We start from the raw sequence: 57,671 nt of genomic DNA, 5'->3' as shown, positions 1-57,671 counted from the left end.
GTGAGTCGCTCAGTAGCACTTTTTCAAGCGGCCAAATTGCCTGTGCTACCGCCCTCGACTATGACACTTGAGTGCTTTATAGAACGCATGGCGTTAGATAAAAAAGTATTGGATGGTAGTTTACGTCTAGTACTGCTGAGTGCTTTAGGAGAGGCCATTGTGACATCGGATTTTCCAATGGAAGATTTTAATACTTGTCTTTTGGACGCACTTGAAGCGAGTAAACAAGCGAATTTTGCTTAATCTTGTTGGGTATTTATTGTTGAAGGACGACTATGTCTAAGCCAGACTTTCAGTTTGATCTAGAGGATGCGCTTAATCAGCCGCCAAAAGCCATGCTGAGGGATCCCTTTGGCTCGAAAGACGCATCTGCCTATTTTGCATCGGAAGAAGGCAATCAGCAATTAGCTCTACTTGAGCATTTAAGCCGCTACAGTAGCTTGTTATCTGTGGTTCAAGGCCCTCAAGGCAGTGGAAAAAGCCGCTTCTTGATGGAGTTTGCACGGCATCAAGATGACACCACTATCATTAGTCACGTGAAAGCGTCCATGCTCATGACCGCAGGCCAGCTATTACAAGCGATTTATGCCGGTTTTGCAGGGCATTTCACTCAACCCCCGAATGAGACCACTTTCGGACCTTTGTTAAAGTTTTCTCATGACTTAGACATGAAAGGTCAAGCGGCGTTAGTTCTGGTTGATAATGCTCAAGAACTCAATACTGACGCCGTCAGTATGTTGCTTGATATGATGTCGCTGGCAACCGAGAATCAAACGGTTCCTCATGTGGTGTTGTTTAGTGAATATTCTTTGGCGCGCAATCTTGATGCTTTTCAACGGTCTCGTTATGAGCAATTAAGCCATTCTTTTACCCTAGCGCCTTATTCGTTAGAGCAAACACGAGCCTATTTGCTGCACAGAGTTCGTGCTGTGGGTGGTGGGATAAATTTGCCGTTTAACGATAAGCAGATTAAACAGATTCATCAGGAGTCTGGTGGTTATCCAGGGCGTATTAATCAAATAGCACAAGCGATGATGGGGAACGGCAACAAAGCCGCTAAATCGGGGATGAAGTTTAATCTTGCGATGGGCTTTCCATTAGCGCACATGGCACTGCTTTCTGTGGTCATGTTGGGCATTCTTGTGGCCGTGTTGTTTTCTGATAAGTCGTCCACGTCAAATACGACTGCAGACAGAACCACTAATGTGATTCCTTTGAGTCCGCGACAAGGGCAATCCTCTGCTGAAACGATCGCCCGTATTGATGCGATGCAGCGTAAGATAGGCCAAGAAGGAGGTGTCATTCTTCCTCCTATTCCGGAAGACACCGCTTTGCCTCCGATTAGCATGTCGAGTAATACGTCAGCGAATTCCGCCTCTATGTCAGTCCCTGTATTGCCAACTGCGCCGATTCGTGGCGAAGCCCCACTGGTGACGACGGAAGAAGCGCCTGTGCAAGTTGAGCCTCAACAAGTCGTACCTAAACAAGTCGTGCCTAAAACAGAGACCGCGAATGTAAGAGTCTCACAAGACCGTTTTGATAAAACGGAATGGTGGTTAGCGCAAAGCCCTAGTCGTTATACATTACAGTTATTAGGCACACACAATAAAGGCACTGTGCAGGACTTTATCCGCGATCAAGGCGGTGTCGATGCCTTTGGGTATTTTAAGTCAAAACATAATGGCAGGGACTGGTTTGTCGTTGTTTATGGGTCTTATCGTAATCGCAGCGAAGCAATAGCGGTTGCCGAATCCCTACCGAAGGATATTCGTGATTTAAATCCATGGGCTCGAAGTGCTCGTGGTATCCAAGACGATATTAAGAAAGCGAAGTAGTATCGGGGGATCTCGTTTTTTTGATCGTGAATGCCGCATTTTATTCTGATTGAAGTACAGAAAACCTCATCAATCCCCCTTTTTGTGAGGCTTTTGTATAGTAACCCCCTTAATTTAGTAAAAATCACTGTAATTCTCTGAAAAACATCAATGAACAGTGGAATTTTCTGTTTGGAAAAACTCCAGCCATAGATAATTCTCTAAGTCCGCGTTATTTGCCGCTAAACCCCCTATAAAAAACGCCAAAATAACAGAAAGCAGGCCTATGCCCGTTTGAGTAGTGCTCTTTGGCAGGGTAGTATGATCGTCCATTTAGATGGTGTTTTGGGTAGATGATACTCATTCTCGAAGCGAGTGAGTTTACACTTGCGATTTTTAACCCAGCCATCTGATCGTCGAATTTATCGAATAATTATTTTTACGTTTTAACTGTGGGAGTTGGTGTATGAATGCAGGCCTTTATCGTCCTGGCGAGTTCAAAGACAACTGTGGCTTTGGCTTAATTGCGCATATGGAAGGCAATACTAGCCACGAATTGCTCAAGACAGCTATTGAGTCTTTGACATGTATGACACACCGTGGCGGCATTGCTGCCGATGGCAAAACGGGTGATGGTTGTGGTCTTCTTATTCAAAAGCCTGATCTATTTTTACGTGGTGAAGCACAGGCTTTATTTAATCACACTTTGTCGGATCTTTACGGTATCGGCATGGTGTTTCTTGACCAAGATGAGGCGCTTGCGAGTGAGCAACGTGAAACGTTAACGAAGAAGCTTACCGATGAAGGTTTGAACGTTGTGGGTTGGCGTGAAGTGCCAATCGATGCCTCTTGCCTTGGTATCATCGCGATGGACTGCTTGCCTCGTATTGAGCAAGTATTTGTTGATAGTAATCGTATGGATGCTCGTACTTTCGCAACCCGTTTGTTTGTTGCTCGTCGTCAAACAGAGATTGCTTTAGCCCAGTACGAAAACTTCTACATCTGTTCTTTGTCCGACAAAGTGTTGGCGTACAAAGGCTTGATGATGCCAGTGGATTTGCCGTTCTTTTATAAAGATTTGGGCAACAAAAAAATGCAAACCGCGATTTGTGTTTTCCACCAACGTTTTTCTACCAATACTTTACCTAAGTGGCCATTGGCGCAACCGTTCCGCATGTTGGCGCATAACGGTGAGATCAATACCATTGAGGGTAACCGTAATTGGGCCTTGGCTCGCAGCAGCAAGCTACGTACACCGCTGATTCCTGAGCTGCAAGACCTTCAACCTATTGTTAACTTGACGGGGTCGGACTCTTCCTCTATGGATAACATGTTGGAAGTCTTGGTAACCGGTGGTGTCGATATTTTCCGCGCCGCGCGTTTGATCATTCCACCCGCATGGCAAAACGTTGAAAACATGGATCCAGAGTTGCGTGCTTTTTATCAGTACAACTCTATGCACATGGATCCGTGGGACGGCCCAGCGGGCTTAGTAATGACCGATGGTCGTCACGCTATTTGTATGCTTGATCGTAACGGTCTACGTCCTGCCCGTTGGGTGGTGACTAAGAACGGCTTTATTACACTGGCTTCTGAAGTGGGCACATATGGCTACAAATCAGAAGATGTTGTGTCGAAAGGTCGTGTAGGGCCTGGCCAAATGCTGGTTATCGATACACAAAATGGCAAAGTATTGCACACGGATGACATCGACAATCGTCTTAAGTCTATGCACCCATATAAAAAATGGTTGAAGCAGGAAGCCATTCGTATCGAATCTTTGCTGGAAGAATCGTCTCTTGAGTTCGTTCCTTTTACCAAAGAAGAAATGCTGACCTATCAGAAAATGTTCCAAGTCTCTTATGAAGAGCGTGAGCAAATTTTCCGCCCATTGGCTGAAAGCGGTCATGAGGCCGTAGGCTCCATGGGTGATGATACACCAATGGCGGTTATGTCGAGCCAAACGCGTCCAGTGACAGATTATTTCCGTCAGAAGTTTGCTCAAGTAACCAACCCACCTATAGATCCACTGCGTGAATCTGTGGTGATGTCGCTAGAAACGTGCATTGGTGTAGAGCGTAACCTGTTTGAAGAAACGCCAAAACACGCAAACCGTATCATCTTGTCTTCGCCTATCTTATCGGCTCGTAAATACAGTCGTTTGTTGGCATTAGATGACCACCGTTTCCGTTTGGTGCGTTTAAATACCAATTACAATCCAGAAGAAGTGTCTCTTGAGCAAGCGATTAAAGACTTGCAATTGAAGGCGGCAGACGTGGTTCGTAATGGTGCGGTGATTGTGGTATTGACCGACCGTGATATCGTGAAAGGCCATTTGCCTATTCCTTCGCCTATGGCCGTTGGTGCGGTGCACCATTATTTGTCTAAGCAAGGTCTACGCTGTGATTCTAACATTATTGCTGACACAGGGTTTGCTCGTGACCCTCATCAATTTGCCGTGCTATTAGGCTTTGGTGCGACGGCCGTTTATCCATATCTTTCTTATCGTTTGATTAACGACATGATTGATAAAGGTGAAGTCTTGGGTGACCCAATTGCTTGCCACGTGAAATACCGTAAAGGTATTAACAAAGGTTTGATGAAGATTATCTCTAAGATGGGGATTTCTACCATCGCCTCTTACCGTGGCGCTCAGTTGTTTGAAGCGGTTGGTTTGGACACGAAAGTGGTTGACCTTTGTTTCAAAGGCGTTGCCAGCCGCATTAAGGGCGCTCGTTTTGAAGATTTCCAACAAGATCAACAAACAATTGCCGATAACGCTTGGAAATTGCGCAAACCGATTCAACAAGGTGGTTATTTAAAATACGTTCACGATGCGGAATACCATGCCTTTAACCCTGATGTGGTGCGTAATCTGCAAACCGCGGTGGGCAGTGGTCGTTTCGAGGACTTCACCAAATACACTGAGCTGGTGAATAATCGTCCTGCTTCCATGTTACGTGACTTGTTTACGTTATCTGGCAAAGCAAAAGCGATTCCATTAGAGAGCGTTGAATCGATAGAAGATATTCTTCCTCGTTTCGATTCAGCGGGTATGTCTTTGGGTGCCTTGTCACCAGAAGCGCATGAAGCGCTAGCGCAAGCGATGAACGAATTAGGCTGTCGCTCCAACTCTGGTGAGGGTGGTGAAGATCCTGCTCGTCACGGTACTGAGCGTCGCTCTAAGATCAAACAAATCGCTTCTGGTCGTTTTGGTGTGACGCCAGAGTATTTGGTTAACGCAGAAGTGTTACAGATTAAAGTAGCACAAGGGGCGAAACCGGGTGAAGGTGGTCAGTTGCCAGGCGGTAAAGTAAATGGCTTGATTGCTCGTCTACGTTATGCGGTACCGGGTGTTACCTTGATTTCACCACCGCCACATCACGATATTTATTCTATCGAGGATTTGGCTCAGCTGATTTTCGACTTGAAACAAGTGAATCCAGATGCATTGATTTCGGTAAAACTGGTTTCTGAACCGGGTGTTGGTACGATTGCTGCGGGTGTAGCAAAAGCTTATGCGGATTTGATTACCATCTCTGGCTACGACGGTGGTACAGCAGCATCGCCCATTACCTCTATTCGTCATGCGGGTTCGCCATGGGAATTAGGTTTAGCAGAAGCGCAACAAGCCCTTCGTTCTAACGACCTACGTGGCAAAATTCGCCTGCAAACAGACGGGGGGTTAAAAACCGGTCTGGATGTGGTGAAAGCGGCGATTCTAGGGGCAGAAAGTTTTGGTTTTGGTACCACGCCAATGGTGGCGATGGGCTGTAAGTTCTTGCGTATCTGTCACTTGAACAACTGTGCTACGGGTGTGGCAACACAAGACCAAGGCTTGCGTGACGATCATTTTATCGGCACGGTCGATATGATTAAAAACTTCTTCCGCTTCATGGCAGAAGATACACGCTTGTGGTTGGCGAAGTTGGGTGTGGCAAGTCTGCAGGACTTGATTGGTCGTACTGACCTATTAACCATTCTGCCTGGTGAAACCGATAAGCAACGTAACCTAGACTTATCACCTATTTTGAAAAACGATGCGATTCCAGCGGACAAAGCACAATATTGTGTGACGCCTTTTAACCCACCACACGATAAAGGCCTATTGGCACTGAAAATGTGGGAGACGGTGAAAGACGTGGTTGAAGAGAAAGAAGGCGGTGAGTTTTCTTTTGATGTGACCAACTGTGACCGTTCTATCGGTGCCCGTTTGTCTGGTGAGATTGCGAAACGTTATGGCAACCAAGGTATGTCTGATATGCCTCTTACTTTGAAATTGACTGGTACCGCAGGTCAAAGTTTTGGAGTATGGAACGCGGGCGGTTTGCACATGTACCTAGAAGGCGATGCCAACGACTATGTGGGCAAAGGCATGACAGGTGGTAAATTAGTGATTCGTTCTCCGAAAGGGTCGGTTTTCAAATCACAACATTCAGCCATTATTGGTAATACCTGTTTGTACGGCGCAACAGGCGGTAAATTGTTTGCAGCGGGTACGGCTGGTGAGCGTTTCGCCGTGCGTAACTCCGGTGCTTACACTGTCATTGAAGGCGCAGGCGATCACTGCTGTGAGTACATGACGGGCGGTATGGTAACGGTATTGGGTAATACGGGTTATAACTTTGGTGCGGGTATGACAGGCGGTTTCGCTTATGTACTCGATTTAGACCGTACCTTCGTGGATAAATACAACCACGAATTGGTGGAAATTCACCGCATCGGTACGGAATTGACGGAAGAATATCGTTCACACCTTCGCTCTGTGATCGAAGAATACGTCCGAGAAACTGACAGCGAATGGGGCCATGAGATCTTAGAAAACTTCTATGACTACATTGGTAAGTTCTGGCTAGTCAAGCCAAAAGCCGCCAGTTTAGGCGCGCTCTTGGCAAACACTCGTCAACGTCCGGAATAAAACACGCTGTTGTGGCGCTTGGTTCGATGGTATTTAGCGTTGAGCCAAGCGTTGTGAACGAATCAGTCTGACCCATTTGAGAGAAGTGCCGCCTGTTTTCAGGCGGCCAAGGAGATAGCAGCTTATGTCTGAGCGCTTGAACAACGTATTTCAATTCGTCGAAGTGGATCGTAAGGATCCTAAAAAGAAGCCTTTAATTACACGTAAGGCGCAATTCGTCGAAATTTATAAACCATTCGAAGAAGCCAGTGCGAAAGATCAATCGCACCGCTGTTTAGAGTGTGGCAACCCTTATTGTGAATGGAAATGTCCTGTTCACAACTACATTCCAAACTGGTTGAAGCTAGTCAGTGAAGGTAGCATTTTGGAAGCGGCGGAGTTGAGCCATCAAACCAACTCCTTGCCAGAAGTGTGTGGTCGTGTTTGTCCACAAGATCGTCTTTGTGAAGGTGCTTGTACGCTTGGTGAAGGTGGTTTTGGTGCGGTAACGATCGGTTCTGTTGAAAAATACATTACAGACACGGCGTTTGCTTTAGGCTGGCGTCCTGATATGTCTAACGTGGTACCGGTTAACAAAACCGTTGCTATCGTTGGTGCAGGTCCGGCTGGCTTGGCTTGTGCGGACATTCTCGTTCGTAATGGCATTAAGCCTGTGGTGTTTGATAAATACCCAGAAATCGGTGGTTTGCTGACCTTTGGTATTCCAGAGTTCAAACTGGAAAAAAGCGTCATGACACGTCGTCGTGAAATTTTTGAAGAAATGGGCGTCGAGTTTGTGCTTGGGACGTCTGTTGGTGATGACGTGCCATTTGAACATGTGTTGGAAGAGTACGATGCCGTGTTTTTAGGCATGGGGACTTACAAATACATGAAAGGCGGATTCGCTGGTGAAGACTTGCCAGGTGTTCATGATGCCTTGGATTACTTGATTTCCAACGTCAATCATTGCCTAGACTTCGAAGAAGACCCAGCTGACTATGTGAATCTAAAAGGTAAGCAAGTGGTTGTCTTGGGCGGGGGGGACACCGCCATGGACTGTAACCGTACCGCGATTCGTCAAGGCGCGAAAAGCGTGACGTGTGCTTACCGTCGTGACCAAGAAAACATGCCGGGTTCTCGTAAAGAAGTACAAAACGCCAAAGAAGAAGGTGTGCAGTTCCTTTTCAACCGTCAACCAGTGGAAATTATTGGTAACGGCAAAGTGGAAGGCGTTAAAGTGGTGGAAACACAACTTGGCGAGCCTGACGAAAATGGTCGTCGTAGCCCTGAAATCATTGAAGGTAGTGAGCAAATTATACCGGCTGATACTGTATTGATTGCATTCGGTTTCCAAGCAAGTCCAGCGCCTTGGTTCGAAAAATTCGGTATCGAAACAGACGCTCGCGGTCGTGTTATCGCACCGAAGAAAGGCAAATTCATGTTCCAAACAACCAATGAGAAAATCTTTGCGGGTGGCGACATGGTGCGTGGTTCGGATCTCGTGGTAACGGCCATTGATGAGGGTCGTAAGGCAGCGGAAGGGATTATGGATTTCCTCGGCGTATAAGCTGCGACAGCTTTTATTACTTTTAGTCAAAACGCCAATCAGCGAAATCTGATTGGCGTTTTTATTTTGATGCTATGTCACGTGAAAAGAATCTAAATCTTGTTCTGTATCGTATGAACACCATCAACTCACAACAACAGGCTAATTATGTTTTCTTTTCTTAAGTCCGACCCGATTAAAAAACTCGACAAAGAATATGGCGAGCTACTAGAAAAAGCCATGCAAGCCCAACGTGGTGGCGATATCAGACTCTATTCAGAACTCACGGAAAAAGCCGAAGCCGTGAAGGTTAAATTGGATGAGTTAAAAGCGAAAAGCTAGTATGAACGGATTCGAGCTAATGGCTGTATGAGGGTTATCACTAATGAGGATGCCCCGTCCTGCTCATCCGGGCGAGATATTAAAAGAGCTCATTATTGAGCCGATGGCATTAACCATAACCGATGTTTCTGCTCATCTTAATGTCAGTAGAAAAACCTTATCTAAAGTATTAAATGGCAGAGGGGCGATTACCCCAGAAATGGCGTTACGTCTTGAATTAACTTTTTAAAAACCTTCTGCAGATCATTGGCTTAGGTTGCAAAATGCCTATGATTTGTGGTCTGTTAGAGAGCATAAGATCGCGCTGAATGTTCAGCCTTATGAGCTGCAATATGCATGAGCTAGCCAAGATAGATGACGCTAGGTCTGCATAGCCAGATTTAATAAAAAACGCGGTGCCATGTTAATGTTATGAAGTGACCCCATAAAGTTGGACACTTTATTAATGTTAATGACGCCGCGTTTTTTTATAGCTTAAAGAGCGGCTTAACTCACTACTTCCGCAACGCTGATAGCGACTTTATAGTCGATACCGCCTAGTGCTTTAAAGTGTGCTTCACCACATTTTATTTTTAAGTTTTCTTCTTTTCGACGTTTTCCTTCATCGTGAGTGGTTTTGGTTTCACGAATCAAATAGACTTTTTCATCGTTTTCGAGCACCACCGCCCAATCTGGATTGTAGTTACCCACAGGAGTGGGAATAGTGAACCAACGAGGTAGCTTGCAGAAGAATTTCACGTTTTCGGCACCGTCTAACGCATGGGCTGTTTTCAACTCGATGTTTGAATCGTACTCAATGTAATCGTAGGGCGTTTGCACGTACTGGGTATTTTCTGCTCGCTGTACTTTGTAGGCTCGATCTAAATAGGTTTCCAGCTCTGGTTGATCAAAGCTGGTCATACGATAACCTTCCTTGTCCGTTAGCTTTTCATAACGAATATTATCGACCAATAGCTCATCCAGTGCGGCCAATATCTGCTTACTGGCTTCGGTGATAAAGCCTTGTGGATTCCCTCTAAACTCATCTAAGCGACCGCAACGTTTTACCATTTCAAACAAGGTGCCACGAGTGAGCTGGGTATGTTCTTGTAACTCACTTAATAAATCAGGCAATGATTCGTGAGAGTTCACATAGCGAGATCGAGTTGTTTGAATCTGACGCTCTGCTGTGACGCCAGCCTCGGTTAATGACGCTGCGGTGTGATCAATTACCAGCGAAACGGGTTTAACAAAAGGCATGGTTTGCAGTTTATGACAGGCAAGGTCGATCAATTTTTGGGTATCAAAATCAATTGAGTAGCGTGTTTTATGACGAATTTTCTCCCATAGATCGGCAAAATCAGGGTTTAATTCTACGCGTTTATTGTAGGTGACGCTGACACGGTTGCGTTCGTTTTTAATGCGACCGGCAAACATAAAACTACGCAGCTTATCAATAATGGCATCTTCCAGAGGTTGATATTCCTCTAGCAATTGCAGTTGGAAATACATATCGTCAGGCTGGAATTTTGCCGTGATTTCACCTTTGGCATCTAAATAACCTTCGGCTTTGAGAGACAACCAAAGCTGTTTCGATCTTTCTTGCCCAAGACGCTGTGGTTCTTCTGTACTTTTTGTTTCTGTGTTTTCTGTTTCTATATTTGAAGGCAAAGGAACAGGCAAGGCTAAGGGCGCAAACGCAATGGCGGGAACTCGGCCAAATTTAAAGCCGCCACCTATGTCGTTTTCCATTTCGGTTTGTAGGTTTTTTGCGTACTGCTCAAACGATTCGCTGGCGATCACGGTCAAGCGGTTGATTTGTGGATCATGGATACGCTCTCCACTGGCATTGACCGCAAGGCGTAAACCGCGTCCTAAGGTTTGGCGTCGCTCTCTTTCATTGCCCATTTCCCGTAAAGTACAGATTTGAAACACATTCGGGTTATCCCAGCCTTCTTTTAAGGCGGAATGGCTGAAGATAAAACGCAAGGGTTCGGATTCGTCTAACAGGCGCTCTTTATAGCGCATAATCAGTTCATACACTTCGGCATCGCTGGCGGTGTTGCCCGAGGTGTCTTTATAGCCAACGACCTTGCCGCGGCTCTTCACCTCGGCAAAGTAACCGTTATGGACTTGATCGACGTCTCTTTTGGGTAAATGGCTAAACAAAGGTGAGCTGGCCATTTCTTGATAAGCTTCTTCAAACCATTTTACTAGCTTACCGTCGCACTTATTACCTTGTTCATCGTAGTAACGATAGTTGGCGACCTTGTCGATAAAGAAGAGGGAAAGCACCTTGATGCTCAAACCTTGCTTATGCAACTGACGTTCTTTTTTGAAATGCGCTTCGACGGTTTGGCGAATCTGCTCTTTGAGAACTTCGTCATGAATGCCGTCTTTTTCTTCTTCCAGTTCAAGCACCACATTATTCGAAAAACGGACGAACTCTTCGCCGGGTTCCGCGTAGATCTCATCCACCACATAGCCTTCATAGCCTTTGCGATTGGTGCAATCGGATAAGTCTAAGTCTTGCTTGAGTGTGACATGCTTTTCTTTGGTGCCATTGGGCGTGTTTTCAAAAATCACCGCCGTCGCGGTAGGTGTTTTGTTTTTACCCGTGTAGCCAATGCTTTTCAGCTTGATGTAGGCTTTATTGATGTTTTGCTCGGCTTGCACCGAAGCCACCGAGATTTGTTTGACCAGATTTAAGTCGTAGGCTTTGACTGGCCCCAGTTCATACACCACGTTGTAAGGATTCTTATGAGTGGCAGAATAGCGTAACGCCAACAAGGGCTTAAGATGATTAATGGCGCGTTTTGCTTTGGGCGTATTATCCACCGATTGCGGTTCGTCTATGATGAGTACAGGGCGAACCTGCTGAATAAACTCAATCGGCTTACCCTGCATTCGGTCTAACTCTTGGTGAATGATGTTGGCTTTCTGGCCCGTGTCGGCTTCCGCGTCCTTTTGGAACGCCTGAATATTGATCACCATGATCTGTAGCGTATTGGCGGTGGCAAATTGACGGACTTTGGATAAATCTTTCGAGCTGTATTCGTAATGATCAAAGGGCACATTGTTATAGAGCTGACGAAAGTGGTCTTTCATCAAACGTAAAGAAGACAGTACCCCTTCGCGAATCGCCACCGATGGCACCACAATGACAAATTTGCGTAAGCCATAGTGTTTATTAAGCTCGAAAATCGAGCGCAAATACACATAGGTTTTGCCTGTGCCGGTTTCCATTTCCACTGAAAAATTGGGGAATTCGTAAGCGTCGGTTTCCTCAAACAAGGACGCTGATTTTTCGATGAAATTGGCTTCTTGCACCTTGTGTAAATTACTTAATAGTTTCTCTTGATTAATCACCAAGGCATTGGCAATACCGCGCTCCACATAGACATTGCCTGTGGTGGTTAGCCCTTCAAACAGAGACAAGGTGGATTGAATTGCGTCCTGTTGGTAGTCCAAACTCGGATCAAATTGCAGCTTCATATGCTTCCCTTACACCGTTTTAAAGTCGATGCGATAGTCACCGTCTTTCTCTTGGTTAAAGGTGGCAAAGCTCTTGACCGCGTTGGCTTTCATTTGCTCGTTGCCGTGGAAAGCGCTGTCTAAACAGATAAACTCCATCGGTTGCTTGTCTAATACAGCATCCATTAAGGCTTGGTCTGTGTGTTTTTCTAAATGAATCAGTATTGTGCCTTCTGTAATACTGTAAACAGGGTGTCCTGCGAGTTCTATTTTCTCGATTTGCTCAGTCGGTTTGACACCGTTTTTTAACAAAATTTCATAGAGCAAATCTTCCTGAGTGGCGTCTTGATCCACTGGGTCAATGTGCAATTCCATCTGGCGCACTAGCTCGTCATTTGAGGTGTCTTTACTCGGTGCCTGCCATTGCTTGAAATTGCTTTGATCTAATTTAAACACCTTAAAACCCAGATCTAAACTTTGCTGATTGTCTAAATCAAGCTGGCCTTCTAGTTCAGAGCGGATTTTAGCACCAGCACGGCGAAGGCGTTCTTTGGCAATGTCTGATATCTTTCGGTAGCCTGCATCATAAGCTTTTAATCTAGAATCAATAACTTCTGGCAGCTGGATAGATATACAACTAATGTTTTTGTTCAGTTCTGCAGCTAAGTTAAATGCTGCATGAGCGAAGCTCCCCGAGCCAGCAAAAAAATCTAGTGCTATAAAATCATTTAAATGCTGCATTTTTAATAGATAAGTAAGTAATTTTGTAGGTTTAGGGTAGTCATCAAAAACTATACCTAAGGACTCTAGTTCCTGTTGAGCTTTCTGACTCCCACCGAAACCTTGAAGTGTTGAAATTACATGGCTACTTGCTTCGCCGCGCTTTTTCACTGCTTCAATTGCTCCCGAATTAGTCAGCTCAAAGCGAGTTTCTTGCCCTTTTATATCTAAGACGGGGAAAAAATCATTTTCAATAAAGCTGAGTAGTAACTCCTTGGAGCTCCATCCTGATTCCACCGTTACTGAATTAACTAGTTGATTATTTTCAACAAGAGCATCAGTTAAAAAATGAGGCCAAGCATCATTTCTTGAAAGAATTTTTCCTTCACTGAATCGAGATGGGAAGCCTTTGGGTAGAACTACTTTGGATACAGGATTTTTAGGTCCATTTTTGACGATTGTATTTATGATGTCTGCTTTAAAAAGTTTACTATCGTTATCAACATTAGGATCAATTACTGGTGGAGGTGGGAAAGCAGCCACCTGCTTGCAATATGCCAAAATATACTCGTGGCAGTTTTTGATTTTCGCTTGGTTATCAAAGTTCCCATCTGTTCTCCAAGGAAATAAAGCCAAGAAATTCTCTTCCCCAAATATCTCATCACCGATACGGCGTAGGTTTTCCACTTCATTATCGTCGATGGAGATAAAGATCACGCCATCTTCTCGCAGTAGATTACGTGCCAGATAGAGACGTGGGTACATCATGTTGAGCCATTTGGAATGGAAACGGCCTTCGCTTTGGCTGTTGGTGCTGAATTTTCGGCCTTCGCCACCCACTTCTTTTAGGCCGGCGTATTCGAGGTAAGTATCGAGAGATTCGGTGAAATTATCTGGATAGATGAACTCTTTGCCGGTGTTGTAGGGCGGATCGATGTAGATCATTTTGACCGCGCCGTAATAGCTCTTTTGTAACAGTTTCAGGACTTCTAGGTTATCGCCTTCGATGAAAAGATTTTCTGTGCTGTCAAAATCCACCGATTCTTCACGGCAGGGTTTTAGGGTGGCGCGAGACGGTTCTTGAATTTGTCTCAGGGTGTCTTTTTTACCCGGCCAGTCCATGGCGTAGCGCTCACGACGGTTGTCGTAAATCTCGCTAAATTGCCCCAGTTCGGCTTTGAGGCGTTCAAAATCAATGCTTTCGACCAGCTTGCCATCATCGGTTTTGGTTTCGGTAAATATTCCAGGGAAAAGTTGTTTGAGCTCTTTTTTGCGTTGTTCGCTGATGTTGAGCGAATCGCCATTAAGTTGGGTATTGTTTATGTCATGGTTTGCCATGGTCTTTCCTTGGGGGGTTCTGAGTATTGTGCTAGCGCTTGTTTTTGTTGGCGGCATAGATGGTGAGTAAGAGCTCGGCGTCATCAATCATCTTATATTCGGGCTCTTTGCCACTGAGTGCTAGGCTGCGGTTCATTATTTTCGGCACGCCTTCACCACGACGTTCGATGATGGCTTGTCGTCCAGCTTCTTCTCGGGCGTTGTAATAGCGGCTTAATAGATTCACTAAGGCTTCGTTGCGGGTCACTGTGTTGTCCATGAGTCCGTCTATCGTGAGGCTGTTGGACAATTGCCCCGGTGTGTAAAGTTCTAATCTATCGGCAAACATGTGCAGGCGGATACGTCGTCCTGTCATGGAGTAATCGCGGTGAGCGACGGCATTGACCACGGCTTCGAAAATCACGCCAATATCATATTGAGGAAGATCGATTCGGCCTATCTCTTTTGTCGCAGCGGTTTTCATATTACGTTTGACAAAGTCCACTGCGCCATTGATTTGTTGGTCGATAGGGCCAGTGTAATCCATAGCATCGAGCTGATCTTGCGCGTCCCGTTGTTGGCCGCTGTAACAAACACATTGAATATAGGCGTTGGTGAGCCATTGGGTCGGATCGGGCGTCAGTAATAATACACCTGAAACAGATAGACCGAGTTTTTCGTCGAAGTCGTCTTTGGCCGTAAGATGCAGTTTGTGAAACTGCATGTGCTCTGGAATCGTCGGGCGCAGAAAACGGTTTTTTAAGCTGTTGTCTATGTCGTCTATGGATGTTCCGGGTACAAGGGATTCGTCAAAACGGATCAGTCGTGCTTGGGAGCGTTGTTGAAATAAACGCGCCAAGACGTCGGGTTTCATTTCTTGCTTGGTAGAGCCGACTCGTTGGTAATAACGTCCGGCACTTTGGTGGACAGAAAGACTGCGAGGGATTTCCACATAAATGATGGTTTTTAAATGACCTTCTCGGTTTGGAATTTGCACTAGACGAGTGTCAATTCTAACTGGCGGCACAATGTTTTGTTGGCTGATGTTGACTATCCATTCTTCGGTGCTGGCGACTTTGTCGTCATCAATGCCGATTACGTCACGATTTTTGTCATCTACACCAAGTAATAGACGTCCACCTTGACCATTAGCAAAAGCCGCTATTTCATGGGCCATCTTGTCTTTGTTTGGGTCTTTCGGTGTATTGCCCTTTTCAAAGGTGACGGCTTTAAATTCGATACTTGAGTCTTCGCCTAAGCGAATATGGAAAAGTAACTCTTTGACTAGCTTTTCGCGTTCCATGATTTGCTCACTATTTGAATCGGTTAAATTAGGCGTTGAGCGTCCAACGGGCGGTAAAAATAATGTCCGTTTGGCAAGACAGTTCGAGTTTTGCGCTAATGTTGTCTATCATCTCGTCCTCTTCTTTTTCAATTCGCTTTCTGGCTTCATGGAATTCTGTCATCGCGTCATCGCGTTTACGCTCGAGCTTACGCAGTGTTTTTTTTGCTTCAATTTTTTCTCTGGTTGAGGCGAGTTTTCGCGTTTCTTTTTTGAATAGGTCTATCTCGTTATTCAGCTCATCCACCGTTATTTGATAGCTGGCTTCGCGATCTTTTTTCCAGCGGTCGAGTTTGTTTTCTTCGACTTCATAAAGTTGGTCCAGCTCACCTTCTTTGGCAAGGGTTTGGCTTTCTAGCAATTGCTCTAGTTGCGTTGCAAATGCTTGTTTAGGTAATTCGTCTGTAAATGGCTCTGCTCTGGCGGGAATGCAGAGTAGGTGCTCGGCGTTTTCGTTGGTGAGCACTTGCCCATTATCCGTGTAGGCTAGGGCAAACAGTTTGTAGTCTTTTGCTTTGCCTTGGTTATAGGAAAACACCAGTTTCACCACTTGAATAAAGCCGGACTGACCAATATAAGGTTGTAATGCACCATATCGACCTTCTAACTGGTTATAGCTGAATGTTAGATGAGCAGGTTCAAGCTGACGTGTTTTGGCTTTTTTAACAAGATCCCAAGCGAGATAATGCTCCATGGCTTGCAAACGGAAAAATTCAGAGTCGTTTTGTTCGGCCAGAGACCAGCGAATATCGAAGCGTTTGCCTTGGAATTGAAAGTGATTGTCGGTAAATACGGCCTCGGGTAATTCTGCTTTGGCAAGGTCGAGAAGCACACGCTCGTAGTCTTGTAAGAAAATTTTATTTTTGTCGCGTTGGTTTTTGAGGTTGGCAACGACATCACGGTCAAAATCGTTGAGCAAGATTTGTCTTGCGGCTTCTTCACGGACTTCTAGCGCGTCTTTGAGATCTTCTTGCAGCTTATTAAATTGCTGCTCAATTTCTGCATCTGTTCGGCATTTCTGATAGATTTCATAAATGCGTTTTTCGATATCGAGATTTTCGGAAATAGCGCCTAACACTTCATCGGATGCGCCAAATACCCCTTCAAATAATTTAAGTTTTTCATTGAGTAACTGAAAAACACGCTGATCGGCGGGGTTTTTACGGTTAACAAAGTTAACCACAACCACATCATTTTTCTGACCGTAACGGTGAACACGACCAATGCGCTGTTCAACTTTTTGTGGATTCCACGGTAAGTCATAGTTAATCAGCAAAGAACAAAACTGTAAGTTGATACCTTCGCCACCCGCTTCGGTGGAGATAAGAATATCTGCATCCTCGCTTTTAAAACGCTCGACTAACGCTGCTTTCATATCCGAGGGTTTAGAACCACTGATACGGGAAGAGTCTTTGTGCTTTTCCATCCAGTCTTTGTAAATAGCTTGTGACTGAGGGTCGTTATTAGAGCCATTAAGCAATACTGTACGGCCTTTGTAGCCATTCTTTTCCAGTAGGTTATTTAGGTAGATTTGTGTGCGGCATGACTCGGTAAAAACGACTGCTTTACGCTGGCCTCCCATTGATTCGGTTGATGCCATGGCGCGTTCTAACACAAGCAGAAGTGCTTCACCTTTTGCGTTGACTTCGATACTTTCAGCCAGTTTTTGAAAGCGGTTTAACTGCTCTATTTCATCTTCTAAGCGGTTTGTGGCTTGTGTGCTGTTAGCAGGCGCTTCAAAATCGATATCGTTCCAGTCATCGGCGGTATCAATATCGTTGATACTGTCTTCTGCTACTTGTTGTTTTTCTCTTAGTCGTTTGACCATGCCTTTTAATGTGTCGGAAATGGCAAAAGAAGAAGACGCCAAGATTTTGCGCAGGCCTATGTTGACTAGGTGTTTTGCGTTCGGCGCGATGGCTTGGTTTTCTGGGTTTTGTAGGTAAGCCGATAGTTGTTGGTATAGCTCCCACTCTTCTGGAAGTGGTGTGAAGTCCTGAGTCATGGAGTAGCGATTAGTAAAATTAATACCGCCTTCTTGCTGAACCTGGCGTCGTAATGTGCGATGGCATAGCGTTTCAATACGTTTTTTTAAGTCTTCAAGCGCATCGCTATTTTTCTGACGATTTACATAAAGGGCTTTAAAAGACTTTTCATCACCAAAGAAGTGCGGATCAATGACTTGGCTTAAACCATAGAGTTCCATTAGGTTATTCTGTAAGGGTGTGGCAGACAATAGAACTCGATGTTGTGCGTGTTCCGTCGCTTCGACAACGGCCTTTGCACGCTTACTACCGCCTTTACTATAAAGGTTTCTGAGCTTGTGGGCTTCGTCAAAGATTACCAAGTCCCAGTCTAGGCGTAATGAAAACTCTTTCTTTTGCGCAAGGTATTCATAGGAACAGATAATGATCTTATCTTCTTGTTCAAATGGGTTAGAGAAACCTTGTTTTTTTAATTCTGCCGCGACTTTGCTATCAACTACTGCAGATGGCAATTCGAATTTATCCCAAAGTTCTTGGTTCCATTGTTTACGAAGAGACGCAGGCACAACTAACAGAATGGCGCGCTTTCCTTCCGCCCATTTTTGCGCGATGACCAAACTGGCTTCAATCGTTTTACCTAGACCCACTTCATCCGCTAGTAATACACCTCTTTCTAATGGCGATTTAAGCGCAAAGCGTGCCGCATCAATTTGATGAGGGTTCATGTCCACTCGAGCAGAGGCAATCACCTTTGATACTTGGTTTTCTACTTTCCCTGATTGAGTTAGCCAATGAGCAAAGTACGCGCTTTGGTGATGTGTAAACATAGGCTTCGTGAAGACCCCTAAACGTTTTACTGTTTAATTAAGTTAAAGATGAAATGGCTTTCGCTAGTTTACCGCATTTCTTTTCAAACTAACCAGATTTGCGAGTCTTTCTGGTACTTATGTCTGTGTAAACTAGCTTAGCCTTAATTAAACCGTGGCGTTTTCAGGTGACCGAATCAGTGCCAAGCTTTCTTCGGCAAAGCCGGTACCGGCTTCTGTGTAGAAGTTGAAGACGTTATCTATGCCTGAGGCAAGTAATGTGTTTCGTTCGTCCTGAAAGCGGGCGATGGCGGCAATTTGGCCTGTATAGTTGGCTTTACGTAACTGTATGGCAATGTTCGTGCTGTCTTCCGCAATCGGTAGGGCCAACATGATCAAGCGAATGCCTTTCGTGTCTAAACGTTCCCATAGATCCGCGTCTTCACCGTCACCATAGAAGACGTTTTCATTGGCTTCTTGCATCATTTTTATTCGATTTTGGTCAGCGTCCATACCCGCGACGTTATTACCGATTAGCCCTTTTAATGATTCAAATGCACCGCGTCCAACACGTCCCAGACCGACCACTAAGACTTCAGCATCCTTGGGTTGAGTAAAGGTGTCCTCAGGCAGACATTGGCGACTTTCAAATTGACGAATAGTCTCTTTGTTTTTCCGATACAGTCTATGAGATTGTCGATAAACAACGCTGGTAATGACAAAGGAAATAGACACCGCAAGCGCCAGAATGACTAACCACTCCTTATCAAGCCAGCCATTTGCCACACTGAGCGCCACAACGATTAAACCAAACTCGCTGTAGTTGGAAAGAATGAGAGAGGACAAGAAAGACGTCCTGCCACGCAGCTTCATTTTGGTCATTAGAGCGAAGAAGAGAGCAAATTTCACCAGAAGTATTAAGGTAATAATCAAGCTCATGCCGATCATGCTAAAGGTCGGTAAAGCCGTAAAGCCAATGGATAAAAAGAAACCGATGAGGAATAAATCTTTAAAGTTTGTTAACGATTTATTCATTTCGGTTGCTTTGGGATGCGAGGCCAACAAAATACCCACGATTAGGGCACCAAGATCGCCTTTTACACCAACAAGATAAAAAAGTTCATAGCCGCCTAAAGCAAGAAATAATCCGGTGAGTGGTAGCATTTCACCGTGTCCGGATTTATCGACCATTTTATTAATGAGTGGTCGAATGAGTAGCAAACCAAATAAGCCCAATGCCCAAATAGAAGGGATTTTCCCTGTGGCTGCGACAAGAAATATGACGGCGACAATATCCTGCATAACCAGAATACCGAGTGCGAGTTGACCATGGCGAGTCTTCAATTCACCATTTTCTTCTAGCAGTTTCATGACACAAACCGTACTGGAAAAACTCAAAGCAAAGCCGAGCAAGGCCGCAACTTTATAATCAAGCACGCCGAAGTAGGGCAGACTTAGGGTACCAAGCAGTAAGGCGATCGCGGCAAAAACCACGCTCCAAACGCCCATATGACTAAGTGTTGAGACCCAAACTTCCGGTTTGAGTAGATCTTTGACATGCAGCTTTAAGCCAATGCTAAAGAGCATTAAGGTAATCCCGATATTCGCGAGAGAATCTAATGTGCTGCTTGCTTCCATTCCGAGGTAATTTAGTAAAAAGCCAGCCAATAAAAACCCAATGAGTGGTGGCAGATTGATCATTTTTATTGCGAGCCCGCAGACAAAGGCAAAAAATATCCAAATGAATTCCATACAGTCCTTCTAAATTATTGAAGTCATCGCAGAGCGTTATGTTGTGCTGGCGACACTTGTGACACCTTCTTGTGGGATAGGTAAAGAGAAAAAATATCATACGAAATTTGTTCGCGGCCTGCAGCAGCTAATGTGGTTATTTGTACATTATCGCTTCATTAATTCACATACCAAAAAAGATATATAGAACAACATTTATTCTATTTGATTGGTATGTTCATTTTACCTACTCTGAATGGCAGGTTTTTTAAGACCTGATTGGCTCTAAAAAATAACGATAACAAACCCTATGGCCGAATAAAGCGTGTTTTTAAAAATGCTTGTTTGGCCGTAACAGGAGACGCTAATGAACTATCTAAAGAATGCCATTGCTGGTTTAGTATTGGGTGCCACTGCTCTTAGCTCCGCGAGTGCCTTGGCGGCCAGTGGTTATGTTGGTATTGCCATGCCAACCAAATCTTCTGCTCGCTGGATCACCGATGGTGATTCCATGGTAAAACTCTTCCAAGACGCAGGTTATAAAGTGGACCTGCAATACGCTGAAGATGAAATTCCAAACCAATTATCTCAAATTGAAAACATGATTGTTAAAGGCGTTGACGTACTCGTCATCGCAGCGATTGATGGTACAACCTTATCGAATGCATTGGAAAACGCCGATGCGGCCGGTATCAAAGTGATTTCCTACGATCGTTTGATCAAAAACAGCCCTCATGTAAGTTACTACGCCACTTTTGATAATTTTAAAGTTGGTGTGCTACAGGCGAAGTCTTTGGTTAGCGGTATGGAAAAACGCGGAGCAGGCCCTTACAACGTTGAATTGTTTGGTGGTTCACCAGATGATAATAATGCGTACTTTTTCTATGACGGCGCCATGTCCGTGCTTCAGCCTATGATTGATGCGGGCAAGGTGAACGTGGTTTCTGGACAGATGGGTATGGATAAGGTCGGTACCTTACGTTGGGATGGTGCAACGGCTCAAGCGCGTATGGACAACCTATTGTCGGCTCATTACACCACAAAACATGTCGACGGTATTTTGTCTCCTTATGACGGTATCTCCATCGGGATTTTGTCCTCTCTGAAAGGGGTTGGCTATGGTTCAGGTAATCTGCCTATGCCGATTGTGACAGGTCAAGACGCAGAAGTGCCATCTGTTAAATCCATCATTGCCGGTGAGCAGTATTCGACCATTTTTAAAGATACCCGTGAATTGGCGAATGTAACGGTGGGGATGGTGCAAGCGGTATTGAATGACGCGAAACCACAAATCAATGACACCAAAACCTACAACAACGGTATTAAGATCGTTCCTAGTTATTTGCTTGAGCCTGTCACGGTTGATAAATCCAACTGGCAAGATGTGCTATTGGGCAGCGGTTACTACCAAAAGTCTCAAGTCGAATAAGCTCATGACTACGGCGCTTGCCAATACTTTGTAAGAATGTATTTATCCTAATTCAACAATAATAAACCAGCGAGAGCGTTATTTACCGTGCGTTGATGCGGTAGTAGCGCCCTTGCTAATGGGATGTTTTATGGAAAATATTATTTTGGAAATGCGCAGCATTACCAAGACCTTTCCTGGTGTAAAAGCTCTTGACGCGGTGAACCTTAAAGTTCGTGCGGGTGAGATTCATGCGTTAGTAGGTGAAAATGGTGCGGGTAAATCCACTCTCATGAAAGTGTTGAGTGGGGTGTACCCACACGGAAGTTACGATGGCGATATCCTGTTTAATGATGAGACGGTGGGGTTTTCTGGCATTAAAGACAGTGAAGAAAAAGGCATCATTATTATCCATCAAGAGCTGGCGTTAGTGCCGCTTTTATCCATTGCTGAAAATTTATTTTTAGGCAATGAGAATGTTGAAAATGGCGTGATTAATTGGCCGAAAACCTTCTCTCGCACTCAAGATTTGTTAGCCAAGGTGGGTTTGAAAGAGTCTCCATCGACCTTAGTGGGTAAATTGGGTGTCGGTAAGCAGCAGCTGGTTGAAATTGCTAAGGCCCTTGCCAAAGATGTGAAACTGTTGATTCTGGATGAGCCAACCGCCGCGTTGCAAGAAAACGACAGTGCCAAATTACTGGATTTGTTACTGGAGCTAAAAGCACAGGGTATCTCCTCCATTCTGATTACTCACAAATTGAATGAGATTAGCCGAGTAGCAGACAGCATCACCGTGATTCGTGATGGTGCCTCTGTATCAACGTTGGACTGCCATGCGCAAAACATCAGTGAAGAAGACATTATTCGTGACATGGTGGGGCGTGATATGGCCCATCGTTATCCCGCGAGAGACAGCCAACTAGGCAAAGTATTAATGGAAGTCAGCGGGTGGAACGTATGGCATGCCGACGCCTTAGATCGTCAAATGCTGCATGACATTGAATTCAATGTCCATGCGGGTGAGGTCGTGGGAATTGCCGGTTTAATGGGGTCTGGACGAACGGAATTGGCAATGAGTCTGTTTGGTCAAAGCTACGGCAAAAATGTGCAAGGTGAAGTGCGTTTGCGCGGTGAACTCGCCGATTTATCGACGGTGCCAAAAGCGATTAAAAGCGGTTTGGCCTATGTGACCGAAGACCGTAAAGAGCTGGGGTTGATCCTAGAAGAAACCATTCAAACCAATACCACGTTAGCGAATTTACCCAGAGTGTCATCCTTTGGCGTCATCGATGAAAACATCGAGCGTCAAGTGTCTGAAGATTATCGACAAGCACTGAATATTCGTACCCCAAGTGTGTTTCAAAAAGTGATGAATTTGTCCGGTGGTAATCAGCAGAAAGTTGTATTGAGCAAATGGCTGTATTCACAACCCGATGTACTGATTTTAGACGAGCCAACACGGGGAATCGACGTGGGTGCCAAGTTTGAAATTTACAGCATCATCAACCAGCTTGCCGATGACGGCAAAGGCGTAGTGATGATTTCTTCAGAAATGCCTGAGTTACTGGGCATGTGTGATCGTATTTACGTGATGAATGAAGGTCGTTTTGTTGGTGAATTAGACAAAGACGAAGCGAGCCAAGAAAAAATCATGTCGATGATAGTAAAAGCCTAGCGATAGCAATAATAACGGCGGGAGCAATAATAATGGCAACAACAAAAGACACCTCTACAGCAGTGCAAGCCGCACCTTCTGTTACCAGCTACCTTAAATCACATATGCGTGATTACGGCATGTTGATTGCGCTTGTGGTCATCATGGGGATGTTTCAATTTTTGACCGATGGCATTTTGATGCGTCCGGTCAACTTAACCAATTTATTTTTACAAAACAGCTACATCATCATCATGGCGATTGGCATGTTGCTGGTGATTGTCGCTGGACACATTGATCTCTCAGTAGGGTCTGTGGCGGGATTCATTGGCGCGTTAGCCGCTGTGATGGCGGTCAACTACAATTTACCCACTATTATTGTGGTGCCTGTGTGTTTGTTAGTCGGCTTAATTATCGGTGGAATACAGGGTTACTGGATCGCTTATTGGAAAATTCCGGCTTTTATTGTCACCTTGGCAGGCATGTTGGTTTTTCGTGGTTTGACGCTGACCTTACTGGAAGGGCAATCCATCGGACCATTTCCTGAAAGCTTTCAGTTACTAAGCACCGGCTTTATTCCAGATGTATTCGGGGCAGGACGTCCAAACATCACGGCATTGGTATTGGGTGTCTTAGCCGCCAGTGCCATTGTTTTCTTGGCTGCTCGCAGCCGTGCTAGAGCCTTAAAGTACGGCATTCAAGATGAGCCTTTTGCTTTCTTTATTGCTAAGAACGCTTTAATTACGATTGCCATCATCTACCTATCTTACATGTTGAGTACCTATCGTGGTTTGCCAAATGTATTGATCACCATGGCGGTACTGATCGCAATCTATACCTTTATCACCAACAGCACGACGATTGGTCGTCGAATCTATGCCTTAGGTGGCAATGTAAAAGCCGCTAAGTTGTCTGGCATTAATACTGAGCGTTTAACGTTTCTAACCTTTGCCAACATGGGCATGTTGGCAGCTCTAGCAGGATTAATTTTTGCCGCTCGCTTGAACACCGCGACGCCCAAAGCCGGTTTTGCTTTTGAATTGGATGTTATCGCCGCCGTATTTATTGGTGGTGCCTCTATGACGGGCGGTGTGGGTAAAGTCATTGGCGCGGTGATTGGTGCCTTCATTATGGGCGTGATGAACAACGGGATGTCGATATTGGGTATAGGGATTGATTGGCAGCAGGTGATCAAGGGCTTGGTCTTGCTCGCTGCGGTTATTTTCGACGTCTACAACAAACAAAAAGCGCGTTAACAAACGCAGCGTGTTAAGGAGCAATTTATGTTGTTTTTATCTCAAATTAAACAAGGTGGCGTGGTGTGTCGCGAAGGCGATGAAGCCCATCTTGTTCTTGGTACATCGAGTGTTTACGAACTCGCCACGGAAGCCGTTAAAAATGGCGTGTCGCTGAAGTCTATTATTGAAAAACATGGCGTGGGAGAGTCGGTAAACTTATCTGAATTAGCCAATAACAACCAGCTAGACTGCCCAGTGCGTCATCCTGATCCAGCGCACATGTATCTGACGGGGACTGGTTTGACACATCTTGGTTCGGCGGCGACTCGTAATGCCATGCACGCGAAAAGCGAAGAACTGACTGATTCGATGAAAATTTTCCAGATGGGCGTTGAAGGTGGCAAACCAAAAGACGGTCAAGAAGGCGTGCAGCCTGAATGGTTTTATAAAGGCAATGGCGCTGGTGTAATCGCACCAGGTGGCGCTTTGCCTTCGCCTGCCTTTGCTTTGGATGGCGGCGAAGAGCCTGAAATCGCGGGTTTTTACTTGGTGGGCGACGACGGCAAAGTACACCGTTTGGGTTATACCTTGGCAAATGAATTTTCCGATCACATCACAGAGCGTCAAAACTATTTGTACCTAGCTCATTCAAAATTACGCCCAGCCTCCTTTGGTCCTGAATTGCTGGTGGGGGAATTGCCCATGCACATCGATGGTCATTCACGTATTGAGCGTGGCGAGAAAACCTTGTGGGAAAAAGGCTTTTTATCCGGTGAAGACAATATGTCGCATACCTTTAAGAACCTAGAGCACCATCATTTTAAATACTCGATTTTCCGCCAACCAGGCGATCTGCATGTGCACATGTTTGGTACGGCGACCTTGTCGTTTGCTGATGGTGTTCAGACGCAAGAGGGTGATGTGTTTGAAATTTCCTCACCTACTTTTGGCCTGCCATTACGCAATGTCTTGGCAAAAGCGGATGAACTCAATACAGAGGTAACCTCGCTATGAATAAGACAAAAAACGCCGTATACCCAGACTTGAAAGAGCGGTCGGTGTTTATTTCTGGCGGCGCAACTGGGATTGGTGCGGCCATTGTTGAAGCGTATGCGAGGCAAGGAGCGAAGACGGCTTTTGTCGATTTAGATGAAAAAGCCGGTATGGCGCTGGCCAAACGTCTGAAAAAAGACGGTCACGAGGTGCGCTTTGAGGTCTGTGACATCACTCAGATTCAAGATTATCAGAGCAAAATTCGCGCCGCTGCAGAGGCGTTTGGGCCCATATCGGTTTTATTGAACAATGCCGCTAACGATGTGCGCCATTCTTTGGAATCACTGACAGAAGAACGCTTCGATGAGCTGGTTGGGGTGAACATCAAGCACGCCATGTTTGCCGCCCAAGCGGTCGCGCCCATGATGCGAAAACTCGGTGGTGGTTCGATTATCAATTTTGGCTCAGTGGGCTGGATGATGGCAACGGCAGGCTATCCAACTTACGGTACGAGCAAAGCCGCAACGCACGGTTTAACACGCTCCCTTGCCCGAGATTTAGGCGGTGCTGGTATTCGTGTGAATACCTTGGTGCCAGGCTGGGTAATGACAGAGAAACAACTGCGCATGTGGGTGGATGATGCCGCTGAAGAAAAAATTAAACAAAGCCAATGCCTAGCAGGCAAAGTGCTGCCTGAACACATCGCCAATATGGCACTGTTTTTAGGATCCGATGCGTCGGCTATGTGTTCGGCGCAGAACTTTATCGTGGATGGAGGTTGGGTATGAGTGATTCTGAAAAAAACACGTTCGTACCAAAAGAATGGCCCCGCAAATTGCGTTCAACCGAATGGTTTGGCGGTACTTCTCGTGATCATATTTATCATCGCAGTTGGATGAAGAATCAAGGTTTGCCAGCGGATTTATTCGATGGTCGCCCTGTTATTGGGATTTGTAATACTTGGTCTCAGCTTACCCCTTGTAATGCGCATTTGCGCGAACTTGCTGACCGAGTGAAACACGGTATTTATGAAGCTGGAGGTTTGCCACTCGAGTTTCCTGTGTTCTCGGTAGGCGAAAGTTCGCTGCGGCCAACAGCCATGATGTATCGCAATATGGCCGCGATGGATGTGGAAGAGGCTTTGCGAGCCAATCCACTTGACGGTGTTGTCTTATTGGCAGGTTGTGACAAAACCACGCCCGCGTTGCTGATGGGCGCATGCAGTGTCGATATTCCCGCGATTGTGGTGTCTGGTGGCCCGATGTTAAACGGCTATTTTAGAGGTGAGCGCGTGGGATCGGGTACGGCCTTGTGGCAAATGTCGGAAGACATCAAAGCAGGCAAGATGACCCAAGAAGACTTCCTCGAAGCCGAACAGTCCATGTCCCGCTCTGCCGGCGGTTGTAACACCATGGGCACCGCCAGCACCATGGCCTCTATGGCAGAAGCGCTGGGTATGGCGCTGTCTGGGAACGCAGCGATTCCAGCGGTAGATAGCCGTCGTCGAGTCATGGCGCATCTTACGGGCCGTCGTATTGTTGACATGGTGAAAGACGATCTGAAACCGTCTGATATTTTGACTCGCCAAGCCTTTGAAAATGCGATTCGAGTCAACGGCGCGATTGGTGGTTCTACCAATGCGGTGATTCATTTACTCGCTATTGCGGGTCGAGTGGGCGTAGACCTGAATCTGGATGATTGGGACAAGCTGGGCCAGAACATTGCCACCATAGTAAACCTCATGCCGTCCGGCAAATATTTGATGGAAGAATTTTTCTATGCGGGTGGCTTGCCTGTGGTAATCAAGCATTTGGCGGAAGCGGGAAAACTGCATAAAAATGCCATCACCGTGTCTGGTGAATCCATTTGGGACGAAGTGAAAGAGGTTCGTAACTGGAACCCAGATGTGATTTTGCCGGTGGAAAAAGCACTGACACAAAAAGGTGGCATTGTTGTATTGAAAGGCAATCTTGCGCCATTGGGTGCGGTATTAAAACCTTCTGCGGCGTCACCTCATTTATTGCAACACCGTGGACGTGCGGTGGTGTTTGAAGACATTGATGATTACAAAGCGAAGATCAATGACGAGGCGTTGGACATTGATGAAAACTGCGTCATGGTATTGAAAAACTGTGGGCCGAAAGGTTATCCAGGTATGGCGGAAGTGGGCAATATGGGTTTGCCGCCAAAAGTGCTGCGCAAAGGCATTAAAGACATGGTGCGTATTTCTGATGCGCGTATGTCGGGAACCGCTTATGGCACCGTGGTTCTACATACGACACCAGAAGCCGCAGCGGGCGGACCATTAGCCGTTATTCAAAATGGCGACATGATTGAATTAGACGTAGAAAACCGCCGCCTTCATGTGGACATTTCCGATGAAGAAATGGCAACACGCTTAGCGAACTGGACAAGTCATTTGGAAGCACCAAAAAGTGGTTATATCAAACTATTCCATGACCATGTACAGGGCGCCGATACGGGAGCCGATTTTGACTTCCTAAAAGGCTGTCGCGGTGCAGCGGTGCCAAAAGATAGCCATTAATTAAAGAGCCAGATTACACCTTGGTTCATCCGGCCTACAATGGGTTGATTTGTATATTGTTTTGTAGGTCGTGGCTTTAGCCCGACAAGACGTAATTTGTCGTGACGAGTTTTTTGTCGGCATAAATGCGCGACCTACAAGACCGACGGAAGTCGTTTAGCAACAGCCTCCTTCGCGGGAATGACGTATGAAACACCGATATCTCGCCTCTTGGGGTGGGGTTGTTTATTTAATTAAATAAAAAGAGAGGAGTGAGTATGTTAACGGGACAGCATTTTATTGCCGGTAAATGGGTAAAGGGCGACGCGACATTTTCTTCCGAGCCTTCTTCTGGGCCTTCTTATGAATTTGCCGTTGGTCGCGTGTCGGATGTGGATGCGGCAGTAGAAGCGGCCGAGGCGGCTTTTGAGACATTTGGTTATTCTTCTCGGGAAGAGCGTGCCGCGTTTCTAAATGCTATTGCTGACGAAATCGATGTATTAGGTGATCTCATTACCGAAATCGGTGTGCAAGAGACAGGTTTGCCTGCTGCCCGTTTGCAAGGGGAGCGGGGCCGAACAACAGGGCAACTGCGGTTATTCGCTGAGCGCATTGTATCGGGCGAATATTTAGATCGTCGTTTTGATGAAGCCTTGCCAAACCGTACACCTTTACCGCGTCCAGATATGTACATGATACAACGCCCAATCGGCCCTGTTGCCGTGTTTGGTGCGTCTAACTTTCCACTGGCGTTTTCCACCGCGGGCGGCGATACGGCGGCGGCTCTTGCCGCAGGCTGTCCGGTTGTGGTGAAAGGCCACTCTGCCCATCCTGGAACGGGCGAATTAGTCGCGCAAGCCATTGATAAAGCGATTCAACGCTGCAAGATGCCAGCGGGTGTGTTTTCTTTGATCCAAGGGGGCAACCGTCAAGTTGGGCAGGCTCTGGTTCAGCATCCATTAATTAAAGCAGTTGGTTTTACTGGCAGCTTGGCCGGTGGCCGCGCTTTGTTTGATTTGTGTGCGGCGCGTCCTGAACCCATTCCATTTTTTGGTGAATTGGGTTCTGTGAATCCTATGTTCGTGATGCCAGAAGCGGTGAAGAATCGAGGGCAAGAGTTAGGCAAAGGTTGGGCGGCTTCTTTGACAATGGGAGCGGGGCAGTTCTGTACCAATCCAGGCATTGCAGTGATGTTAGACAACGCGGACTCACAAGGCATGATAGCGGCGGCGAGTGCGTCTTTGTCTGATGTCGCTGCGCAAACCATGCTCACCGACGGCATTGCTGATGCCTATCGTTCTGGTGTGGCCGCGATTGAGAAAACGGGTATTCAAGCGGTGGTTCGTTCGGCAGATACCAAGGATCGTACCGCACGACCAAACTTATTTACGGTAACGGGGCAAGCGTGGTTGGATCATCCGACATTACATCATGAAGTATTTGGCCCACTTGGCTTAGTTGTCTTGGCAGACAGTGTGGCGCAAATGGTCGAGTTAGCGCGTCATTTGGAGGGTCAGCTAACCTGTACTATTCATCTTGATGAAGGCGATTACGCGGCGTGTCAGAAACTCTTGCCCGTGTTGGAACGCAAAGCAGGACGCTTGCTAGCGAATGGTTTCCCAACCGGTGTGGAAGTAAACGACACCATGGTGCACGGCGGCCCTTATCCCGCGTCGACAAACTTCGGTGCCACATCGGTCGGTACCTTGTCGATTCGTCGCTTTTTGCGTCCTGTATGTTATCAAAATATACCTAAGGCCTTGTTGCCAAAAGATCTGCTTGGCTAGCGTGTAGATTGAGACATGACTTTCCGTTAAGAAGCCCAAGGCGGGTTTTAGCGAGTTCGGTTTTGAAAGCAACCGACTCGCTTTTTTTATGCCTCGCTTTTTATGGGTTTTTGCTCCAGCTCCGCCAACACCAAGCGTTTAAGTTGATTGGCAAGAGGCGATAGCTGACGGCCGCGCATTTGCAATAAATAATACGGGCTCATGACAATTTTTTTGTCCAATTTCAGTGTTTTGAGGTCGGCTTTTACTTTATGACCGACCAGTAAATCACTGACCTCTCTCGCCATCGGCGCAATCGCGTTGGAAGACACTAGAATTGCAATTAATGCCAATAAAGAGGTGCTGTTGGTAATGCTTAAGGGCAGTTCCGCGCGTTCTTCCATAAAAGCCGCTTCGACAGCCTCGCGAATGGGGGCGCGATGAGATTGCATCACCCATTCAAAATGAGCGAGGTCTTTGACGCGGACTTTATCAAGATTGGCTAATGGGTGCTCTTTACGCACCACGAGTGTGACCGATTCCGTTCGTGCAGGGTAAATCTCAAATTCATTGGCGTCGTATTGTTTGGGGATGCGCGCCAAGACAAAATCATTGTGCCCAGCGATCAAGTCTCGTACTAAAATATCACTGGTATCAACGTTGATATCAATTTCGGCCTTCGGTGCGATGGCGCGTAATTGTTGAATGGCGGGAATCACAAAACCGACGGCCGCGCCGGTTACCGCGCCAATTGAGGTGGTTCCGCCGCCACCTTCTTTTAGTTCGCCCACTTCTCGGGCAAGATCTCGCAGCTCAACCAATAAATTATGGGCCCGACGTGCCACAGCTTGACCAACCAGTGTCGGCTCCATGCCTTTGGCGTGACGAATGAACAAACGCGTACCAATGGTTTGCTCTATTTCACTCAACATACGCGACGCCGCAGGCTGCGTCATCGCCATTTCATCAGCGGCAATACCCAGCTGACCGTGCTCGGCAATGACCGAAATTAAGCGCAGTTGAGTCAGCTTTAAATGCTTGGCCAGACCTATGTCCATATCGACCTCTATTGTTATTTTTAGTGGTCATATCTTACTCTAATATTAAGTGTTGCATAAGCGCTTGGACTGGTTTGATTGGACCGATTTGGTTGAGAGTTCCTCTACTTTCCCCTATTCTCTGCAACCTTCCAAGAAAAATATATTTTGATAAATTAAATTAAATGAAAGGTTGTTGCATACCTAAAATGATCAGTCCAAAAGGCGCCGCATAGTATGGCTGTTATGCATACTCACTCACTTAAATTCTGATAAGGAAATCAATGCATGAATGAACTGATCTTATATACCACAGAAGACGGAAAAAACCGGATTCAACTGCGAGCAGATAGCGGCACGGTCTGGCTCAGTCAGCTGGACATGGCTGAGCTTTTTCTCACCTCTAAACAAAATGTAGCTAAGCATCTTAAAGCGATTTTTGTTGATGGGGAGTTGGTCCAAGAAGCAGTTGTCAACCAATGGTTGACAACTGCTTCTGATGGCAAAAAATATAAGGTTGTACACTACAACCTAGATGCTATTTTGGCTGTGGGTTATAGAGTGCGTTCTCCGCGTGGTGTGCAGTTTCGTCGCTGGGCGAGTACCGTACTGAGCGAGTATTTACATAAGGGCTTCGTAATGGATGACGAGCGTTTGAAAAATCCCGATGGTCGCCCCGATTATTTTGATGAGATGTTGGCGCGCATCCGTGATATTCGTGCTTCAGAAAAACGTTTTTACCAAAAAGTACGTGAGTTGTTTGCTCTTAGCAGCGATTACGATAAGAGTGATAAAAACACTCAACAGTTTTTCGCCATGGTGCAAAATCTATTGATTTATGCGGTAACACAACAGACCGCCGCCGAGCTGATTTGTGCCCGCGCTAATCCTGATGATGGCCATTTTGGATTACTCAGTTGGAAAGGCGATAAAGTACGTAAGCAAGATATTTTAATTGCTAAAAACTATTTGAATGAAGATGAAATAGACACGCTAAATCGGCTCGTGGTGATCTTTTTAGAAACCGCTGAGTTACGTGCCAAGAGTCGTATGGAAACGCGTATGGCGTTTTGGCAAACACGTGTTGGCGAGATTATTAGTAGCAATGGTTTTCCATTATTAGCGGATGCTGGCTCAATCAGCCATGCGCAAATGGAGCACTCGACTAACGAAAGGTATGCTGACTTTGATCTGCGCCGTAAACAACAAGAAAGGTTAGCGGCCGACCAAGCCGATGACGCCGAATTGCAAGCATTAGAGTACAAACTTAAATACCGTTCAAATGACGAATGAAAGCATTAATATCATGATGGAACATAATTAAATAAATTGGGCCGCAGGCTCTGAGATTACTTATACTCGGATGAGATAGTAAAGCCCTAAGATATTTAACAATAGTCCGAAACAACCCGAGGAGTTAAAGGTGTGATCTAAGCTGGAGTGATCCGATGGAAAGAGGCATCTTTAGGTTAATTTTTATTTGAGCCTGAAACCCGTTAAAAACCTTCAGTTTAGATTTTTAACGGGTACAAAACGCGGTGTTTATTGAGGAGTAAACTGACGATTAACCGCGCTTTCTGGATCAAAGCTGTTGATTGGGATATTTTGCGCTTTGGCGGTCCACTGCCATGTGGTAGCGAGTCGCTCTTTAGTAAATGCACCGTAGCCATCTTGGTCGCTGACGGCGTTATAGACTAGAGATTTAATGGAATTAATAGTATCTGTCGCGGTGCTGGCGTCGACTTCAGGCACCATGTCATGAACGATTTGTCCGCTTTCCTCAGGGTGCGCCCAAGTGTATTCAATGGCTTTTTTATACGCTGCAACAAAGCGTTTGGTCACGTCTGGGTGTTCATTAATAAAGCGATTCGAGGCAATGACAGAGGTGGAATAAAACTCTAATCCAGCATCGTACCAAGGCAATACCTGCAAGGTCTTGCCTGCGCTTTTGGCTTGTTGTTGGTAAATTACTGTATCGGTTACCCATGAAATCACGACATCAACATTGCCTGAGAGCAACATAGGATTAAGCGCCCCCGCGTCTGCTTTGATCAGTTTTATACTGTCTGGATCGACACCGTTGACTTCCAGTAAGAGCGGTAAAAATACGTTTGATGAGGTATAAGGCGAGGTAGCGATGCGTTTTCCAGTGACGTCTTTAACGCTGTTAATGTTTGCGTCAGCAGGGACAAAGAAAGCATGGGGTGCTTTGCTGAAGACAGAATAAACGGCGGAAACGGGGACATCATTTTGCGCTTTGGCCATCAATAGTGCCACTAAATCAGATAAACCTATGTCGGCATTGCTTGTGGCCAGTTTGCTAATTGAATCATTAGAGCCTCGACCGCTGGCAACGGTGACGTCTAAATCAGCGTCTTCAAAAAACCCTTTTTTGATGCCAACGTAAACGGGCGCTTTGTCGCCTCCCGGTAGCCAGTCTAGTTGAAATCTTACTTTATCTGCGGCCAATACGGCACTGGCATTGAATGTGGTCCATGCCACGGCCCCAGCTAGGCATAGGGTACGCAATAGAGATACGTTACGGGTGATGTTCATTGTCTTCTCCAGTCTTCTTAATAGATTCGACTTAGCGCTTTAGGTAAGCCAAATTCGGTCACTGAAACAACCACAAAGAAAATCAGATGAGGAAAGAGCGAGAGGGCTGGGTACACAGTCGAGTTAGATTGAAACGGCTGTCACTTCCCTTTCGACATCCTCTTTGGGTTGTCGATAAGGCAGTGAGCAATGCCCGAATTTGGTGTATTGAACTCGACCAAATTTGACCGCTTCTACTCATTGCGTCGCGCAAACTATTTGCGCTACTTATGATTAAGCAACAAGCAGGCCAAATACACTTGTCTATAAATTCAGCCGTTATGCGGCTTTTTGTTCTTGGTTATGCACTTGAAGTGGGCGAATGGTGGCCTTGTTGCACCATAAATACGATGCCAAATACCATGATTGCTTAACGCTTGCTGTGTGTTTATTGCCGTTGCATAGACTGGTACAGGGTTTGCTTGTTGATCTGGTTAAATTGTGTGTGAAATAAAGAGTAGAAGCGGTTAAGCCTTGCGGCCTGGACATTGCTCTTTCCTAAAAAAGGAGAGTGTTATGCCCCAGTATTTGATTCGCCAAGCCAAAGCCGTTGCAGGTTATGAGCTTCCCCAAGAGATCCGTATCAAAGATGGCGTGATTGCCGCCATTTCCTCCACATTAGACTATGAACCTGACGATGAATTAATAGACGCATCCGGCTGTGTGGTTTATCCCGGGTTTGTGAACACTCACCATCATCTTGCCCAGTCGATTCTAAAAGGCGTGCCTGCTGGTTTGAACCAAAGTTTAGGGGAATGGCTGGCAAGCGTGCCGTATCGATTCTGGCCACAAATCACCCCAGATTTAATGTATGTTGCAGCGAAATTAGGCCTGTATGAACAGCTGCGCTCTGGCGTGACCACCTGTGCGGACCATCATTATTTGTACCATGCGAGCACATCGCCTGAGTTGGAAGACGCCGTTTGGCGAGCGGCCGAAGATTTAGGTATTCGATTGGTTTTATGCCGTGGCGGCGCAACGGTACAAGGCAGTCATAAAGGCATGCAAGACAGCGGCATCGTTCCAGAGTCATTGGCCTTGTCATTGGATCGCCTTGATGCTTCCTACAAACGCTATCATGATGCCAGCTCATTCAGCATGCGACGCTTGGTTGTTGCACCGACCAGCTTGGTTCACACCTCGCCAGCCGAAGATTTACGCAGTTACGCCCAGTGGGCAAAAGAGCGCAATTTACTACGTCATTCGCATTTATTGGAAGTGTCTTTCGATGAGCAAATGGCGCAACAAAACTTCGGCATGAGCGCCATTGACTATGCCGCCCATTGTGATTGGTTGGGTGACGATGTGTGGTTCGCTCACTTGGTACAAGCTGATGCTCATGCGATTGAATTACTGGCGCAAACGAAAACGCGAATTGCCCATTGCCCTACGTCAAATTGTCGCCTTGGCAGTGGTATTGCGCCAGTGCTGGCGATGGAAAAAGCCGGCATTCCGATTACCCTCGGCGTTGATGGCTCCGCCTCCAGTGAAAGTGCTTCTATGTTGCAGGAGTTGAATTTAGCTTGGCTATTACATCGAACCCATAGCGGGCCTTCAGCAACGAATGTCTCGCAAGTACTTAAATGGGGCACGCAAAACGGCGCGGATCTTTTGGGGCTTAAAACAGGGCAAATAGCCGAAGGTTATGCTGCTGATTTGGTGCTGTATTCCCTTGATGCACCGCGCTTTTCGGGTGTACACAGCCCATTAGAAACGCCAATCTTATGTGGTGAACCAGCACTGATTAAACACAGCTTTGTGAATGGTAAACGTGTGGTTGAAAACGGCCAAGTGCTGGGCGTGGATGAAGCTGAGCTAGTACATGATGTCAAAGTCGCGGTGCTGGAATTATTAGTAAGAGCCCCATCTAATTAATTGCGAGATACTTGAATAGGCGAGTAAACTATTGATCCATTTTATTCGTCGTTAAGGAAAAGGATGTCGCTTTCTCATTCACCACAACCCATTGGATCGTCAGTAAAGCGTTTGGCCGAAAAAGAGCTGGTGGCGTTGTTTGCTTTGATGATGTCGCTGACAGCGTTGAGTATGGATGCCATGTTGCCAGCGTTTCCAAATATTGCTGAATCTTTGGCGATTATTGATTATCAGAAAACTCAGTGGATTGTCTCGGCAATGATTCTGGGTATGGTGTTTGGCGAGATCGTTTTTGGTCCGTTGTCGGACGCGATAGGTCGTAAAAAAAGCATTTTAATTGGCATCAGTATTTATATTGTAGGTTCTGTGATTGCGCTATTGGCGTCGTCTATCGAGGTGTTTTTACTGGGGCGTATTATCCAAGGATTTGGCGTTGCAGGGCCAAAAATTGCGTCTCGCGCCTTGATTCGGGACTTGTACAAGGGCGCAGCGATGGCACGTATCATGTCCTTTGTTATGATGGTGTTTATTCTTGTGCCCATGCTTGCGCCTTCATTGGGGCAGTTGGTGATTAAGGTGGCCGATTGGCGCTGGATTTTTGCTTTGTTAATGATACAGGCCGCTGTTGCTGGTGGTTGGCTCTTGTTACGTCAACCTGAAACATTATCAAAAGAAAACCGTATCCCATTGAATAGAAAACGTTTAATGGTGGATGTGCGTTTTATATTGAGCCGTCGAGATGTGATGGCGTTTACCGTTTTGTTAGGTTGTATTTTTGGTGCCCTGATGCTGTACATAAGTACGGCACAGTCTATTTTTCAGGATGTTTATAACACGGGCGACCGTTTTCCTTTGTTTTTTGGCATGCTGGCGATAGGGTCTTCTGTTATCAATTTTTCAAATGGCAAAATTGTCCTGCGAGTGGGTATGTTGCGCTGTGTGGTTGGCGCGTTAAGTGTGATGTGTTCGACGGCGTTTGTTCTTTTGGTTGTGGCGGTATTTTTTTCGGGTGTACCGCCTTTTGTTTTTTTCATGGCGCTGGGTATGGTGATGTTTTCTTGCCTCGGCATGGTATTTGGTAATGTGAACGCCATGGCGATGGAACCATTGGGAGCCGTGGCGGGTCTTGGAGCATCATTGATCTCGTCCTTATCCAGTTTGATTGCTATCGTGTTAGCAACCATCGCAGGGCAGTTCTATAACTTTACGGTGATTCCTTTGGCCTGTAGTTTTGCTCTTTTTTCTATGATTGCCTTAGTCATGCTGAGATATGGACATCGGTTTAGTCGAGCCTCTGATGCGGCTTAACAGACGTTTTATTCAAGAGAACAGTGGGTGTTAACGATCGACTTTAAGGGTATGAATGATTTGCTCGTTGATGGCCTCTACCACGGCTGATTTTGCCGATCTTTTACTACGAAATACTGCCACGTCCATGGCCGCTAATTTTGGTAAATCGTATTCAGCGGGTAGATTTTGTAAAATAGGCAGCCCTGCGGGAACGCTGCAACGAGTCAAGGCGGCGACCGCCAATCCACTTTCTACGGCGGCAAGTTGCCCCGCCAGCCCCGAACTTTTATAGACAATACGATATTCCCTATTGTGTTTATTCAACGCAGATAATGTTCCTATTTGCGCCATACTACCGGCTTCATAGACGGCAATGGGTAAAGGCTTGCGCCGCCATACTTCATGTTGGGTGGAACCAACCCACACCATAGGTTCTTGAAACAACCACTCTCCTTGTTCTGCTTTGTCTTGGGAAATCAGGGCAATATCCAATTCATTGTTGTTGATTTGAGGGATGAGCGAGGTCGATTGCTCACAGGTTAGCTCGATGTCGACATTGGTATGGCGACTGGCAAAACTTCGCAAAACCGGTGCGAGGTACATGGCGTAGTCGTCTGGTACACCGATCCGCACAAGACCGGACAGTTGCTGGCCAAACAGTGCGTCATGGGCTTCAGATTGCAGTGCTAACATGCGCCGCGAGTAAGCGAGTAATTCAACGCCTTTTGGCGTGACTTCCAAATGATGCGGCCCTCTGAAGAGAATGGCACTTCCCACAATGGTTTCCAATTTTTTGATGTGCATGCTTACGGCGGATTGTGAACGATACACCAAAGGCGCTGCAGCGGTCAGTGACCCTGTATCCACCACTGCCACAAAGGTTCTGAGCCAAGTGAGATGTAGGTCTGGATGGTGCATTGTTTTGTCCTTCTTTTTGTTTGGTATACAACTTGGTGCAAAAAGTTTGTATTTGATTATCGAATAATAGAATAGCAAAACATTCGTTTTGCTTTTGGAATTATTTCAGCGATTCTGGCGTGAAAAGAATAGAGCTGTGTAAGTTGAGACATGATGATGGTGGCTAAGGTACTGGTTTCTGAGGCGATAGGAACAGAGGAAACCGCTCAACAGATATCTGTTGGTCGTGGTTTGTTGTGTGTGATGTGTGCCGCGATGGCATGGGGAACGGGAGGTGCTGTGGCTGCGATGCTTTACCAGAGTAGCGGTCTTGGTCCCATCGCCGTTTCCTTTTGGCGTTTCTTGATAGGAGTGTGCATTTTGGCTGTCTTTGCTTTCTTGATGACGTCTCGTTTAAAAAGAGCCGAAATGAGCCATTTTATGAAAAAATACAGGGGAAGGCTGGTTGTTATCGGAATAGGGTCAGCCGTATATCAGGCCGCTTATTTTGCCGCAGTTCAATACAGCGGCTTGGCCGTCGCCACTGTGGTTACTTTAGGCTTGGGGCCAATTTTCATGGCGCTAGGTTCGTATGTGGCACTGGGTGAGCGGATGGCTAAAGCGGGTCTGTTGACTATGATTTTTGCGATTTTAGGCTTGGCTTTGTTGACTGGCGGCAGTGACATGAGACCCAGTTCGCATTTGGGAATGGCATTCGCGTGTTTATCAGCATTGGGCTATGCCAGTGTGACGATTCTTACCAGAGCAATGAGTTTGCGCCGACATGCGGATCAATTTAATGTTACTTTTTTAGGCATGATAGTGGGAACGGTTTGCCTATTGCCTCTCGCCATGTTTGAAGGCGTGATACCCATGACCGAACGTTTGCTTTCTAGTTTCCTTTTTCTGGGGTATCTCGGCTTAGTGCCAACAGCGATGGCCTATATTCTTTTTAACACGGGGCTTTCTTCTGTCCGCGCGACGACGGCGTCTGTTATTGTGCTGGTAGAACCTCTCACTGCGACTATGATTGCCGTATTGTTTCTTGGTGAGCAACTCACACAACTCGCTTTACTTGGTATGACCATTCTAATGCTGTCGGTTGTGGTGTTAGCGCTTGCTGAACGTCGTGGTGTAGTCAGTGCTACTGGTGATGTTTAGTAGGAATGTCCGTTTTATGTGATAAGGGTAAAGAGCGGTTAATCCTCCCTTCATTCATTCTGTCGTCCTCAAAATAGGGTAGAATATAGGCTCAGTTTTTAGTATGAGCCACATTTATGTCCTCCCAAGTATCTTCATCTGATTCTTTAGCGAAGCAACTTTTTTCCATGACGTGGCCGATGTTGTTTGGTGTTTTGTCGCTGATGAGTTTTCAGTTGGTGGACAGTGCTTTCATCGGGCAGTTGGGTCTGTTGCCTTTGGCAGCGCAGGGGTTTACTTTGCCGATTCAGATGATTGTGATTGGCCTGCAAGTGGGGTTGGGGATTGCGACGACGGCGATTATTTCCCGTGCTTTAGGCGCGGGGAACACGCGTTACGCCAAACAATTAGGCGGTTTGGTGCTGATGATGGGCAGTGTGGGCATTGCTTTCTTTAGTGTGATTATTTGGTTGTTACGACATCCCATTTTGGCGTTACTGAGTGCGCCAGATTCTGTGTATCCTATTATTGATTCGTATTGGCCTCACTGGTTGCTTAGCGCTTGGGTGGGGGCATTGATCTATTTTTATTACAGTATATGTCGTTCCAATGGCAATACTTTATTGCCTGGTATCATGATGATAGTGACCAGCGTACTGAATTTGGTGCTGGATCCTATTTTCATTTTTACTTTGGATCTTGGCTTGAACGGTGCCGCGATGGCAACCACGGTGGCGTTTGGTTTGGGTACCTTGATTGTTGCGCCCAACGTGGCTCGTAAGCATTGGATTACCTTTGACTGGCAAGATCTTAATATTGGCAAAAGCTTGGCGTCGATTGGTCACATTATGGGGCCCGCGATGATTAGTCAGTTATTGCCGCCCGTGTCTTCTATGTTGGCGACCAAACTGATTGCAGGCTTTGGTACGGCAGCTGTGGCGTCTTGGGCACTGGGCTCACGTTTTGAATTTTTCTCTATTGTGGCTGTGTTGGCGCTGACCATGTCTATGCCGCCGATGGTAGGACGATTGCTAGGGGAAGGGCGCCTCGATGATGTACGCTATGTGGTGCGTTTGGCCTGTCGATTTGTTTTATCCTTTCAATTGCTGATTGCCGTGATAACCTTCTTTGTCTCAGGTGCGTTGGCGAACTTAATGACCAGCGATCAAGATGTCGCGGGAATTCTGCATTGGCACCTGATGGTTATTCCGCTGAGCCTTGGCTTACTTGGCATTTGTATGTTGATGGTGTCTATCGCCAATGCCTTAGGGAAATCTTATACGGCACTGGTTATCTCTGCTTTACGCCTGTTTGCCTTCTTTTTGCCTTGTCTGTGGATCGGTTCTGAGTTAGGCGGCTTAAAAGGACTATTTTTCGGTGTCCTGATCGGTAATGCCCTTGCCGGTGTTTGTGCTTGGCGCATGTATCGACGAGCGCTTATACAGGTTGAGGCGAAGCTTAGTAAGACCTAATCGCGCAATATCGTCCAATCTTTTTTGTCTGTCATTGGTTAGTCTATTGTCATGGATTGGGTGAGTGTAGAGAGAGGGTGTGATGTCAGTAGAAAATCGTTTTCAGTTTGCGAAAAGCGCTGTGCTTGATGAAGTCATGTTGCTGGAAGCCTCTATGAGCGATTTTTCCTATGGCACTCATGCCCATGAAGAGTTTTCTTTTGGAGTGACGTTATCGGGTCGTCAGGATTTTTTTGCTTTGGGAGAGCATCATAAGAGTCATGTGGGCAATGTGATTGTGTTTAATCCAGACGATGCTCATGACGGCCACTCTGGTGGCGAAGATCCACTGCACTACAAAATGCTTTATGTCCATCCTGATCAACTCAGCCCTATGCTTGCCAGTGCTGGCGTTCGTCGCGCACAAGAATTTCGTATTGAGCGTATTGTGCAACATGACGCTGTGCTCAAAACACATATTTTACGTTTGGCCGCTTTGGTCGAAAATGATATCTCATCCGCGCTTGAATACTCGTCTGCTTTGTTCGAATTTGCCGAATATTTGGCGTGTCAAAAAGGCATTCTGATTGAATCCAAACGCCGCGCGAAAGACCCTGTTTTTGAACGAGTACGAGATTATTTACACGCCCATGTGGGGGAAGAGGTCTCTTTGGATGCGTTAAGCCAAGTGGCTCACATGTCGAAATATCATTTGTTGCGTTGTTTCCGTGATTACTTCGGTATGACGCCTCATCAGTATTGGCAAAATTACCGCATTAATCGCGCTAAAGAAGCGCTTGAGCTAGGGATGCCTTTAGCCGATGTGGCGTTTACCTTTGGCTTTACTGATCTGAGTTATTTTAACCGTCGTTTTAAGCCAATGTTTGGCCTCACGCCTTATCAATTTAGGCGCACTTTATTACGTAGTTAGTCGTACCGCTCTCCACGTTACCGACCAAATTTTACTGACTGCTTTTTATCAATATCCATTTGAGGGATTCCTATGCTCGAAATACTCATCTACGCCTTCGGTGTCATGTACAGTCCTGGGCCTGCTAATATGCTGGCGCTGTTTGCCGGTATAAACGGACAGGGCTGGCGCGCTTTTTTATACTGTGTAGGGGTTGGGCTCGCTATGCTGATCCTGTTTCTGTTGATTGGTTATTTAGGTGGCGACGTTATTCCTGTGGAATATCAGTCGCTTATTGCCCTATTAGGCGGGTTATATATTGCTTATCTTGGGGTGAAAATCTTGCGGGCAAGCTTTCAACAAAACGAGCTGAAGGCCAAAGCGACGCTGGTGAACTTTAAAACAGGTTTGATATTACAGCTTTGTAATCCTAAAGCCTTAGTCGCCATTGTACCGATAGTGACGATACAGTTTCCACGAGCACAGATCGAAGACGGGCAAATTGCGCTCTGGTCTCTAGGGCTGGCTGCCATGGCCTGTGGAGCCCCAAGTACTTACTTGTTAGCCGGTTCTCGACTGAAAAAAGCCGCAATGAACCCTAAAATCATGGCGTGGGTGAATCGCATTATGGCGCTGTTATTGTTCTATGTGGCCTATCGTTTTATCTTTGCTTAATAAAGCAGACAGAATGACTAAAAACCACCAATACAGATTGTCTGTATTGGTTTCTGTATGACTTTTTAATGATCTGTCTGCGTCTGTTGGGCTAGTAGTAAGCCATCTATCATTACTCACTAAGACAGTTTATTGAGTCAGGAGGTTGGTATGATCATCATTGCATTACTACAACACTTTTCGGTATGTTTTCAGCGTTACCTATCTCGTAAGAAGCTTGCGTCTCTGTCCCATGAACTGCGTAAAGACATGGGCATCATGCAAGACAGCTTTGAGAAAGAAGTCAGCAAAGGCAATGTATTTACCTTGGTTAAAGAGCTTAGTACCTTCCCTAAAAAATAGGGAAGGTCAAAGTAGCAATACTGAATGAAAGGGATTTGTATTAGCGATGTTTGTCGATTTTATATTTGAGGAGTATGCTGTTTAGATGTTTTTAATAGGCTTAATGATGTGTTGAGCATACCGCGAGTCGTTTGGATTATGATGTGCTTTGTTGTTGGGTCGTGGCTGACTTTATCTGCCTCGATACAGGCGATTGTTCACGCCTCTATGCCAGACACACATACGTCAGCGTTACTCTCTTTGCATGCATCACATCAGGAGATGGCGTCAGTCTCTCAAGTGCCATTCTCTGCGATGCCCATGTCTGATGTGAACCTAGCGTCTAACTTTCACGATCATACTAAAAACATGAATTACGCGGATTGTGTCGATCATTGTACGTTAGCGGCTTTGCCTCCTATACTTTTGGTGTTGGCTTCTACTGCTGTGTATTGGCCTGCATTGTCGCTGATCGAAAAATGGCGACATCATTTTTTAGAGTTAGTCACGCCGCCTCCCCGTTTATCTACGTTAATTGCGAGTTAACTGTTTATTAGACAGTGCCTAATATTCTGACGGCTTTAGTACGATTCATTATGCTGAATAACGTCTAAGTCGTTTGTAAAAACTCAATAACGTGAGATAAAACTATGACGTTTTTTCAAAAATACTTTTTTGCAGTAGCGATGCTAACTATGAGCTTAGTGCTTGCAGGCTGCACTTTTTCGTCACCAGAGAAGGATACAGATCATCCAATACATCATTCGGAGCATGTTTCTCAGTTCACGCAAAGCAACCAACACATGATGATGCAAATGCATTCAACGGAATTGACTGGGGATGTGGATTATGACTTTGTGACAGGCATGATTCCACACCATCAAGGGGCGATTGATATGGCGACGCAGTTGCTTGCATCCGCTCAGGTGTCTGACAAATTAAAACCTTTGGCGGTTGATATCGTGGCGGCGCAATCGAGCGAGATTGCCTTTATGCAAGATTGGTTGGCAAGTTATGGGGAAGCGAAACCATCCGTAGACGCTGCGCAAATCAAAGCGGCTTATGCCGAGATTAATGCGACCATGATGGCAGACATGCATGCATTATTGGCAAGTGGCGATGTGAATCGTGATTTTGTCGACGGCATGATACCTCATCACGAAGCGGCTGTAGCCATGGCAAGAGTGCTATTACAGTTTAGTCGTGACTCAGTCCTTATAGAAATGGCTGAGGCGGTTATTCGCGACCAAAACCGTGAAATCATTTTAATGCAGGAGTACTAATTTCTGTCGACAATAATACCTCCCGATAGTGTGATCGGGAGGTATTATTGTATTTTTGATCCTCTTTTCTGTTTTCCATATCTTTTTCAATCTGTATTCAATATTTGGTAACAGACCTGTTACCAAATCTCAGTATAATAAGAGCTTATTGCTTCCCTAGCTTTTCTCTATAGTGCTGGGAATTAAAGAGTTGGAACGAGATAGGTATCGAGTATATCGAGGAAAGAAGATGTTAAGATTTTTTAAAATCACCAATGGGTTGATTCAAGAGATTTCCAAAGAAGATGAAAACTTTGCTACGTTGCACAAGGAAGCCAATTGGATTGATGCCGCAGAACCTGATGATGACGAACGTTTACAACTTAAAGAATTGTTAAGAACGGATCTCCCAGAGTCCGATGACGTCGAAGAAATTGAAGCCTCGGCCCGTTGTTTTGTGGATCAAGCGGGCATTCATGTTCACTCGCTATTTTTGAACCAAACGGAAGGTCGTCATAAGACCTCTACGGTTGCTTGTATTTTGCAGCATGATAGATTGATCACCATTCGTGAAACCGAGTTGGCGGATTTTAGATTGTTGCGAATGCGTGCCCGCCGAGGCCAAATCATTGTCGATTCAGCGGCGCATTTATTGGTTACCTTGCTTGAAAATAAGGTAGAGAATCACGCCGATACGCTCGAAGATTCCCATCGTCAGTTGGAAGGTGTCAGTCATTTGGTGCTTGAAGATGACGAAACAGAGCTGGATACCATTATTGAGAAGTTGGCACGTCTAGAAGACAGTAATGGAAAAATTCGCCTTTGTTTGATGGATACGCAACGTAATATCTCATTTTTATTGCGTCATTTACCCAATCGCCAAGATTACTCAGAAACCTTGCGTGAGGTAATGCGTGACGTAGAAACCTTGATGTCTCACACCACTTTTTTATTCGATAAAATCAACTTTTTGATGGATTCCACACAAGGCTTTATCAACATCGAACAGAACAAAATCATCAAGATTTTCTCTATTGCATCGGTTGTTTTCCTACCACCGACGCTTGTAGCGAGCATTTATGGTATGAACTTTAACGTTATGCCTGAGCTTGGTTGGGACTTTGGTTATCCTGCGGCGTTAGGTTTGATGGTCTTTTCTGCCTTTGCACCTTATTGGTATTTTAAACATCGTGGTTGGCTATAGAGCAATCGTTTTCTAGTCCTCTGAACGACTTCTTCTCGCATGATCATTGAAACGGCCCTGTGATCATGCGTTCTTTCCCTCGCTGTGTGGCGTTTTTCTCGACTATTTCGTCTTTATTGTTATCTATTCGTCGTATTTGAGAATTACATATTGAAAATGCGGTTGAGAATGACTACCATTTGTTCAATATGTTCTATTCAGCGGAGAGTCTTGTGGAAAATTCAATACAGCAGAAAATTATCGATTTCTTGCAGGTCGGTGGACCTGTCGTGTGGATTCTGATGGTGTTTTCTATTGTGGCTCTGACCATCGTTTTCTTGAAACTTTGGCAGCTGTCCTCATTGCGCGCTGAAAGTTTGAAAACCACCAATGTTGCCTTAGAGGCTTGGCGTAATCAGGGCGCAGAAACGGCACTTGAAAAGCTAGATGAAAAACGTCCTATTGATGCACTCGTCGGTTATACCATGCGTGCGTTATTAGCGGCGAACACCAGTGCCGATTTGATTCGCGAGGAAGTGGAGCGTCGGGCAATGAATCGATTAAACCAGCTTCGTTCCTATTTGCGTCCGTTGGAAATTATTGCCACCTTGAGTCCGTTGCTTGGTTTGTTGGGTACGGTATTGGGTATGATTACCGCTTTCCAGCAAATGGAAGGCGCTGGGAATCAAGTCGACCCTTCTGTCTTGTCTGGTGGTATTTGGCAGGCATTGTTAACCACAGCTGTCGGTTTGGCCGTAGCCATTCCCGTTGTTACCTTACAGAGCTGGTTGGAACGTAAAGTTGAGCGTATTGCTCATAACATGAATGATGCGGTGACACAGGTTTTCACTAGCAAAGAAGCGAAGCATTTGGTAGCAAAAGCCACCAAAGAGATGTTGCATGCCGCTTAACCTATCACAGCCGAAACGCAAGAATGCGATCAGTTTAACGCCACTGATTGATGTGGTGTTTATCTTGCTCTTGTTCTTTATGTTGACCTCAAGTTTTGTGCCGTGGCGTATCGTTGATACGCCTTTAGCGATGACGCCTGACACACCAAAGCCCATCGAAGAGAAAGACAATCTTATCCTGACTTTGAAGCAAAATGATGATCAGGTTTGGGTAGAAGGGCAAGCGGTTAGTTTCTCCGATCAATCCCGTATTCAGTCGCTTGTGACAGACCATAATGACGGTATTTTTGTGATTAAGGCGGAAGAGGGAGTTACGTTGCAGACCTTGATGCATCTTGCCGATCGTCTCAAACTCAATGGTGCAAAAACTGTATCGATTGCGAATGCTTTTGCCATGCCGGAGAAAAAATGAAAATAGGCGAAAAATACGCAGCAAGAAACGCCGCCAATGACGACAATATGGTGCCGCTTATCAACGTGGTGTTTCTGATGTTGGTGTTCTTTATGGTGGCAGGCCAAATTCAAAAAGCCGATCCTATTGCCGTCATGCCACCCCATTCAGTTAATGATAATCGAGCAGCAACCGACCCTAGTATTGAAATCGTTTTAGGCACAGATGGTAGTCTGTATGTAGACGACACGTTATTTGCGATTGACGATGTGCAAGCGTATTTAGAACAACAATTTACCTCTGCGCCAGACAAAGACGCTTTTTGGGTTCAGATTAAAGCCGATGGTGGTATTTCATTAGAGAAATTACGTCCGGTGTTTAATCAAGTTCGATTGGCTGGATTGACCAAGGTAAGTTTGGCGACACAATTAGAGCGAGGAACAGAATGATTTCCACGCGACATTGGGTGATAGCGGGTGGTTTAGCCATTTCACTTCACGCCGGGGCTTTTTATGCTGTTTTCTATAGTCCGACTGAGGGCAGTCAGGCGGCGGGCTCTCAAGGAATTGAGTTCGACCTTGGTATGCTAGGTGATCTTGGTGCGGCGGCACAAACAACGGCGGCTCAAGAGGAAGTGAAAAAAGCAGAAGACGTTGCAGAAAAACCTATTGAAGAGGTTCAGCAAGAAGTCGAGCCTGAAGTCATAAAAGAACCGGAAGTGGTCGAAGAGCCTGTTGTTGAACCTGAGCCAGAAATCATTGAAGAGCCTGCGGTAGAGCCTGAAGTGATTCCGGAACCAGAGCCTGTTGTGGTCAAGCAAAAGTCGCCAATTGAAGTCAAAAAACCTGAGCCAAAGCCAGAACCGAAGCCTGAGCCAAAGCCAGAGCCGAAACCAGAGCCAAAGCCTGAACCAAAACCAGAGCCTAAGCCAAAACCGCAGCCTGAATCGAACAAACAAGAACAATCTGTGGTGAAGGCCACTTCTCCGCAAGTTGCCCCACCTTCCATGGCGAACCGAAAGGTCACAACAGGAAGTGGCAATGCAGCGAGTAGTGGTGGAAACCCAGGCGCTAAAGCGAGTTATTTCTCGGAGCTAAAATCGGTATTGGCGCAAAATAAACGTTACCCAAGGGCTTCTCGTCGCCGTAATGAAGAGGGTGTGGTTTCTTTATCGTTTGTGGCACATGCTGATGGTTCGGTGTCCGATGTGATGATTACAGAAAGCTCAGGGCATAAGCGTTTGGACAATGCCGTATTGGATATGATTAAGCGTTCAACGCCCTTGCCTAAATTTCCTAAAGACATGACGGAAACCGAACTCAAGATAAACCTTCCCGTTTCCTTTAAGTTAAGTGATCTTATGTGATGGTTTTTAGTGAACCCTAGATAAACGCAAAACGCCGTACTGGGTGATGACAGTACGGCGTTTTGTTATCAAAAGGATGTGCTTATTTAGCAATCAACTTTTCGGGTATCGGATTCTTCGGCAGCAGTAACCAAACCTTGCCAAAGTGTTTTAGCTGACCCGCATGGAAGTGGGCTTCTTCGCCTATGCCCTGATACCAATCAATATGTCCCGGTCCTTTAATAGCACCGCCTTTGTCTTGTGCGAGTAACAGACGAAAATCATGCCCTATTAAGTTGCCATAATGGTCTAGTTTAGGGACTTGAGCCAATAAAATGGACCCAAGCGGGATGACATTTGGGTCCACCGCCGCAGAATAAAGCGGAGTTAATGGCACGTTCGCGGCGCCAACAGGGTTTTGTGGACCTTCACTGAAAAACAAATAGCTTGGGTTAGTCGATAAAATCTCCCGATTACGCTCAGGATGGTCGCTTAGCCATTGGCGAATGCTTTGCGCTGAAATATCGGCCCTATCAATCTCACCTTTTTCAATAAGCACTTTTCCTAAACTACGGTAAGCGTGGCCGTTCACACCGCCCCAAGACAAGAGTTTACGTTCGCCATCTTCATATTCAATAACGCCAGAGCCTTGTACATGTAGGAAAAAATTGTCGACCAAGCTTGCGGTGTAAGCGATTTCTAAACCTTGTCCAGCGAGGGCGTTTTCAAAGTCGATTTCTTCACGGGAAGGAAATCTGCCTTCTGCATTTCGTTGTGTCGGTTTACGATAAAGTGGATAACGGTATACGTCATCTGGTTGATGACGCACTGGCAAAATGGGAACGTAATAGCCGGTGATTTGCACGTTGCCTCTTTTGTCTTGTCCTGCTAACTGGTGAGCTATCAATTTCGGTTGCTGGGTTGGATTGCGCAGCCAGTTGTCTACTTCCTGGGCAACGAGTCTTAAATCCGCGACACTGGTTTGGGTGTTTTCCAGTAGATAATCTTTGTCCTTAATACGATTCAAATATTTGATTTGCTGGGCCAAGCCACTTTGAAAGCTTTTATCTGGATAAGGCAATCCTGGTGGAAGGCTTTCTTGCAGGTATAGGCTGTCACGTTTCAATGCCGTGACGTCTCGACCATTGTTTTCAAAGTCATTGGAGTGGTCAATCTCCGTTAAACTGCAGCTAGCCAGTAAGGTAAATGACGCTAGACAAAGAGGGCGAAGGTTTAAAGAGAGTAATCGAGAAGGTTGAAGAGACTGAAAAAAAGAGGAAAAAGTCATAGGCCTGTTTCTATAAAATGAATCAATGAAGTCATAAAAGGTCGTGTTTTGACCACAAATAATGAGCGAGGTTCATCTTGAATTTTTATAGAAATGAAAGCAATCACAGAAAGTGAGCTTTACACTTAAAAGACGGGTTTTGTTCTGCTGGGGAACCTTTAAAACATAAGGTACTCATAGGCTTGTCTTAGACCGATGAAAATATCTTGGTCGCCGCCTCGGTCAGGATGATGTTTCTGAGCCAATTTTCGGTACTGTTGTTTAATGATGGCTTTGGTGGGATTCGTACTGTCGATTTGCAGTGTTTTGAGTGCTGAGTGTCGGTTGCCAGGTAAACTGATGCCTTTGTAAAAGCTATTGAGGAGACGGGAGACTTCGTCGGCATCGGTTTTTTCGTATTCGCTCCAGTCTAGGTAGTAAGCTGCCAGTTTGGCATCCACACTGTCGTTTAAGCTCGTGCTTTGTGAAAGACGGATTTGTGTCGCGCTAAGCAGCTGAATCCGCATGGCACTGATACTGAGCATTAGGTTTTCTTCTTGCCAAAGGCTGCTTTGTAGTTGATACAGGGCATTCATGATAAGAAAATGCTGGCGAAAAAGTTGTAGGTTACTATCGTCGGCAAGCTGACTAAACTCAGGCAACTGATCTTTCAGGTTTTTGAGAATATCAAACTCACTGATGCCGCTAGGATGCGTTTTTAAGATCGCGAGAATCGGACCAACTAAGGGATTTTTCATATTGAGCTCTTATTGGTTTGGTGTTATTTCATACAGTGTATGTGATGACAACAAAAATGGTCAAAGTTGAGCCGGATATTTTTTGTTAACTTGGGTTGTAGAAAGACAGATTTATGTTGTGGATTATTGCAATTGTCATCGCACTTATACTCTTGGTTGGACCAAGTGCTTGGGTAAAATACACCTTGAAGCGCTATTCTACCGATCGTAACGACCTGCCTGGAACGGGCGGAGAACTGGCCACGCACTTAGTCAAACGCTTTGAGCTTCATGAGGTCAAAGTGGAAGCAACACAAGAAGGTCATGACCATTTCGATTTTGCTCAACATGTCGTTCGTCTAAGCCCTAGCGTATTAAACGGCCGCTCGCTCACCGCTGTTGCGGTAGCGGCTCACGAAGTCGGTCACGCCATTGCCCACGAAAAGAAACAAAAAATCTCCCACCTTAGCACGCGTTATTTGCCTTTAGCGCACATGGCGAGACGCATCACCGCAGGTTTATTGTTAGGCTGGCCAGCTATCACGCTGTTGCTGCATTTGCCTTACGCTGTGCCGCTGCACGCGTTGGTGGTTGGGTTATCTGGCCTGTTGGCCGTATTAGTGCAAGTTGCCATTCTACCCGAAGAATGGGACGCCAGTTTCAATAAAGCCTTACCCATACTGGCCGAAGGCAACTACATCCCACAGGAAGACCTACCCAAAGTGAAGAAGATCCTCACGGCCTGCGCCATGACCTACGTCGCCGCCGCACTCATCAAAGTCCTCTTCGTTTGGCGCTGGTTTAAACGCTAACTCCTTGCTGTCCTCCGTCTCGTAGGTTTGATGAGGGAGGCACGACCGTAATCCGACGTGTTGATGTAAGTCACGCCTTCAGGCCGACATGTTACGTCCTCACAAAACTCGAACCAAACGGCGTTTTTCCTCGAAACTAACGCCTACCTCATCAAAACGCCGTTTGGTTCTCATTGATGTCTGCTTTTACTGGTAGAAAGTAATCAAGCGTTTTAGTATTAGTGAATAGAAGAATTGGCAATAAATATAGAGATAAATGCTGACATCTCGTTTGGATTGGAATCCCAAGTGACTGAGTTAATTGAAACTATCTACGATGGCGTAAAGAAAACGAAGGAGCTTGTTGTGAAAATATCAGACGTTAAATCATGTGTGTGGTGCGGAATGGCGTTCTTGCGAGGCCATGGTGGGACATTCCAATCCTTACGAGAGATGGTGTATTAATTGAAATATTTGCAGTCAATAAGAACGTAGAGAGGTTCGAATCCTCTCCCTCGCACCAATGAATTACAGCTTCATAACGAAACTTTAGAGATAGTTTTTTTCTTGTTATAGGTCGAAAGGATAAGCTATTTTCACTTTGTTAATTAGAGAGTATTATTCTTTTACCATAATAATATTGAAAGGATTATATTTTCGTCAATGACATTACTTCCTAAGAAAGTAAAATTCTATATTTACGGTGATACATATGGAAAAAACTTGTTATATGTGTGAAAAAGAGGCTACATCGCTCGAACATGTTCCTCCGAAATGCCTTTTTCCGGAAAAAAAGGATTTACCTGAAGGTATTGATTTTAGAAAGAATTTAATCACTGTGCCTTCATGTGATGAGCACAACTCTCAAAAGTCGAAAGATGATGAATATTTATTATTTCTTCTTCTATCTGCAAAAAAAGGTAATATAGATAAAGAAAGACATTTGAATACTAAGTTCACTAGAGCTGTCAATCGTACACCTCATGTCTATAATAGTTTTTGTCAAAATAAAAGCCATTTCTTATCGTTTGAGGAGGGAGATATTAATGTTGAGAGCTCATTTTTTGTTGATATTCCAAGATTTGAGAATGCAATAAAACACATAGCACTAGGACTTTACTATAATCATTATGGAAAAAAATGGAATGGAAGCTTTCGTATGTTTTCAAGTGAAATGATTAATGAAAAATCATTTAATTCGTATAAAGCTAACCAAGATATACATGAGACAGCTTCAAAAATTGCTTGTTATTTTGAAAAGAAGGAAGCTCGTGGAGAAAATCCTCAAATTTTTATGTATAAGTGGCACACAGAAGGTGAGGACGGTCATGCTATTTTTATGGACTTCTATGAAGGCTTTGAAATTACTGTTGTGTTAAGAGCTTTTATAAAGAGCGTTAGTTAAACGAATTTACAATACAGAAATTAGTTTAGAGTTTTCTTTTTTTTGCTAAAAACGCCCTTAAAGCCTCAGTGAGAAAAATCTACCACATCCAATAACTTTTTATGTTTGTTACCGTTTTAAAAAAGATGATGACTTTAAAGTTATTGTGCACTTACTTCAAGCTGTATACGGTAGAATACTTTGTCGTCCCTGAATAATGGCGTTTCAGGCTAGAAGCGCCATGCTATTTTTAGGTCTTTCCAGTGGAAAAATTATTTTCAGCCATAATCGTCTTAAAAATGGCCCAAAATATGGGGCGCAATAAAGCCACTTCAGTAGCTTACGTAGGTTCTGACCACAGGCACTTAAAATCACGTTGATCGCATCGCCCAGTACTCCTTTTAAGAAGCATCGTCTGAGTTTTCCATCCGATTTGAGATGCCCTATGATGGGTTCTACACTGTTTCGTCTTCCCATCCAGTGCTTCTCTTTCTTAGGGACTCCGCGTTTTTGACCTGCAATCAAGACGTTAATGTCTTCCACGCCAGACCCTTTATATCCTCGGTCAACAAAACAGGTTTCCGGCTTTTTTCCTGTCAGGGTTTCAACTTGTTGAAGTTGATCTTTTAGCGTATGTCCATCATAAGGATTGCTTGGATAGCTTCTTGCTCCCACGATAAAGGATTCTTTCGCGGTCACGGCGATACTGGCTTTCACACCAAATTCGTAGCGTTTATGCGCTTTGCCTTTGGATATGCAGTCCACATTGGGTTCATGCAAGCTATACAGTTTGTTTTTGCTCTGGCGAGTTTGTTTTAGTAATCGGTAGGCTTGGTTAAGTGTGTCTTCCTGTTTTTGGGTGAGCGTTAACCCTTGTTGTTTTACTTGCCGATCAATATCTCGCATGACTCGCCCTAAAAAGCCTTTCACTTGCTTAATCGCTTTTCTCATCCGTTTGTATTGTTTGGCGTGACCATAGCGTCCAATTTTAGGCATTAACTCATGACAGGCTTTGTCGTAGGTTTGTCTTAGCGTGATATTTTGTTCTTTGGCTACCTGAGTGAGCTGCTGTCGAGCCTTGTTGTAGAGCTTGGCATCGGTTGGGAAGGTGATGTTTTTTTCTTGTACTGTGGTGTCTACCACGACTCGTTTTAGGCTCGCTGGTTTGATGACTTTTAGTTTCAATCCTGCTTGTATCGTCTGGGTAAGCAGCCATTCGCAGCCTTCTTCTCCTAACCGTTTTCGCCATTTAACAAGACTGGTTGGATGGCACGGGAAGTCGTGTTGGAAAAAGGTTTCGCCGCAAAAATATTGGTAATAAGGCGATTCAAGCCATTGCTCCAGCACCATCTCATCAGACAAATTATGCAAGTGCTGCAAATACAGCAATCCAGCTATAAGACGAGTCGGCAGAGCCGCTGCGCCAACCGTCGCAAAGTGCCCCCCCAATTCGTTATCCAACAAGTTCCAATCAATGACCTTAGCCAGTCGAACTAAAGGATGATTGGGGTTAATGATGTCTACGAGCTGAGGTTGGAATAAATCCTTTTGCGGGACGATCTTTGACTGACGAGGTTTCATAAAACTCACCCATTCTGCAACTTTTTAGGTCTAAAGGCGTATTTATCGTAAGATTTAGGTATTAACTATCTTATAAAAATGCATTAGATTCAATAGGTTGAGAGATTTTCAGGGACGACTACTTTTTTTCTTGATCAGTAAGTTAGGGCTTCAATAAACGAATTAAAGATTGCGGTTCTGTCATTTGAAGCATGTAGCTCTTTGTTCATTCTATCAATAAGGTTTTTAGCGTTAATCTCTTCGATTTCATTGTCTTCATAATTTCTAGTAATCAGCCCGCCTAAAAGTCCTATTGCAGAGTCGTTTGATTTGGCTTCTTTCGTAGCCATTAGAAGAAATCCTCGGGCTGGGACGTTGTAGTTATTGGTACTCGTCTGATTTTCTTTAGGTAATGATCTTAGCTCGCTTAATAGCTCTTCCACTGAATTCTCCCGTTTTTATTGATTTCTAAATTGCTGAGTGATAGATGTTATGGCATTACAACCTCGTGCGCGATAAATAATTACGTAGAGTCAAACTATCTGTTTTTTACTCATCGACGTCATAGAACGAATTAAAAAATCGTCACAAAAAAGGCATGAACTTCGCATAACATCGGCTTACTATGAAAATTGACTTTTTGGTTAGTCTTTTTCGATGCGTAAGATGTTTGTATGAATGGAGTTTTTGCATGATGTTTTTTGTTCCTAAAGGCGCGACGCTTTTCGCATCTTCTTTGTTGTTTGCTGCGATGGCGCAAGCCTCGACCATTGATCTGCGAGTCATGGAAACTACCGATATTCACATGAATTTGGTGGATTACGATTACTACGGTGATAAGCAAAGTGACGCGGTTGGTTTGTCCCGTGTGGCGACCTTGATCAAGGCGGCCCGTGCAGAGGTTGCAAACTCTGTGTTGGTGGATAATGGTGACTTATTACAGGGCACGCCGCTGGGCGATTATGTGGCAAAAGGTCGCGTGCTGCGCTTTGGTGAGACACACCCAGCGTTTAAAGCGATGAATTTAATGGGTTACGATGTGGGCAACATTGGTAATCATGAATTCAATTATGGCTTAGACTTTTTAATGAAAAGTTTAAGCGGTGCCAATTTTCCTTATATTAACTCGAATGTCTACGTGGATGATGGCGACAATGATGCGTCTAATGACCAGCCTTACTTCCAGCCTTATATTATCAAAGACAAAACCTTCGTTGATTCTGATGGCAAAAAACAAACGGTCAAAATCGGTTACATTGGTTTTGTGCCGCCACAAATTATGACCTGGGATAAAGACAATTTAACCCATAAAGTCATCGCCAAAGACATCATTGAAACCGCCAATAAGTACGTGCCGGAAATGAAAGCCAATGGGGCTGATGTGATTATCGCGATTCCGCACAGTGGCATGATGAATTCGCCTTATTTAAAAGGCGAAGAAAACGCCTCTTATCATTTGGCAAAAGTCGATGGTATCGACGCGATCTTGTTTGGTCACTCCCATCGGATTTTCCCTAGCGATAAAGCCTTTGATGCCTTTGACGGTGTGAACAGTGAAAAAGGGACGGTGTTTGGTAAGCCTGCCACCATGCCGGGTTTTTGGGGTTCTCACCTTGGGGTGATTGATTTAACACTTGAGCCTGCGGGTAATGGTTGGCAAGTCGCCGATGGCAAAGCGGAAGTGCGTGCTATTGCACGTCGTGAAGGCCGCGACACGGTGGCTTTAGTCGCAGCGGATGAAAGTATTAATGACGCGGTGAAAACCGAGCACGAAGGCACATTAGCCTATATGCGCCGCAAAGTGGGTGAATCTACCGCTGACATCAATAGCTTTTTTGCATTGGTACAAGATGATCCTTCTATTCAGATCGTGAACAATGCGCAGATTTGGTATGTGGAGAATATTGTTCGTGGCACCTCTTATGAAGGCTTGCCTATTTTGTCTGCGGCAGCACCGTTCAAGGCTGGTGGTCGTGGTGGCCCAGAGTATTACACCGATGTGCCAAAAGGAGACATCGCATTGAAAAACGTCAGTGACTTGTACATTTACCCTAACGATTTAAAAGTGGTGAAACTGACCGGTGCACAAGTCGTTGAGTGGTTAGAAGTCGCAGCGGGGCAGTTTAACCAAATTGATGTGACGTCTACTCAGCCTCAAGAATTGGTGAATCCGTCTTTCCCAACCTATAACTTCGATGTCATTGATGGCATTTCCTATCGTATCGATGTGACACAACCGGCTCGTTACAACGGTGATGGGGACGTGGTGAATAAGGATGCGCATCGTATCACCCAAGTCATGTTTAATGGCGAGCCTTTGAACGTGACCGATGAGTTCTTAGTAGCGACCAATAATTACCGTGCGGGCGGTGGCGGTCATTTTCCAAACCTCAATGGCGAGACTATCGTGATTGATGCGCCAGATAAAAATCGTGATGTGGTGGCAAATTATCTGCTTAGCCAGAAGACCATTAATCCTGCTGCAGATGGTAACTGGTCATTCACCGATTTTGGTAAAGCGAAGGTCTTGTTTACGACGACGCCAAAAGCAAAAGAGGTGGCCAGTAACAACATGACGTATCAGTCTTTAGACGACAATGGTTTTGCTGTGTTCCAAATGAAATAGCTACGCGGCAATCGTCTACAAATCTACACTTGGTTTTTCTCTAGAGAGAGCGTTAAATGCCTACATGGAAGTAAGCGTTTGACATTATATACGTTACTTTGGACCAAGGTGTGAAATGACGTTCAGGATTGTTTGGCCTGTATCGATAGCTATACGTACACAGCAAAATTGTGTGAATTGTTACCTAACCGTAATGGAATTGACTTATGACGTTTAAAAAGAAAATACTGGCGATTCTACTCTTGGTGGGTTTTCTTCCGGTTTTAATTTCCTCGGCAGTAGCGGTTTATTTCTCATCAGATGCTTTAATCAAAATGGGCAATAATCAATTAATGTCGTTAAGAGAAACCAAAAAGCAGTCTATTGCGGCGTATCTTGACACCTTATCAAATGGACTGTCTTTGTTAGCGGAAAACCCCTCTGTCGTGCGCATGTTGCCTATTTTGGAAAATACCTATAATCGACTCAAAGCTATTCCTGTTGATGACAAAAAATTTAATCAGTTGAACCGTTTTTATCAAACAGAATTCGCCTCAAGGTTGCCAGAAAACGAGACGGCGAGCTTTCAACCTGGCTCCCTAACGTCTCAGCTGTCGCCCGCTGCGATTGCTTTGCAATATGCTTATATAGCGAATAACCCTCATTCTGTAGGGGAGAAAGATAAGGCACTAACATCCAGCGATATTCCAGCTTACGACGGTTTCCATCAAAGTATTCACCCCTATTTGCAAAAAGTGCAGCAAGAGTTTGGTTTCTATGATGTGTTTTTGGTGTCGTTAGACGGTGATGTTATTTACACCGTGTTTAAAGAGGTGGATTTTGGCTCCTCGTTAAAAACCGGTCCCTTTAAAAACTCTGGTCTTGCTACGGCTTATCAAAAGGCGTTGTCATCGGACGGTGTCACATTTACCGACTTTTCTTTGTATTTGCCGTCTTACCAAGCACCAGCAGGCTTTTTATCAACACCTGTTTACCGAGAAGGAAAGCAGATAGGGATTGTGATCGCACAATTTCCAATTGATGCGTTGAATCAGATCATGTCACAGAATATTGGCCTGAGTTCTACAGGTGAAACCTATTTAATGGGTGAGGATGGAAAGATGCGTTCAGATTCTATCCTTGATCCAGAATCTCACTCTGTTCTGGCGTCGTTTCGTTATCCAGAGCGAGGCCGAGTTGATACCCTTGCTTTGACCGAAGGTAGTCAAGGTATTTCAAATACGCAGCTTATCAAAAACTATAAGGGCGATGCGGTATTGTCTTCTTATGCGCCATTTGAATACAAGGACTTAAAATGGATTTTGACGGCAGAAATGAGTGAAGCGGAAGCGTTAGCCAGTGTGAACAAGCTCAATTATGCGTTTCTCATATTGGCGATTGTTATCGGTATCTGTGTGGTGTTTATCGCTTTGTGGGTAGCCAGAGCGGTATTGGCCCCGCTTGGAGCAGAGCCTAAAGAGATGCAAAAAATTGCTGAGAAAATTGCCGCTGGTGATCTATCTGTTCACTTTAGTGATACGGCGTCAGCCTCTAGTGTTTACGGTGCCATGCGAGCGATGTCGAATAACCTCAATGAGTTGATTCAACAGGTAAAAAATAGCGCCGTATCCCAGTCGTCTGCTTCTCGTGAACTCGCTACTATTTCTGAGAAGGCCAGTGCTAACGTACAGTCTCAGCACACGAGTACTACAGAAATTGGTAACTCAATGCAGCAGATGGCGATTTCTGTGACCGACGTGGCGCGTAATATTCAAGACGCAGCAGGCGCGGCCGAAGACGCCAAACAGCGAGTGAGTGAGAGTCAAACCGAGCTATTAAACGCTGTGAAAGATATGGCTCAAGTGTCTGATGAAGTGCAACGTGCGCGAGTAACGGTCGATACGCTAAACCAACGCACAGAGGCTATTTCCAAAGTAGTCACAACGATCCAAGGGATTTCTGATCAGACCAATTTATTGGCATTAAATGCCGCGATTGAAGCCGCTCGTGCCGGTGAATCTGGTCGTGGTTTTGCGGTGGTTGCCGATGAAGTCCGCGGCTTGGCGTCCAACACTCAAAAAGAAACAGAGCAGATTGCGGACATCATTCGCAGTTTACAAACGGAAGCATTAACCGCTCAAAAGATGCTGCATTCCTGTGTGGATTACGTACAAAAAGTATCGGGTGCCGCCACTCATACAGCACAGTCGCTTGAGGACGCGGTTCACTATGTTGATAACGTCAGTAATATGATGGAGCAAATCGCCAGCGCTTCGGAAGAGCAAGGCGTGGTCGCCAATGAGATAAGCGGGAATGTTGAAATTGTCACCAAAGCCTCTTCTCAGAATGAGAAGACCATCGCTGAAATATCAAAATCGAGTGATGATATGGCAAAACTATCGGCGAATCTTGAGCGTATTATTAGCCGTTTTAAGCTTGGTTGAGTCAGGCTTTGTCTTTTTAGTCAGCTAAAAAGTTGTGTCGTCCTAAAATAGGTTGACAGTTTTT

45 protein-coding genes (1 of these 45 running past the window's edge) are annotated in these 57,671 nt (G+C 45.4%); 32 read left to right on the top strand and 13 right to left on the bottom strand.

The features are described from left to right. The 6 genes from aroB to DKT73_RS20335 form a co-directional block, all read left to right on the top strand. A protein-coding gene (gene aroB / locus DKT73_RS17015) for a 3-dehydroquinate synthase (RefSeq protein WP_111639749.1) crosses the window boundary here: on the top strand, positions 1-243 show its 3' end. The gene continues 864 nt to the left of window position 1, outside the view; only the last 243 of its 1,107 coding nucleotides appear in the window; the start codon falls outside the window, past its left edge; its stop codon occupies positions 241-243. A 32-nt stretch (positions 244-275) separates the two neighbouring features. Further along, positions 276-1,835 (top strand): SPOR domain-containing protein, encoded by a 1,560-nt coding sequence (locus DKT73_RS17010; RefSeq protein WP_111639748.1) that lies wholly within the window; start codon positions 276-278, stop codon positions 1,833-1,835. Between the two features lie 445 nt (positions 1,836-2,280). Next, positions 2,281-6,732 (top strand): glutamate synthase large subunit, encoded by a 4,452-nt coding sequence (gene gltB, locus DKT73_RS17005; protein ID WP_111639747.1) that lies wholly within the window; start codon positions 2,281-2,283, stop codon positions 6,730-6,732. A gap of 124 nt (positions 6,733-6,856) precedes the next feature. Further along, the gene (locus tag DKT73_RS17000; protein WP_111639746.1) at positions 6,857-8,278 is read left to right on the top strand and encodes a glutamate synthase small subunit GltD family protein; all 1,422 of its coding nucleotides are present in this window, start codon (positions 6,857-6,859) and stop codon (positions 8,276-8,278) included. 147 nt (positions 8,279-8,425) lie between these two features. Continuing rightward, positions 8,426-8,599, top strand: coding sequence for a DUF6435 family protein (locus tag DKT73_RS16995; protein WP_111639745.1), 174 nt, complete (start codon positions 8,426-8,428; stop codon positions 8,597-8,599). Between the two features lie 43 nt (positions 8,600-8,642). Then, the gene (locus DKT73_RS20335; RefSeq protein ID WP_232827918.1) at positions 8,643-8,828 is read left to right on the top strand and encodes a HigA family addiction module antitoxin; all 186 of its coding nucleotides are present in this window, start codon (positions 8,643-8,645) and stop codon (positions 8,826-8,828) included. 257 nt (positions 8,829-9,085) lie between these two features. Here the strand turns inward: DKT73_RS20335 and DKT73_RS16985 are convergent, their stop codons facing one another. From DKT73_RS16985 to DKT73_RS16965, 5 genes are all read right to left on the bottom strand, one after another. After that, the gene (locus DKT73_RS16985) at positions 9,086-12,073 is read right to left on the bottom strand and encodes a restriction endonuclease (RefSeq protein ID WP_111639744.1); all 2,988 of its coding nucleotides are present in this window, start codon (positions 12,071-12,073) and stop codon (positions 9,086-9,088) included. 9 nt (positions 12,074-12,082) lie between these two features. Next, on the bottom strand, positions 12,083-14,110 hold the full coding sequence (locus DKT73_RS16980) for a site-specific DNA-methyltransferase (protein WP_111639743.1): 2,028 nt from the start codon (positions 14,108-14,110) through the stop codon (positions 12,083-12,085). Positions 14,111-14,141: 31 nt separating this feature from the next. Then, positions 14,142-15,392, bottom strand: a complete 1,251-nt coding sequence (locus tag DKT73_RS16975; protein ID WP_111639742.1) for an RNA/DNA-binding domain-containing protein — start codon at positions 15,390-15,392, stop codon at positions 14,142-14,144. A gap of 28 nt (positions 15,393-15,420) precedes the next feature. Next, entirely contained in the window at positions 15,421-18,243 is a 2,823-nt protein-coding gene (locus DKT73_RS16970) for an SNF2-related protein (protein ID WP_111639741.1), read from the bottom strand. Between the two features lie 147 nt (positions 18,244-18,390). Then, positions 18,391-19,974: a cation:proton antiporter domain-containing protein gene (locus DKT73_RS16965; protein WP_111639740.1), complete on the bottom strand. Its 1,584-nt coding sequence runs from the start codon at positions 19,972-19,974 to the stop codon at positions 18,391-18,393. Between the two features lie 346 nt (positions 19,975-20,320). Here DKT73_RS16965 and chvE point away from each other — a divergent pair, with 346 nt between their 5' ends. The 7 genes from chvE (at position 20,321) to DKT73_RS16930 (ending at position 29,557) form a co-directional block, all read left to right on the top strand. After that, positions 20,321-21,382: a multiple monosaccharide ABC transporter substrate-binding protein gene (gene chvE / locus DKT73_RS16960; protein ID WP_111639739.1), complete on the top strand. Its 1,062-nt coding sequence runs from the start codon at positions 20,321-20,323 to the stop codon at positions 21,380-21,382. A 130-nt stretch (positions 21,383-21,512) separates the two neighbouring features. After that, positions 21,513-23,036, top strand: a complete 1,524-nt coding sequence (mmsA, locus tag DKT73_RS16955; protein WP_111639738.1) for a multiple monosaccharide ABC transporter ATP-binding protein — start codon at positions 21,513-21,515, stop codon at positions 23,034-23,036. Positions 23,037-23,068: 32 nt separating this feature from the next. Then, a complete protein-coding gene (gene mmsB / locus DKT73_RS16950; RefSeq protein WP_111639737.1) occupies positions 23,069-24,271 on the top strand; it encodes a multiple monosaccharide ABC transporter permease in 1,203 nt (400 codons plus the stop codon). Between the two features lie 27 nt (positions 24,272-24,298). Next, positions 24,299-25,267: an AraD1 family protein gene (araD1, locus tag DKT73_RS16945; protein WP_111639736.1), complete on the top strand. Its 969-nt coding sequence runs from the start codon at positions 24,299-24,301 to the stop codon at positions 25,265-25,267. After that, complete coding sequence (locus DKT73_RS16940; protein WP_111639735.1) at positions 25,264-26,034, top strand: SDR family NAD(P)-dependent oxidoreductase; 771 nt, start codon at positions 25,264-25,266, stop codon at positions 26,032-26,034. The genes araD1 and DKT73_RS16940 overlap by 4 nt, the downstream gene beginning before the upstream one ends. Then, positions 26,031-27,791, top strand: coding sequence for an L-arabinonate dehydratase (gene araD / locus DKT73_RS16935; protein ID WP_111639734.1), 1,761 nt, complete (start codon positions 26,031-26,033; stop codon positions 27,789-27,791). The genes DKT73_RS16940 and araD overlap by 4 nt, the downstream gene beginning before the upstream one ends. Positions 27,792-28,048: 257 nt before the next feature. Continuing rightward, positions 28,049-29,557, top strand: coding sequence for an aldehyde dehydrogenase (NADP(+)) (locus DKT73_RS16930; protein WP_111639733.1), 1,509 nt, complete (start codon positions 28,049-28,051; stop codon positions 29,555-29,557). A gap of 86 nt (positions 29,558-29,643) precedes the next feature. Here DKT73_RS16930 and DKT73_RS16925 read toward each other — a convergent pair whose 3' ends face one another. Then, entirely contained in the window at positions 29,644-30,594 is a 951-nt protein-coding gene (locus DKT73_RS16925) for a LysR family transcriptional regulator (RefSeq protein ID WP_111639732.1), read from the bottom strand. Between the two features lie 267 nt (positions 30,595-30,861). On the opposite strand from DKT73_RS16925, the gene DKT73_RS16920 reads away from it, so the two are divergent. Beyond that, positions 30,862-31,866, top strand: coding sequence for a virulence RhuM family protein (locus tag DKT73_RS16920; RefSeq protein WP_111639731.1), 1,005 nt, complete (start codon positions 30,862-30,864; stop codon positions 31,864-31,866). 249 nt (positions 31,867-32,115) lie between these two features. On the opposite strand, the gene DKT73_RS16915 is transcribed toward DKT73_RS16920, so the two are convergent. Together DKT73_RS16915 and DKT73_RS20085 are read right to left on the bottom strand one after the other, a co-directional pair. After that, complete coding sequence (locus tag DKT73_RS16915; RefSeq protein WP_111639730.1) at positions 32,116-33,129, bottom strand: ABC transporter substrate-binding protein; 1,014 nt, start codon at positions 33,127-33,129, stop codon at positions 32,116-32,118. A 318-nt stretch (positions 33,130-33,447) separates the two neighbouring features. Continuing rightward, positions 33,448-33,657, bottom strand: coding sequence for a hypothetical protein (locus DKT73_RS20085; protein ID WP_157959203.1), 210 nt, complete (start codon positions 33,655-33,657; stop codon positions 33,448-33,450). A gap of 27 nt (positions 33,658-33,684) precedes the next feature. Here DKT73_RS20085 and DKT73_RS16910 point away from each other — a divergent pair, with 27 nt between their 5' ends. Then, positions 33,685-35,043, top strand: coding sequence for an amidohydrolase family protein (locus tag DKT73_RS16910; RefSeq protein ID WP_111639729.1), 1,359 nt, complete (start codon positions 33,685-33,687; stop codon positions 35,041-35,043). A gap of 63 nt (positions 35,044-35,106) precedes the next feature. After that, a complete protein-coding gene (locus DKT73_RS16905) occupies positions 35,107-36,351 on the top strand; it encodes a multidrug effflux MFS transporter (RefSeq protein WP_111639728.1) in 1,245 nt (414 codons plus the stop codon). Between the two features lie 30 nt (positions 36,352-36,381). Here the strand turns inward: DKT73_RS16905 and DKT73_RS16900 are convergent, their stop codons facing one another. Beyond that, positions 36,382-37,251, bottom strand: a complete 870-nt coding sequence (locus tag DKT73_RS16900; protein WP_111639727.1) for a LysR family transcriptional regulator — start codon at positions 37,249-37,251, stop codon at positions 36,382-36,384. Positions 37,252-37,401: 150 nt separating this feature from the next. On the opposite strand from DKT73_RS16900, the gene DKT73_RS16895 reads away from it, so the two are divergent. The 12 genes from DKT73_RS16895 (at position 37,402) to DKT73_RS16840 (ending at position 46,840) form a co-directional block, all read left to right on the top strand. Continuing rightward, the gene (locus tag DKT73_RS16895; RefSeq protein WP_198666652.1) at positions 37,402-38,391 is read left to right on the top strand and encodes a DMT family transporter; all 990 of its coding nucleotides are present in this window, start codon (positions 37,402-37,404) and stop codon (positions 38,389-38,391) included. A 116-nt stretch (positions 38,392-38,507) separates the two neighbouring features. Further along, the gene (locus tag DKT73_RS16890) at positions 38,508-39,842 is read left to right on the top strand and encodes an MATE family efflux transporter (RefSeq protein ID WP_111639726.1); all 1,335 of its coding nucleotides are present in this window, start codon (positions 38,508-38,510) and stop codon (positions 39,840-39,842) included. Between the two features lie 82 nt (positions 39,843-39,924). Then, positions 39,925-40,752, top strand: coding sequence for an AraC family transcriptional regulator (locus DKT73_RS16885; RefSeq protein ID WP_111639725.1), 828 nt, complete (start codon positions 39,925-39,927; stop codon positions 40,750-40,752). 72 nt (positions 40,753-40,824) lie between these two features. Further along, complete coding sequence (locus tag DKT73_RS16880) at positions 40,825-41,406, top strand: LysE family translocator (RefSeq protein ID WP_111639724.1); 582 nt, start codon at positions 40,825-40,827, stop codon at positions 41,404-41,406. Positions 41,407-41,556: 150 nt separating this feature from the next. Continuing rightward, a complete protein-coding gene (locus DKT73_RS16875; RefSeq protein ID WP_111639723.1) occupies positions 41,557-41,748 on the top strand; it encodes a hypothetical protein in 192 nt (63 codons plus the stop codon). A gap of 108 nt (positions 41,749-41,856) precedes the next feature. Next, positions 41,857-42,273 carry a hypothetical protein gene (locus DKT73_RS16870; RefSeq protein ID WP_157959202.1) on the top strand — a complete coding sequence of 139 codons (417 nt, stop codon included), beginning with the start codon at positions 41,857-41,859 and terminating at the stop codon, positions 42,271-42,273. Between the two features lie 104 nt (positions 42,274-42,377). Further along, positions 42,378-43,010, top strand: coding sequence for a DUF305 domain-containing protein (locus DKT73_RS16865; protein ID WP_111639721.1), 633 nt, complete (start codon positions 42,378-42,380; stop codon positions 43,008-43,010). A gap of 229 nt (positions 43,011-43,239) precedes the next feature. Then, positions 43,240-44,193, top strand: coding sequence for a magnesium/cobalt transporter CorA (corA, locus tag DKT73_RS16860; RefSeq protein ID WP_111639720.1), 954 nt, complete (start codon positions 43,240-43,242; stop codon positions 44,191-44,193). 212 nt (positions 44,194-44,405) lie between these two features. Next, positions 44,406-45,083 (top strand): MotA/TolQ/ExbB proton channel family protein, encoded by a 678-nt coding sequence (locus DKT73_RS16855; protein WP_198666651.1) that lies wholly within the window; start codon positions 44,406-44,408, stop codon positions 45,081-45,083. Then, positions 45,073-45,495: an ExbD/TolR family protein gene (locus tag DKT73_RS16850; protein WP_111639718.1), complete on the top strand. Its 423-nt coding sequence runs from the start codon at positions 45,073-45,075 to the stop codon at positions 45,493-45,495. Before DKT73_RS16855 ends, DKT73_RS16850 begins: the two co-directional genes overlap by 11 nt. After that, positions 45,492-45,923 carry an ExbD/TolR family protein gene (locus DKT73_RS16845; RefSeq protein ID WP_111639717.1) on the top strand — a complete coding sequence of 144 codons (432 nt, stop codon included), beginning with the start codon at positions 45,492-45,494 and terminating at the stop codon, positions 45,921-45,923. The genes DKT73_RS16850 and DKT73_RS16845 overlap by 4 nt, the downstream gene beginning before the upstream one ends. Continuing rightward, a complete protein-coding gene (locus tag DKT73_RS16840) occupies positions 45,920-46,840 on the top strand; it encodes an energy transducer TonB (protein WP_111639716.1) in 921 nt (306 codons plus the stop codon). Before DKT73_RS16845 ends, DKT73_RS16840 begins: the two co-directional genes overlap by 4 nt. A gap of 82 nt (positions 46,841-46,922) precedes the next feature. On the opposite strand, the gene mltA is transcribed toward DKT73_RS16840, so the two are convergent. Both mltA and DKT73_RS16830 read right to left on the bottom strand, forming a co-directional pair. Next, positions 46,923-48,107 (bottom strand): murein transglycosylase A, encoded by a 1,185-nt coding sequence (gene mltA, locus DKT73_RS16835; RefSeq protein ID WP_111639715.1) that lies wholly within the window; start codon positions 48,105-48,107, stop codon positions 46,923-46,925. A gap of 158 nt (positions 48,108-48,265) precedes the next feature. Further along, the gene (locus DKT73_RS16830; RefSeq protein ID WP_111639714.1) at positions 48,266-48,844 is read right to left on the bottom strand and encodes a DNA-J related domain-containing protein; all 579 of its coding nucleotides are present in this window, start codon (positions 48,842-48,844) and stop codon (positions 48,266-48,268) included. A gap of 113 nt (positions 48,845-48,957) precedes the next feature. Here DKT73_RS16830 and DKT73_RS16825 point away from each other — a divergent pair, with 113 nt between their 5' ends. Beyond that, positions 48,958-49,635: a zinc metallopeptidase gene (locus tag DKT73_RS16825; RefSeq protein WP_111639713.1), complete on the top strand. Its 678-nt coding sequence runs from the start codon at positions 48,958-48,960 to the stop codon at positions 49,633-49,635. 691 nt (positions 49,636-50,326) lie between these two features. Further along, positions 50,327-51,019, top strand: coding sequence for a hypothetical protein (locus DKT73_RS16820; RefSeq protein ID WP_157959201.1), 693 nt, complete (start codon positions 50,327-50,329; stop codon positions 51,017-51,019). Positions 51,020-51,223: 204 nt separating this feature from the next. On the opposite strand, the gene DKT73_RS16815 is transcribed toward DKT73_RS16820, so the two are convergent. Both DKT73_RS16815 and DKT73_RS16810 read right to left on the bottom strand, forming a co-directional pair. Continuing rightward, the gene (locus DKT73_RS16815; protein WP_111639711.1) at positions 51,224-52,579 is read right to left on the bottom strand and encodes an IS5 family transposase; all 1,356 of its coding nucleotides are present in this window, start codon (positions 52,577-52,579) and stop codon (positions 51,224-51,226) included. Positions 52,580-52,713: 134 nt separating this feature from the next. Beyond that, positions 52,714-52,908: a hypothetical protein gene (locus tag DKT73_RS16810; RefSeq protein ID WP_157959200.1), complete on the bottom strand. Its 195-nt coding sequence runs from the start codon at positions 52,906-52,908 to the stop codon at positions 52,714-52,716. Between the two features lie 341 nt (positions 52,909-53,249). On the opposite strand from DKT73_RS16810, the gene DKT73_RS16805 reads away from it, so the two are divergent. Both DKT73_RS16805 and DKT73_RS16800 read left to right on the top strand, forming a co-directional pair. After that, positions 53,250-55,184, top strand: coding sequence for a bifunctional 2',3'-cyclic-nucleotide 2'-phosphodiesterase/3'-nucleotidase (locus tag DKT73_RS16805; protein WP_111639709.1), 1,935 nt, complete (start codon positions 53,250-53,252; stop codon positions 55,182-55,184). 206 nt (positions 55,185-55,390) lie between these two features. Continuing rightward, a complete protein-coding gene (locus DKT73_RS16800; RefSeq protein ID WP_111639708.1) occupies positions 55,391-57,607 on the top strand; it encodes a methyl-accepting chemotaxis protein in 2,217 nt (738 codons plus the stop codon). Positions 57,608-57,671 lie beyond the last annotated feature (64 nt).

The sequence above is a fragment of the Marinomonas shanghaiensis genome, from assembly GCF_003259175.1.
Taxonomy (GTDB): domain Bacteria; phylum Pseudomonadota; class Gammaproteobacteria; order Pseudomonadales; family Marinomonadaceae; genus Marinomonas; species Marinomonas shanghaiensis.
Note: the sequence above shows the minus strand (reverse complement) of the source record. Positions and strands in the feature narration are given on the sequence as shown.

Bases quoted from the DNA above. Each gene is read 5' to 3' on its own strand.
- DKT73_RS17010 (WP_111639748.1), top strand. From the start codon at position 276: ATGTCTAAGCCAGACTTTCAGTTTGATCTAGAGGATGCGCTTAATCAG.
- gltB (WP_111639747.1), top strand. From the start codon at position 2,281: ATGAATGCAGGCCTTTATCGTCCTGGCGAGTTCAAAGACAACTGTGGC.
- DKT73_RS17000 (WP_111639746.1), top strand. From the start codon at position 6,857: ATGTCTGAGCGCTTGAACAACGTATTTCAATTCGTCGAAGTGGATCGT.
- DKT73_RS16995 (WP_111639745.1), top strand. From the start codon at position 8,426: ATGTTTTCTTTTCTTAAGTCCGACCCGATTAAAAAACTCGACAAAGAA.
- DKT73_RS20335 (WP_232827918.1), top strand. From the start codon at position 8,643: ATGAGGATGCCCCGTCCTGCTCATCCGGGCGAGATATTAAAAGAGCTC.
- DKT73_RS16985 (WP_111639744.1), bottom strand. From the start codon at position 12,073: ATGAAGCTGCAATTTGATCCGAGTTTGGACTACCAACAGGACGCAATT.
- DKT73_RS16980 (WP_111639743.1), bottom strand. From the start codon at position 14,110: ATGGCAAACCATGACATAAACAATACCCAACTTAATGGCGATTCGCTC.
- DKT73_RS16975 (WP_111639742.1), bottom strand. From the start codon at position 15,392: ATGGAACGCGAAAAGCTAGTCAAAGAGTTACTTTTCCATATTCGCTTA.
- DKT73_RS16970 (WP_111639741.1), bottom strand. From the start codon at position 18,243: ATGTTTACACATCACCAAAGCGCGTACTTTGCTCATTGGCTAACTCAA.
- DKT73_RS16965 (WP_111639740.1), bottom strand. From the start codon at position 19,974: ATGGAATTCATTTGGATATTTTTTGCCTTTGTCTGCGGGCTCGCAATA.
- chvE (WP_111639739.1), top strand. From the start codon at position 20,321: ATGAACTATCTAAAGAATGCCATTGCTGGTTTAGTATTGGGTGCCACT.
- mmsA (WP_111639738.1), top strand. From the start codon at position 21,513: ATGGAAAATATTATTTTGGAAATGCGCAGCATTACCAAGACCTTTCCT.
- mmsB (WP_111639737.1), top strand. From the start codon at position 23,069: ATGGCAACAACAAAAGACACCTCTACAGCAGTGCAAGCCGCACCTTCT.
- araD1 (WP_111639736.1), top strand. From the start codon at position 24,299: ATGTTGTTTTTATCTCAAATTAAACAAGGTGGCGTGGTGTGTCGCGAA.
- DKT73_RS16940 (WP_111639735.1), top strand. From the start codon at position 25,264: ATGAATAAGACAAAAAACGCCGTATACCCAGACTTGAAAGAGCGGTCG.
- araD (WP_111639734.1), top strand. From the start codon at position 26,031: ATGAGTGATTCTGAAAAAAACACGTTCGTACCAAAAGAATGGCCCCGC.
- DKT73_RS16930 (WP_111639733.1), top strand. From the start codon at position 28,049: ATGTTAACGGGACAGCATTTTATTGCCGGTAAATGGGTAAAGGGCGAC.
- DKT73_RS16925 (WP_111639732.1), bottom strand. From the start codon at position 30,594: ATGGACATAGGTCTGGCCAAGCATTTAAAGCTGACTCAACTGCGCTTA.
- DKT73_RS16920 (WP_111639731.1), top strand. From the start codon at position 30,862: ATGAATGAACTGATCTTATATACCACAGAAGACGGAAAAAACCGGATT.
- DKT73_RS16915 (WP_111639730.1), bottom strand. From the start codon at position 33,129: ATGAACATCACCCGTAACGTATCTCTATTGCGTACCCTATGCCTAGCT.
- DKT73_RS20085 (WP_157959203.1), bottom strand. From the start codon at position 33,657: ATGTCCAGGCCGCAAGGCTTAACCGCTTCTACTCTTTATTTCACACAC.
- DKT73_RS16910 (WP_111639729.1), top strand. From the start codon at position 33,685: ATGCCCCAGTATTTGATTCGCCAAGCCAAAGCCGTTGCAGGTTATGAG.
- DKT73_RS16905 (WP_111639728.1), top strand. From the start codon at position 35,107: ATGTCGCTTTCTCATTCACCACAACCCATTGGATCGTCAGTAAAGCGT.
- DKT73_RS16900 (WP_111639727.1), bottom strand. From the start codon at position 37,251: ATGCACCATCCAGACCTACATCTCACTTGGCTCAGAACCTTTGTGGCA.
- DKT73_RS16895 (WP_198666652.1), top strand. From the start codon at position 37,402: ATGATGATGGTGGCTAAGGTACTGGTTTCTGAGGCGATAGGAACAGAG.
- DKT73_RS16890 (WP_111639726.1), top strand. From the start codon at position 38,508: ATGTCCTCCCAAGTATCTTCATCTGATTCTTTAGCGAAGCAACTTTTT.
- DKT73_RS16885 (WP_111639725.1), top strand. From the start codon at position 39,925: ATGTCAGTAGAAAATCGTTTTCAGTTTGCGAAAAGCGCTGTGCTTGAT.
- DKT73_RS16880 (WP_111639724.1), top strand. From the start codon at position 40,825: ATGCTCGAAATACTCATCTACGCCTTCGGTGTCATGTACAGTCCTGGG.
- DKT73_RS16875 (WP_111639723.1), top strand. From the start codon at position 41,557: ATGATCATCATTGCATTACTACAACACTTTTCGGTATGTTTTCAGCGT.
- DKT73_RS16865 (WP_111639721.1), top strand. From the start codon at position 42,378: ATGACGTTTTTTCAAAAATACTTTTTTGCAGTAGCGATGCTAACTATG.
- corA (WP_111639720.1), top strand. From the start codon at position 43,240: ATGTTAAGATTTTTTAAAATCACCAATGGGTTGATTCAAGAGATTTCC.
- DKT73_RS16850 (WP_111639718.1), top strand. From the start codon at position 45,073: ATGCCGCTTAACCTATCACAGCCGAAACGCAAGAATGCGATCAGTTTA.
- DKT73_RS16845 (WP_111639717.1), top strand. From the start codon at position 45,492: ATGAAAATAGGCGAAAAATACGCAGCAAGAAACGCCGCCAATGACGAC.
- DKT73_RS16840 (WP_111639716.1), top strand. From the start codon at position 45,920: ATGATTTCCACGCGACATTGGGTGATAGCGGGTGGTTTAGCCATTTCA.
- mltA (WP_111639715.1), bottom strand. From the start codon at position 48,107: ATGACTTTTTCCTCTTTTTTTCAGTCTCTTCAACCTTCTCGATTACTC.
- DKT73_RS16830 (WP_111639714.1), bottom strand. From the start codon at position 48,844: ATGAAAAATCCCTTAGTTGGTCCGATTCTCGCGATCTTAAAAACGCAT.
- DKT73_RS16825 (WP_111639713.1), top strand. From the start codon at position 48,958: ATGTTGTGGATTATTGCAATTGTCATCGCACTTATACTCTTGGTTGGA.
- DKT73_RS16820 (WP_157959201.1), top strand. From the start codon at position 50,327: ATGGAAAAAACTTGTTATATGTGTGAAAAAGAGGCTACATCGCTCGAA.
- DKT73_RS16815 (WP_111639711.1), bottom strand. From the start codon at position 52,579: ATGAAACCTCGTCAGTCAAAGATCGTCCCGCAAAAGGATTTATTCCAA.
- DKT73_RS16810 (WP_157959200.1), bottom strand. From the start codon at position 52,908: ATGGCTACGAAAGAAGCCAAATCAAACGACTCTGCAATAGGACTTTTA.
- DKT73_RS16805 (WP_111639709.1), top strand. From the start codon at position 53,250: ATGATGTTTTTTGTTCCTAAAGGCGCGACGCTTTTCGCATCTTCTTTG.
- DKT73_RS16800 (WP_111639708.1), top strand. From the start codon at position 55,391: ATGACGTTTAAAAAGAAAATACTGGCGATTCTACTCTTGGTGGGTTTT.